The sequence below is a fragment of the Martelella lutilitoris genome, assembly GCF_005924265.1.
In the GTDB taxonomy this organism is placed as follows: Bacteria; Pseudomonadota; Alphaproteobacteria; order Rhizobiales; family Rhizobiaceae; genus Martelella; species Martelella lutilitoris.
This window is the reverse complement of record NZ_VCLB01000011.1, coordinates 57672-114363: the sequence shown is the minus strand read 5'-3', so window position 1 is coordinate 114363 and position 56692 is coordinate 57672. Positions and strand designations below refer to the sequence as shown.

The 56692-nt window shown below is 61.8% G+C and carries 54 protein-coding genes (2 of these 54 only partly in view); 31 read left to right on the top strand and 23 right to left on the bottom strand.

Annotation, left to right across the window (positions count from 1 at the left end; all coding sequences use genetic code 11):
• The 6 genes in view from hypF to hypA are tightly spaced (at most 1 nt apart) and all read right to left on the bottom strand, a layout consistent with a single transcriptional unit that may run on beyond the window.
• On the bottom strand, positions 1-604 hold the beginning of the coding sequence (hypF, locus tag FF124_RS19090) for a carbamoyltransferase HypF (RefSeq protein WP_138750072.1). Its footprint begins 1727 nt before the window's first position; only the first 604 of its 2331 coding nucleotides appear in the window; it begins with the start codon at positions 602-604; its stop codon lies off the left edge, out of view.
• Position 605: 1 nt separating this feature from the next.
• Complete coding sequence (hypE, locus tag FF124_RS19085) at positions 606-1619, bottom strand: hydrogenase expression/formation protein HypE (RefSeq protein ID WP_138750071.1); 1014 nt, start codon at positions 1617-1619, stop codon at positions 606-608.
• The gene (gene hypD / locus FF124_RS19080) at positions 1616-2764 is read right to left on the bottom strand and encodes a hydrogenase formation protein HypD (protein WP_138750070.1); all 1149 of its coding nucleotides are present in this window, start codon (positions 2762-2764) and stop codon (positions 1616-1618) included. The genes hypE and hypD overlap by 4 nt, the downstream gene beginning before the upstream one ends.
• The gene (locus tag FF124_RS19075) at positions 2761-3015 is read right to left on the bottom strand and encodes a HypC/HybG/HupF family hydrogenase formation chaperone (RefSeq protein WP_138750069.1); all 255 of its coding nucleotides are present in this window, start codon (positions 3013-3015) and stop codon (positions 2761-2763) included. The genes hypD and FF124_RS19075 overlap by 4 nt, the downstream gene beginning before the upstream one ends.
• Position 3016: 1 nt before the next feature.
• Positions 3017-3808 carry a hydrogenase nickel incorporation protein HypB gene (hypB, locus tag FF124_RS19070; protein WP_138750068.1) on the bottom strand — a complete coding sequence of 264 codons (792 nt, stop codon included), beginning with the start codon at positions 3806-3808 and terminating at the stop codon, positions 3017-3019.
• Positions 3808-4335 (bottom strand): hydrogenase maturation nickel metallochaperone HypA, encoded by a 528-nt coding sequence (gene hypA / locus FF124_RS20870; RefSeq protein WP_246072560.1) that lies wholly within the window; start codon positions 4333-4335, stop codon positions 3808-3810. The genes hypB and hypA overlap by 1 nt, the downstream gene beginning before the upstream one ends.
• 315 nt (positions 4336-4650) lie before the next feature.
• Here hypA and FF124_RS19060 point away from each other — a divergent pair, with 315 nt between their 5' ends.
• From FF124_RS19060 to FF124_RS19025, 8 genes are all read left to right on the top strand, one after another.
• Complete coding sequence (locus FF124_RS19060; RefSeq protein ID WP_138750067.1) at positions 4651-5001, top strand: MbcA/ParS/Xre antitoxin family protein; 351 nt, start codon at positions 4651-4653, stop codon at positions 4999-5001.
• Between the two features lie 2 nt (positions 5002-5003).
• Positions 5004-5504, top strand: a complete 501-nt coding sequence (locus FF124_RS19055; RefSeq protein WP_425462552.1) for an RES family NAD+ phosphorylase — start codon at positions 5004-5006, stop codon at positions 5502-5504.
• Between the two features lie 523 nt (positions 5505-6027).
• Positions 6028-9108: a beta-phosphoglucomutase gene (gene pgmB / locus FF124_RS19050; protein WP_138750066.1), complete on the top strand. Its 3081-nt coding sequence runs from the start codon at positions 6028-6030 to the stop codon at positions 9106-9108.
• A 454-nt stretch (positions 9109-9562) separates the two neighbouring features.
• Positions 9563-10780 (top strand): plasmid partitioning protein RepA, encoded by a 1218-nt coding sequence (repA, locus tag FF124_RS19045; protein WP_138750065.1) that lies wholly within the window; start codon positions 9563-9565, stop codon positions 10778-10780.
• On the top strand, positions 10777-11772 hold the full coding sequence (repB, locus tag FF124_RS19040; protein ID WP_138750064.1) for a plasmid partitioning protein RepB: 996 nt from the start codon (positions 10777-10779) through the stop codon (positions 11770-11772). Before repA ends, repB begins: the two co-directional genes overlap by 4 nt.
• A 212-nt stretch (positions 11773-11984) precedes the next feature.
• Positions 11985-13301, top strand: coding sequence for a plasmid replication protein RepC (gene repC, locus FF124_RS19035; protein ID WP_138750063.1), 1317 nt, complete (start codon positions 11985-11987; stop codon positions 13299-13301).
• A 277-nt stretch (positions 13302-13578) separates the two neighbouring features.
• A complete protein-coding gene (locus FF124_RS19030; RefSeq protein WP_425462551.1) occupies positions 13579-13911 on the top strand; it encodes a type II toxin-antitoxin system RelE/ParE family toxin in 333 nt (110 codons plus the stop codon).
• A 26-nt stretch (positions 13912-13937) separates the two neighbouring features.
• On the top strand, positions 13938-14264 hold the full coding sequence (locus tag FF124_RS19025; RefSeq protein WP_138750062.1) for a helix-turn-helix domain-containing protein: 327 nt from the start codon (positions 13938-13940) through the stop codon (positions 14262-14264).
• Between the two features lie 25 nt (positions 14265-14289).
• On the opposite strand, the gene FF124_RS19020 is transcribed toward FF124_RS19025, so the two are convergent.
• Positions 14290-15369, bottom strand: a complete 1080-nt coding sequence (locus FF124_RS19020; RefSeq protein WP_138750061.1) for a tyrosine-type recombinase/integrase — start codon at positions 15367-15369, stop codon at positions 14290-14292.
• Between the two features lie 146 nt (positions 15370-15515).
• On the opposite strand from FF124_RS19020, the gene FF124_RS19015 reads away from it, so the two are divergent.
• From FF124_RS19015 to FF124_RS19005, 3 genes are all read left to right on the top strand, one after another.
• On the top strand, positions 15516-16469 hold the full coding sequence (locus FF124_RS19015; RefSeq protein ID WP_138750060.1) for a DUF1403 family protein: 954 nt from the start codon (positions 15516-15518) through the stop codon (positions 16467-16469).
• Between the two features lie 2 nt (positions 16470-16471).
• Positions 16472-17170 (top strand): SMC-Scp complex subunit ScpB, encoded by a 699-nt coding sequence (scpB, locus tag FF124_RS19010; RefSeq protein ID WP_138750059.1) that lies wholly within the window; start codon positions 16472-16474, stop codon positions 17168-17170.
• 172 nt (positions 17171-17342) lie between these two features.
• Positions 17343-18254, top strand: coding sequence for a MurR/RpiR family transcriptional regulator (locus FF124_RS19005; protein WP_138750058.1), 912 nt, complete (start codon positions 17343-17345; stop codon positions 18252-18254).
• 12 nt (positions 18255-18266) lie between these two features.
• Here FF124_RS19005 and FF124_RS19000 read toward each other — a convergent pair whose 3' ends face one another.
• From FF124_RS19000 to FF124_RS18970, 7 genes are all read right to left on the bottom strand, one after another.
• A complete protein-coding gene (locus FF124_RS19000) occupies positions 18267-18980 on the bottom strand; it encodes an aspartate/glutamate racemase family protein (protein WP_138750057.1) in 714 nt (237 codons plus the stop codon).
• Positions 18981-19004: 24 nt separating this feature from the next.
• A complete protein-coding gene (locus tag FF124_RS18995; RefSeq protein ID WP_138750056.1) occupies positions 19005-19898 on the bottom strand; it encodes an ABC transporter substrate-binding protein in 894 nt (297 codons plus the stop codon).
• Positions 19899-19927: 29 nt separating this feature from the next.
• On the bottom strand, positions 19928-21073 hold the full coding sequence (locus tag FF124_RS18990; RefSeq protein WP_138750055.1) for an ABC transporter ATP-binding protein: 1146 nt from the start codon (positions 21071-21073) through the stop codon (positions 19928-19930).
• A 4-nt stretch (positions 21074-21077) separates the two neighbouring features.
• On the bottom strand, positions 21078-21911 hold the full coding sequence (locus FF124_RS18985) for a carbohydrate ABC transporter permease (protein ID WP_138750054.1): 834 nt from the start codon (positions 21909-21911) through the stop codon (positions 21078-21080).
• Entirely contained in the window at positions 21911-22813 is a 903-nt protein-coding gene (locus FF124_RS18980) for a carbohydrate ABC transporter permease (RefSeq protein ID WP_138750053.1), read from the bottom strand. Before FF124_RS18980 ends, FF124_RS18985 begins: the two co-directional genes overlap by 1 nt.
• A gap of 121 nt (positions 22814-22934) precedes the next feature.
• Positions 22935-24191 (bottom strand): ABC transporter substrate-binding protein, encoded by a 1257-nt coding sequence (locus tag FF124_RS18975; protein ID WP_138750052.1) that lies wholly within the window; start codon positions 24189-24191, stop codon positions 22935-22937.
• A gap of 51 nt (positions 24192-24242) precedes the next feature.
• On the bottom strand, positions 24243-25673 hold the full coding sequence (locus FF124_RS18970; RefSeq protein WP_138750051.1) for a M24 family metallopeptidase: 1431 nt from the start codon (positions 25671-25673) through the stop codon (positions 24243-24245).
• A gap of 40 nt (positions 25674-25713) precedes the next feature.
• On the opposite strand from FF124_RS18970, the gene FF124_RS18965 reads away from it, so the two are divergent.
• The gene (locus FF124_RS18965) at positions 25714-25908 is read left to right on the top strand and encodes a hypothetical protein (protein WP_138750050.1); all 195 of its coding nucleotides are present in this window, start codon (positions 25714-25716) and stop codon (positions 25906-25908) included.
• Positions 25909-26043: 135 nt separating this feature from the next.
• On the opposite strand, the gene FF124_RS18960 is transcribed toward FF124_RS18965, so the two are convergent.
• The 6 genes from FF124_RS18960 to FF124_RS18935 form a co-directional block, all read right to left on the bottom strand.
• Positions 26044-27822 (bottom strand): sulfatase, encoded by a 1779-nt coding sequence (locus tag FF124_RS18960; protein WP_138750049.1) that lies wholly within the window; start codon positions 27820-27822, stop codon positions 26044-26046.
• 1 nt (position 27823) lies between these two features.
• Positions 27824-30229 (bottom strand): beta-glucosidase H, encoded by a 2406-nt coding sequence (locus FF124_RS18955; RefSeq protein WP_138750048.1) that lies wholly within the window; start codon positions 30227-30229, stop codon positions 27824-27826.
• Between the two features lie 14 nt (positions 30230-30243).
• A complete protein-coding gene (locus FF124_RS18950) occupies positions 30244-31074 on the bottom strand; it encodes an ABC transporter permease (protein WP_138750047.1) in 831 nt (276 codons plus the stop codon).
• 1 nt (position 31075) lies between these two features.
• Positions 31076-32131, bottom strand: a complete 1056-nt coding sequence (locus tag FF124_RS18945; protein ID WP_138750046.1) for an ABC transporter substrate-binding protein — start codon at positions 32129-32131, stop codon at positions 31076-31078.
• Positions 32132-32205: 74 nt separating this feature from the next.
• A complete protein-coding gene (locus FF124_RS18940) occupies positions 32206-33288 on the bottom strand; it encodes an ABC transporter ATP-binding protein (RefSeq protein ID WP_138750045.1) in 1083 nt (360 codons plus the stop codon).
• Positions 33289-33309: 21 nt separating this feature from the next.
• Positions 33310-34122 (bottom strand): ABC transporter permease, encoded by an 813-nt coding sequence (locus FF124_RS18935; protein WP_138750044.1) that lies wholly within the window; start codon positions 34120-34122, stop codon positions 33310-33312.
• Positions 34123-34240: 118 nt separating this feature from the next.
• Between FF124_RS18935 and FF124_RS18930 the strand changes: the two genes are divergently transcribed.
• Positions 34241-35302, top strand: coding sequence for a LacI family DNA-binding transcriptional regulator (locus FF124_RS18930; RefSeq protein ID WP_246072558.1), 1062 nt, complete (start codon positions 34241-34243; stop codon positions 35300-35302).
• A gap of 345 nt (positions 35303-35647) precedes the next feature.
• Here the strand turns inward: FF124_RS18930 and FF124_RS18925 are convergent, their stop codons facing one another.
• On the bottom strand, positions 35648-36313 hold the full coding sequence (locus tag FF124_RS18925) for a GntR family transcriptional regulator (RefSeq protein ID WP_138750043.1): 666 nt from the start codon (positions 36311-36313) through the stop codon (positions 35648-35650).
• 138 nt (positions 36314-36451) lie between these two features.
• Here FF124_RS18925 and FF124_RS18920 point away from each other — a divergent pair, with 138 nt between their 5' ends.
• The 8 genes from FF124_RS18920 (at position 36452) to FF124_RS18885 (ending at position 45378) form a co-directional block, all read left to right on the top strand.
• Positions 36452-38026, top strand: a complete 1575-nt coding sequence (locus FF124_RS18920) for an ABC transporter substrate-binding protein (RefSeq protein WP_138750042.1) — start codon at positions 36452-36454, stop codon at positions 38024-38026.
• 57 nt (positions 38027-38083) lie between these two features.
• Positions 38084-39025, top strand: a complete 942-nt coding sequence (locus FF124_RS18915) for an ABC transporter permease (protein WP_138750041.1) — start codon at positions 38084-38086, stop codon at positions 39023-39025.
• Positions 39022-39879, top strand: a complete 858-nt coding sequence (locus tag FF124_RS18910; protein ID WP_138750040.1) for an ABC transporter permease — start codon at positions 39022-39024, stop codon at positions 39877-39879. Before FF124_RS18915 ends, FF124_RS18910 begins: the two co-directional genes overlap by 4 nt.
• The gene (locus FF124_RS18905) at positions 39876-40895 is read left to right on the top strand and encodes an ABC transporter ATP-binding protein (RefSeq protein WP_138750039.1); all 1020 of its coding nucleotides are present in this window, start codon (positions 39876-39878) and stop codon (positions 40893-40895) included. The genes FF124_RS18910 and FF124_RS18905 overlap by 4 nt, the downstream gene beginning before the upstream one ends.
• On the top strand, positions 40892-41878 hold the full coding sequence (locus tag FF124_RS18900) for an ABC transporter ATP-binding protein (protein WP_138750038.1): 987 nt from the start codon (positions 40892-40894) through the stop codon (positions 41876-41878). Before FF124_RS18905 ends, FF124_RS18900 begins: the two co-directional genes overlap by 4 nt.
• Complete coding sequence (locus FF124_RS18895) at positions 41871-42497, top strand: GDSL-type esterase/lipase family protein (protein ID WP_138750037.1); 627 nt, start codon at positions 41871-41873, stop codon at positions 42495-42497. The genes FF124_RS18900 and FF124_RS18895 overlap by 8 nt, the downstream gene beginning before the upstream one ends.
• A 114-nt stretch (positions 42498-42611) precedes the next feature.
• Positions 42612-43871: a malonyl-CoA decarboxylase gene (locus tag FF124_RS18890; RefSeq protein WP_138750036.1), complete on the top strand. Its 1260-nt coding sequence runs from the start codon at positions 42612-42614 to the stop codon at positions 43869-43871.
• Positions 43864-45378: a malonate--CoA ligase gene (locus FF124_RS18885; RefSeq protein ID WP_138750035.1), complete on the top strand. Its 1515-nt coding sequence runs from the start codon at positions 43864-43866 to the stop codon at positions 45376-45378. The genes FF124_RS18890 and FF124_RS18885 overlap by 8 nt, the downstream gene beginning before the upstream one ends.
• 575 nt (positions 45379-45953) lie before the next feature.
• On the opposite strand, the gene FF124_RS18880 is transcribed toward FF124_RS18885, so the two are convergent.
• Positions 45954-46925 (bottom strand): LysR family transcriptional regulator, encoded by a 972-nt coding sequence (locus tag FF124_RS18880; protein WP_246072556.1) that lies wholly within the window; start codon positions 46923-46925, stop codon positions 45954-45956.
• Between the two features lie 323 nt (positions 46926-47248).
• On the opposite strand from FF124_RS18880, the gene FF124_RS20715 reads away from it, so the two are divergent.
• Both FF124_RS20715 and FF124_RS18870 read left to right on the top strand, forming a co-directional pair.
• Entirely contained in the window at positions 47249-47545 is a 297-nt protein-coding gene (locus tag FF124_RS20715; RefSeq protein ID WP_210237509.1) for a Rossmann-fold NAD(P)-binding domain-containing protein, read from the top strand.
• A gap of 144 nt (positions 47546-47689) precedes the next feature.
• Positions 47690-48109: a VOC family protein gene (locus FF124_RS18870; RefSeq protein WP_138750034.1), complete on the top strand. Its 420-nt coding sequence runs from the start codon at positions 47690-47692 to the stop codon at positions 48107-48109.
• A 263-nt stretch (positions 48110-48372) separates the two neighbouring features.
• Here the strand turns inward: FF124_RS18870 and FF124_RS18865 are convergent, their stop codons facing one another.
• Positions 48373-48927 (bottom strand): TetR/AcrR family transcriptional regulator, encoded by a 555-nt coding sequence (locus FF124_RS18865; RefSeq protein WP_138750033.1) that lies wholly within the window; start codon positions 48925-48927, stop codon positions 48373-48375.
• 93 nt (positions 48928-49020) lie between these two features.
• Here FF124_RS18865 and FF124_RS18860 point away from each other — a divergent pair, with 93 nt between their 5' ends.
• From FF124_RS18860 to FF124_RS18825, 8 genes are all read left to right on the top strand, one after another.
• Positions 49021-49908 carry an SDR family oxidoreductase gene (locus tag FF124_RS18860; protein WP_138750032.1) on the top strand — a complete coding sequence of 296 codons (888 nt, stop codon included), beginning with the start codon at positions 49021-49023 and terminating at the stop codon, positions 49906-49908.
• A gap of 562 nt (positions 49909-50470) precedes the next feature.
• Positions 50471-50722, top strand: a complete 252-nt coding sequence (locus FF124_RS18855) for a hypothetical protein (protein WP_138750031.1) — start codon at positions 50471-50473, stop codon at positions 50720-50722.
• A gap of 457 nt (positions 50723-51179) precedes the next feature.
• Positions 51180-52085: a LysR family transcriptional regulator gene (locus FF124_RS18850; protein ID WP_045684773.1), complete on the top strand. Its 906-nt coding sequence runs from the start codon at positions 51180-51182 to the stop codon at positions 52083-52085.
• Positions 52086-52251: 166 nt separating this feature from the next.
• Positions 52252-53196, top strand: a complete 945-nt coding sequence (locus FF124_RS18845) for an ABC transporter permease (RefSeq protein WP_138750030.1) — start codon at positions 52252-52254, stop codon at positions 53194-53196.
• A complete protein-coding gene (locus FF124_RS18840) occupies positions 53193-54011 on the top strand; it encodes an ABC transporter permease (RefSeq protein WP_138750029.1) in 819 nt (272 codons plus the stop codon). The genes FF124_RS18845 and FF124_RS18840 overlap by 4 nt, the downstream gene beginning before the upstream one ends.
• Positions 54008-55642, top strand: a complete 1635-nt coding sequence (locus tag FF124_RS18835) for an ABC transporter ATP-binding protein (protein WP_138750028.1) — start codon at positions 54008-54010, stop codon at positions 55640-55642. The genes FF124_RS18840 and FF124_RS18835 overlap by 4 nt, the downstream gene beginning before the upstream one ends.
• Complete coding sequence (locus tag FF124_RS18830; protein ID WP_138750027.1) at positions 55635-56495, top strand: serine hydrolase; 861 nt, start codon at positions 55635-55637, stop codon at positions 56493-56495. Before FF124_RS18835 ends, FF124_RS18830 begins: the two co-directional genes overlap by 8 nt.
• Positions 56496-56527: 32 nt before the next feature.
• Positions 56528-56692, top strand: the start of a protein-coding gene (locus FF124_RS18825; RefSeq protein ID WP_138750026.1) for an ABC transporter substrate-binding protein. It continues 1377 nt past the right edge of the window; 165 of the gene's 1542 nt are visible here — the first part of the coding sequence; it begins with the start codon at positions 56528-56530; its stop codon lies off the right edge, out of view.

Sequence of the window (56692 nt, the reverse complement as noted above, 5' to 3'; positions counted from 1 at the left end):
CGCTGCCTTCGAACCACAGGCGCGGCCCGCAGTCCGGACAGGCGATGGGTTCCGCATGAAAGCGCCGGTCTTCAGGGTCGCCGTATTCGCGAAGACATGCCGGGCACATCGAAAAGGCGGCCATGGACGTATTGGCCCGGTCATAGGGAATGGCGCGGACAATCGACAGCCGCGGCCCGCAATCGGTGCAGTTGGCGAAGGCATAGTTCTTGCGGCGTTCGCCGTCGGAAAATATCTCATCGCGGCATGCCGGACAGAGGGCGGCATCGGGAACAACGCCCGTTGTCACGGCCCCATGCCGGCTTGGCCGAATAACGAAATCATGCGGCGCGGCATCCGCTGCGATGGGCTGCCATGTCACCTTGTCGATCCGCGCGAGCGGTGGCGCTTGCGCGCTAAGTTGCGCGTCGAAACGATCAAGCGCTTCCATACTGCCGAAAATGTCCAGCTCAACGCCGGCGGCATCGTTGAGAACATGACCGGTAAGCCCGCGTTCACGGGCAAGCCGCCAGACGGTCGGGCGGAAACCAACCCCTTGGACAAGGCCTGTCACGCGATAGCGCCGCCCGTGGATTTGTCTGCCATGATTGCGGTTGCCGGTCATATCAGCAGATCCGCGGCAATTGCTCTCCGGCCAGCCAGTCGACAATCCTCCGGCCGCCGAAACGTGTCGTCATTTCGACAAGCGCCGCATCATCCTCGACCACCGATCCGATCCGCATCGCCTGACGTCCGAGCGGATCGTCCCGCATCGCCTTCAGGAGAGCGTCTGCGTCGCCCGCATCGCAAATCGCTACCAGCTTGCCCTCATTGGCGATGTGAAGCGGATCGAGACCAAGCAGTTCGCAGGCGGCGGCGACATCCTGATGCACGGGGATGGCCGCCTCTTCGAGCGCCATGCCAACTCCGGCCGCATGGGCCACCTCGTTCAGCGTCGCCGCAAGGCCGCCGCGCGTCGGATCCCGCAACAGCGCAATCGACGGTGATATCGCGATCATGGCGGCAACCAGCCGGTGAAGGGCCGCGCTGTCAGAGCAGATCTCCGTTTCAAATCCGAGATTTTCCCGCTTCGACAGGATGGCGCATCCATGATCGCCAATGGTCCCGGAGAGCAGGATAGCCTGTCCCGGTTGCACGCGGTGCGGCCCGATATCCACGCCCTCGGGCGCTATGCCGAGACCAGTGGTCGAAATATAGACGCCATCGCCCTTGCCCCTTTCCACGACCTTGGTGTCACCGGCGACAACAGGAACACCCGCGGCGCGGGCGGCGTCGGCCATGGACCGCACGATCCTTTCCAGATCGGCAAGCGAGAACCCTTCTTCCAGTATGAAGCTGACCGTCAGCGCGACCGGCATCGCCCCTGCCATGGCCAGGTCATTGAGCGTGCCATGGACCGAAAGCGCACCGATATCGCCGCCGGGGAAAAACAGTGGCGAGACGACATGACCATCCGTGGTCAGCACCGGCCGGCCGGACTGCGGGCGCAAGACCGCCGCATCGTGGGCCTGTTCGAGACAGGGATTTTTCAGATAGCGGAGAAACAGGCCGTCAATCAGATCGGCCATCGCGCGGCCGCCGCCGCCATGCACCATTTCGACGTGGCCGGTCTTCGTCATGCGCCGCCTCCCGCCGCTGCCTTCGCGGTGCGAAACCGGCCATAGGTCCAGTAGGCGGCGCATGCGCCTTCGGATGACACCATGCAGGAGCCCATTGGCGTATCGGGCGTGCACGCCGTGCCGAACAGCTTGCAGTCGGTCGGTTTTTTCACCCCGCGCAGGATTGACGGGCATTCGCAGGATTTGACCTCCCGCGACTGTTTGGGCCTACATTCGAAACGCTTTTCGGCATCAAATCCGGCATAGGGCGATCTGAGCTGCAATGCGCTCCGGCCGACCATTCCAAGGCCGCGCCATTCGAAGCTTTCGCGCGTTTCGAAGACCCGTTCAACCAGCGCCTGCGCCTTCAGATTGCCGTCCCGGGTGACGACCCGGCGATATTCATTTTCAACCTCTGCCCGTCCCTCATTGACCTGTCGGATCAGCATCAGCACCGATTGCATGACGTCGAGCGGCTCGAAGCCGCATATGACGACCGGTTTGTTGTAGTTCGCCGCCGCCGCTTCATAGGGGCGCGAACCGATCACCGCACTGACGTGGGAGGGGCCCAGAAAACCGTCAATGCGCGCCGCGCCGCCGGGTGCAAAATCCGCAGAATCGAGAATGTGGGCGATGGCGGGCGGTGTCAGAACATGGTTGCAGAAGACGAAGAAATTCGTCAGCCCCTCCCGCTCCGCCTCGAGCACCGCGACAGCCGTCGGCGGCGTCGTGGTCTCGAAGCCGATGGCGAAGAAGACCACATTGCGGTGCGGGTTCTGCCGGGCGATGGCAAGCGCATCCATGGTGGAGTAGACCATGCGGATGTCGGCGCCGCCTGCCCGAGCGCCGATCAGTGACCGGCGGTGCGAACCGGGCACTCGCATCATATCGCCATAGGTACAAAGGATCACGCCATGCCGCTCGGCCAGTTCAATGGCATCGTCAAGCCGGCGCACCGGCAATACACAGACCGGGCAGCCCGGCCCGTGGACGAAATGCACATTGGCTGGCATCAGGTCCGCAACGCCGTAGCGAAAGATTGCATGCGTGTGCCCGCCGCAAAACTCCATGAAATGATAGTGCCTGTCGGGCTGCGCCTCGCGGGCAATGCGCGCGGCAAGCCCCATGGCGAGCGACCGGTCGCGAAAGGCGTCAATATATTTCATGACGCGCGTCCGGTCATCTCTTCAAGCTCGCCGTCGAGAAGCCCCGCTGCGGCCATCATGGCCAGAGTGTTTTCGGCCTCCTCCTCGCTCAGCCTGTGCAGGGCATAACCGACATGGACGAGCACATAATCGCCGATCGCGACGGTATCCAGAAGCGCGGTGGAAATCCGTTTGCGAACGCCGCCGACGGCGACGATGGCCATATCCCCGTCTTCAACGGCTTCGACCCTGGCGGGAATGGCAAGACACATTTCAGCACTCCCGTCGCGCAGCAACACCTGAATTCGAAACGGCGGACAGGTGGCGTGCCGCATCGATCCAGTTGATCCAGGCCTGCATCCCCTCGCCCGTCCGGGCCGAAAGGGCCAGGACGCCGATCTTCGGATTGACCCGCCGCGCATTGGCAATCGCGGCGTCAATGTCGAAATCGACATAGGGCGAAAGATCGCTCTTGTTGATGATCATGAGATCGGAGGCAGCAAAGATGTCCGGATATTTCAGAGGCTTGTCGTCTCCCTCGGTAACGGAAAGGATGACGACCTTGTGGTTTTCTCCCAGATCGAAGGGCGCCGGGCAGACCAGATTGCCAACATTTTCAATGAAGACAATGGCGCCGGCTTCCGGATTGAGCGTTTCAAGCGCGTGAGCGACCATATGCCCATCGAGGTGGCACCCCTTGCCGGTATTGATCTGCAGGGCCGAAGCGCCGGTGGCCCGGATGCGTTCCGCATCGACAGACGTCTGCTGGTCCCCCTCGATCACCGAGCAGATATGGCGATCGCCGATCGCCTCGATGGTTTTGATCAAAAGGCTCGTCTTGCCCGAACCGGGGCTGGAAACGAGGTTGAGCGCGAGACAGCCTCTGCCTTCCAGGAGCGCGCGGTTTTCCGCTGCAAACGCATTGTTTCTGGCCAGGATATCCTGTTCGAGGCGGATCAGCCGCGTGTTTGTCGCCTCGTGGTCCGCACCATGGTTGTGAATTGCGTGGTCATGGCTTTGATCGCCATGGATTTCAGCCTGACCACATCCGCAAACCGAGCACATCAGATCACCTCCAACGCCCTGATACGCAGCATATTGCCGCCACTCGCCTGCAACTGCCCTGAGCCGCAGTGCGGACAGATGGCAAAATGATCCTCAACCGCCATCTTGTTGCCGCATACCATACATTTTGCCTCTGTTTGTGGCTGTTCGATGTCGAGCACGGCGTCTTCGGCAACCGTGCCTCTCACGGCGATCTCGAAACTGAAGCGCAATGCATCGATTTCGACGCCGGAAAATGGGCCGATCTCCAGACAAACCCGTTTGACGCGCGTGAATTTCTGCCTTTCCGCCTCCTCTTCCATGATCGTCACCAGGCTCTCGCAGATCGAAAGTTCATGCATGGCAATCACCAGTTTTCCGCTGGTGATAGTGCTCCCGACACGCTCTGTTTGCAATTCTTTCGATCTTGCATCTTTTGAAGACGTTTCAAAACATGCGTCCTGGCGGTTCGCCGGACTTCGGCGCCATGTCGAGCGTCGCGAGGACGGCCCGTTCATCATGCTGAGGGCGAATGTCAGGAGATCCAAATTCTCCCGGGCTCCTCCCTCAGCCGAAACTGCCGAGAAGAAAGAGGCTCGGCCTTGCGACGAAGCCATTGCCCGCGAAGATCAGTCATGGCCGACCTTCGGGCACATGTGTCAATTCTGATGACGGGTATGGTCCTCTTCTTTTCGCAAGGCCCTGCGTCGCGCCGCCTCTCTTTCTCGTTTCTGCCCGGTCCGACGCGTTTCATGACTTTATCGAGACAAGACAAAAGCCGGATTCTCCAGCGAGACGATTGAATGCCGCATGAGGTGACGCTATATAGTGTCAGAAATTGCGGTAAGTAATAGGGTGGCGATATGGACCTCGCACAATATTCAGATCACGGGCTCTTCGCGCCGAACAAGATTGCGAGCATTCTTCGCACGACCAGCGAGGAGATCGCGCGAACGGTCGGGCTCGGGAAGGACGCGATCCAACGTAAGGACAGGGTGCGATCCGACAAGACGCAGCGACGTCTGCGCGAAATGGTGGAGATCGTCAACAAGGTCGAGCCGCGTTTCGGCTCGGCGCTGATCGCCTATGCCTGGTACAGGTCCGAGCCGCTGGCCGGATTTTCCGGACGGACGGCCATGCAGCTTGTCCGCGAGGGCCGCGCCGAGGATGTTCTGGATTACATCGATGCCGTCGACGCCGGCGTTCACGCCTGACCGTGGCGTTCACCTATTCAGGAAAACTCTACCGGGCGCTCAATCCGGTCTATGCGCGCGAGCCCATGTCGGGACGCGGAGCTGAGATTTATGGCGGTCGCTTCAATCCCAAGGGCGTTCCGGCGCTTTACGCCGCGACATCGGTGCTGACCGCCTTGCGCGAAGCCAATCAGGTAGGCGATCTCCAACCGACGACGCTGGTCGGCTATCGGGCCCGCATCGATATGGTGTTCGACGCAAGAGACGGCGCGGCCCTGGCTGCTGCCGGTGTCGATGACGCCGTACTTGCCGATCCATCATGGCGCGATCAGATGAGTGAGAGCGGCGAGGCGCGGACACAGCGTTTCGCGCGTGACCTGATTGCGGTCGGATATAACGGGCTTCTTGTCCGCAGTTTTGCAAAGGGCGCGCGTCCGGACGATATCAATCTGGTTTTGTGGCGATGGGCCGAAACCGGCCCGAGCAGTCTTGAGCTGATCGACGACGAGGATCGGTTGCGATAGCGCGTCTGCCCTGCTCTGATTGTCTTCTTCCAGCACGGATGGTTCGACCAGCCTCTGATCCTGCGCGCAGGTCAGATACGCCCGAATCCACGCCATCCGTCGGGGATTGGCCTGGGAAATGACACTGTTGTCAGAGCATCGGGCGATGCCAACTAATCGCCCGATGATCTCGTCCCGTGCTCACAAGCCTGTCGCCGCCACAGGACGCACTTTAGAATAGTAGAAAATTCAGAGACAATTAGTCACTTTGAGCGGCACGGCCCGAGAAATGCCGAGTGCTTGCAGTTAAGGTGTTATAAAAAATAAGAAAAATAGAAATCGAGTTTTAAAAGTCGGAACTCAAACCGGCAAGAATGCGCAACTTATCCGTTAAAAAAAGTTTCAGAAACTGAAGCCCGTCAAATCTTTCCGATACATATTCCTGTACTGCCCTCTCTTCGGAAAACCACAATAAAAACAACCTTGCTTTCGGTTCTTCCGGGTGCCGCTTCAGATGCGTCTTTCTTTTCGAAGGAGATTACACATGTCGACGCCACGCATTGAAATGCCAAGCCCCTCGCCGCTTCCCGCTGTTGGAGAACCCGGTCAATTCATCGGATCGTCGCTCGGACACGACCCGTGGCGCCTGGTTGAAACCTCCTGGGACCCGACGTGCAATCTGCTGCGCGAGACACTGTTCGCACTGGGCAATGGCCATATCGGCCTGCGCGGCAGCCACGACGAGGCCTGGGCCGGCAAGGCCGCCGACAGCATGGAAGGCACCTATGTCAACGGCTTCTATGATACGGAGACGATCTGCTATCCTGAAAATGCCTATGGCTTTGCCCGCGTCAACGAATTCATGCTGAACATTCCCAATGCAAAGGGTGCGGAGATCAGCATAAACGGAGAGTGGTTCAACCTCGCCGACGGCGAAATCGAAGCCTATCAGCGCAGCCTCGATTTCCGCGCGGGCGTTTTGGTTCGCAAGGTGGTTTGGAAGGCGCCCTCGGGCAAGAGAGTGCGTATCCTGTCGCAACGCCTCGTCAGTTTCAGCCGCAGGGCGGTGTTTGCACAGCGCATCAGCGTAACGCCGCTGGACAGGGACGTCCTGCTCTCATTCAACCTGACCATCGACAGCAATGTTCGCGGGGCCGAGGAAAGCTTCGACCCGCGCCTCGGTTCGGCAGCCGCGGCCAAGGCGCTGTCGACCATTGAAACATCCGTTTCTCCGGGTCGGTTGATGCTGACTGCACGCACGCGCAACAGCGACCTCCTTTTGCGGATCGAATCTCTGGCAAGCCTCTCGGGCGGAGTGGGCGTCGAAAACGCGGCGCGCGAAGACAATGGTGTTCTCGCCCAGCATTTCCGGGTGGCGGCAAGAGCCGGCGAGACGGTGACCGTCGACAGGACCACCGCCATTCTCACGACGCGCGACGTGCCGGCCGACCGGCTTGCCGCTGCCTGCGAGACCGCGCTGGGGCAGGCCCGGGCGACCGGTTTCGACGGGCTTGTCCGCGAGCAACGCGCCAGTCTCGCCGGTTTCTGGAAGGCGGCCGATATTGAAATCGAGGGAGCGGATGCGTTGTCTCAGGGGTTGCATTTCAGCCTTTTTCACCTGTTTCAGTCGGCTGGCCGTGATGGCTACACCAATATTGCCGCCAAGGGGCTGACCGGTGAAGGATATGAGGGGCACAGTTTCTGGGATACGGAAATCTACATCCTGCCGGTCTTCACGCGGACCTTTCCAAAGCTGGCGCGCGCCCTGCTCTGTCACCGCATCAGCTATCTCGACAGCGCCCGCGCCCGCGCCCGCGACCTCGGCCATGCCAGGGGCGCGCTCTATCCCTGGAGAACCATCGCCGGCGAGGAGTGCTCGTCCTATTTTCCCGCCGGCACGGCGCAATATCACATCAACGCGGATATCGCTTTCGCATTCAAGCAGTATATTGCGGCCACCGGAGACGTCTCGCTGCTGCTGGCGGGCGCGGCGGAAGTGGTGTTTGAGACCGCCCGCATATGGTCCGATCTCGCGCATGAGGTCGAGGGCCGCTACCATATTGATGAGGTTACCGGGCCGGACGAATATTCCGCGCTCGTCAACAACAATCTCTACACGAATGTGATGGCCGCCACCCATCTCGCGTTTGCCGTCGAGATCGCCGAGCGCCTGCAAAGGGAAGAGCCGGCCTTCTATGCCGCGCTGTCGAAAGAGGTCGGCCTTTCCGCCGCCGAACTTTCCCGTTGGACGGACGTTGCTGCGCGGATCGCCCTGCCCTATGACGCCGCGCGCGGCATCCACGCCCAGGATGACGCATTCCTGTCGCGAAAGGTCTGGGATTTCGACAACACGCCGCCGGAAAACTACCCGCTCCTTCTGCACTACCATCCGCTGGTGATCTACCGCCACCAGGTTTGCAAGCAGGCGGACGTTCTGTTGGCCCTGTTCCTACGGGGAGAATTGTTCTCCAGAGCCGAGAAATGGCGCGACTTCAACTATTATGAGGCGATCACCACGCATGACTCCTCACTGTCCTCCTGCATTCACTCCATCATCGCTTCCGAGGTCGGCAAGCACGATCTCGCCTACGCCTTTTTCATGGAAACGGCGCGCATGGATATCGACAACACCCATGACAACACGTTTCACGGGGTCCATACGGCCTCCATGGGCGGAAGCTGGATGTGCGTTGCCCACGGGTTCGCCGGGTTGCGGGTCGTGAACGGCGATCTGCATTTCACCCCTCACCTTCCCGGAAGCTGGAGCACGTATCGCTTCCGTCTTGTCGATCACGGCCAGACCTTGCAGGTGAGCGTTTCGGCGACGGCGGTCGAGTATCGCCTTGTCGAGGGCGCCGCGCTTCGGCTGTTTCATCGCGGCATGGCCGTTTATCTCTCGGCCGCAGAACCGGTGCGCGTCGTCGGTCTGCCGCCGGCCTTCGAGAAAAAGCACTTCCGGGCCGTCATCTTCGATCTCGACGGCGTCATCACCGATACGGCCCGCTATCACCATCGCGCATGGAAGCGGCTTGCCGACGAGCTCAACATTGACTTTGACGAGGCGTTTGCCGAAAACCTCAAGGGCATCGATCGCCGGGCCTCGCTGCAGATGATCCTCGACAGGGGCAATGTCGCGGTTGACGGCGCCGAGTTCGAGCATCTCTGCGAAATGAAAAATGACTGGTATCGTGAACTGATCGGTTCCATGACGCGCGATGATCTTCTTCCGGGCGCATTCGAGGCGCTGAAGGCGGTTCGGAATGCCGGCCTTCGGATCGGTCTTGCCTCGGTGAGCAGGAACGCACCGACGATTCTTGAAAGGCTCGGGATTACCGACATGTTTGATACCGTTGTCGATGCCGGGCTGCTGAAACGCGGAAAGCCCGATCCCGAAATCTTCCTGAAAGCTGCAGCCGATCTCGGCGTTGACCCGGAGGATTGCCTCGGGGTCGAGGATGCCGCATCCGGCGTTGCCGCGATCAAGGCGGCCGGGATGGCTGCGCTCGGCATCGGCAACCCGTCGGTTCTGGGGCAGGCGGATGCCGTCATCTCCGGCCTCGATGATTTCATACTGGATGAATATCTTTTCGAGGCGCCGATCGAGCAGGCATCAGGCCACCGTTGAATTCCATGCCCCGGCGCGGAAAAAGGAGCAGACGCGAAGGGCCATTCGCGATCGCGTTCCGTTTGCGTCGAAGCTTTGGCGAGGTCCGCCCGGCACGGGCGGGCCTTGGCGGGATGATAATCCTGTCGCGTCTTCTCGCGGCGCGCGGCAGGAACAGGATGTTTTCAATTGAAAACGCAATTCCCCTCCATCTGCGACCGCCATGCCACCGCGTCATGTTTTCAATTGAAAACTTTTTGGGGTCGCCCGAGCGCGGGTCTGGTCGGACCCATGCGCTTTGCTTTTGCGGAAATCGCGCTGACACAAATCCATGATAGCCTTTCGCGGTCACAGACCCTGGCTGAGATCGGCTCAGCGGCGTTAACCTTTCGTTAACGAAAAAAATCTTGCAGAATCGCGCCGACTCATCCACGCTTTGACGCAAAGAGATCAATAATTTGATGAAAACCGTCAGATGAACGAAACGACAGCATACGGCCTATCCGGCGACACCGCGGAAAAGATCGCGGATTACACTGACAAGCTCTCCGCAGAGCTTCAGGTGATGCGCCATCGTATCTATCCGCCCGAGGCGCGCAAGGCGTTTACGCGGACATTTTCGACGCTTGACCTTGTGAAGCTTCTCGATATTCCCGAAAGCACGCTGCGTTCGATGACGATCGAGGGGCGGGGACCGCAACCCCATCGGGCAGACAATAATCGCCGGATCTATTCCGCCGAACAGCTGACGGAGCTCCGCCAGTATCTCGCCGAGCACAGACCCGATGATGCGTTGCGCCTCTGGCCGCGGCGCAGGTCCGGAGAGAAATTGCAGGTCATTGCCACGGCCAATTTCAAAGGCGGTTCGTCCAAGACCACGACTTCCGTGCATTTGGCGCATTACCTGGCCCTTCAGGGTTATCGCGTCCTGTGCATCGATCTTGATCCGCAGGCCTCCATGACGTCGATTTTCGGCCTGCAGCCGGAATTCGATGTCGGCGAGAACGAGACCGTCTATGCCGCTTTGCGCTACGACAATGAGCGGCTTGCGCTCGCAGATGTCGTGCGTAAGACCTATTTTCCCGGTATCGATCTGGTGCCCGGCAATCTCGAACTGATGGATTTCGAGTTCGATACGCCGGCCTATCTTGCGCGTCGGGAACGCGATGAGATGGGTCTTTTCTTCGAGCGGCTGAAGAATGCGATTTACGCGGTTGAGGGGCAGTACGACTTCGTCGTGCTGGATACGCCGCCCTCGCTCGGCTATGCCACGCTGGCGGCCCTCTACGCCGCCACAGGTCTGATCGTCACGGTGCATCCGGCCATGCTGGATGTCGCTTCTTGCAACCAGTTTCTGATCATGATCTCGGATCTTGCCGATACCCTGTCCGAGTTCGGCGCGCGCTTTGATCATGACTTCGTCAAGTTCCTGCTGACCCGCGTCAACCCGAATGACGGGCCGCAGAAATATATGGCGGGCGTCATGCGCCGCCTGTTCGACAATGACGTGCTGGTGGCCGAAGCCGTGGAATCAACGGCGATTGCCGGGGCAGGGGTGGCGAAGAAGACGCTTTATGAACTCGAGAGCGGAGAGGTTGGGCGCGAGACGCTGAAACGCGCACTGGAGAGCGCCGACAATGTGAACTCGGAAGTCCTTTCACTTCTCTGGCAGGTCTGGGGCAGAACGGAATGAAGAAGAGCATCCTGAAAATGATGGCGGAAGCCAGTGAGGCTAAGGACGACCAGGGCGCGCTGCCCGCGCGCGGCCGGCGGGGCTCTCCGGTCGTCGGCAATGTCGGCAAAGCGCTGAACACGCTTTCCGAGAGCAGCATTACAGTCCTGGACCCTGCCAAAATCGATGCCTCGCCCTATCACGACCGTTTTGAAAGTGACAGCGAAGTCGGCGAGGAGATTGAAAACCTGGCCGTGTCGATCAAGGCGGAAGGCCAGAAGATCCCGGTCCTGGTGCGTCCGCATCCTGAACAGCAGGGACGCTACCAGCTCGCCTATGGACATCGCCGGCTGGCTGCGATCCGGCGTCTGGCTTCAGAAAGCGAAACGCCGGGCGATATCCGTATCCGCGCCTATATCCGGCCACTGACCGACAAGGAGCTTCTTGTCGAGCAGTCGTTGGAAAATGGTGTGCGGGAAAACCTCACATGGATCGAACAGGCGCTCTGGGCGCATCAATTGCGCGAGGCCGGTTTTTCCAGCGTCGCCATCGAGCCTGTGCTCGGTCTTTCCAAAACACCGCTGTCTCTCATGCTGAAAGTGGCGCGCGCGCTCCCGCTTGACATTGTTCGCGCAATCGGCCGGGCCAAGGGCGTCGGGCGCCCGAAATGGATGACACTGGCGGATGCCTGCCTTGCCGGCGGCGAAGCCGCTGCGACCCGCATTCGCGCCCTGGTGGGCGATCCGGCCTTTCAGGCGGCTGAACCGGCCCGCCGGATCGATCTTGCCGTCGTGGCGGCACGCGGCAGGCCGGAGAAAGAAAAAACGCCGGAAATACGCGAGATTGCCCACGGGGATCGGGTGGTTGGCCAGGTGTCCAGAGGACGTGCGGGTACCACAATTTCCATCCCCCGCAGCGAGGCCGCCTTCGCCGAATGGCTGGAAACGCGGCTTGATACGCTTGCAGATGAGTTCTTTTCCATCCCCGCCGACAAAAACGGGCGCAGAGATTAAGGCGCAGCGGCGCGTGGTGATTCGTCAGGTCTGAAACAGAGCAAAGGAGAAACGAGACAAAAGAAAAGGCCCCCCGAGCGGTTCACACGGGAAGCCTCAAAGTCCTAAGCACTCTTTGAGTCGCATTTCTACGAATCGCAGTCAAGACCCTGCCGGTGATTTTTGCCGGCCGGAAGGGCGGTTTCTTTTGCCTTTTTCAAGAAGGTAGAACCATGGAACATGCGAATGTAGCGACGCCCTTTGGGCGGCGGCCGATGTCGCTTGCCATGATGGCAAGCCAGAAGACTGCACGCGCCATGCCGGAAGGGGCATGTGTGCACAAGTGGCAGACTTTCCATGCCATCCGCGAAGCCCGCGAATTGCTGGGCGCGAGTGATCGCGGCCTGTCCGTGCTCAACGCGCTTTTGACCTTTCATCCCGATACAGAGCTTTCGTCCGACGGCACGCTCATTGTCTGGCCCTCCAATGCTCAACTCGCTTCGCGTGCCAATGGCATGTCGCCGGCGACGCTGAGACGCCATCTTGCCGTGTTGGTGGATTGCGGGTTGATTATCCGGCGCGACAGTCCGAACGGCAAACGCTTTGCTCGCAAGGGCAGGGGCGGGCACGTGGAGCAGGCGTATGGCTTCGATCTCTCCCCTCTCGTTGCGCGCGCGAGTGAATTTGCGGCGCTGGCCGAACAGGTTGCCGCAAAGAAACGCGCCTATAAGTGCCAGCGGGAACGCCTCACACTGTTGCGGCGCGATGTCATCAAACTGATTGAAGCCGGGCTCGACGAAGGCGTGGTTGGCCCGTGGGAGACGTTTTCCGAGCACTATCGGCGGATCGTTGACCAATTGCCGCGCTCACCGTCCATTGAGACGCTGGACGATGTCTGTGATGCACTCGAGCAGTTGCGGCATGAGGTTCACATCGTGTTGGAAAAACATGCAATTTCCGAAAATATGAGCGCCAATGAGTCTCATAGTGAGCGACACATACAGAATTCAAAACCAGACTACATATCTGAATCTGAAAAAAGCTCTCGGAAAATAGATGAAGCGAGCGGAGCGGCCGAGGAAAACGACAACCTGAAAAGCTTGCCGAAACGGGAGTTGCCTTTGGGTATTGTGCTGGATGCATGCAAAGGCTGGCACCATCTGGCCAAAGACGGGGAAATCCGAAGCTGGCGGGACTTTTTGGCGGCCGCGGAGGTCGGCCGGGTGATGCTCGGGGTCAGTCCGAGCGCCTGGCACGAAGCCTGCGAGGTTCTCGGCGAACGGTATGCGACGATTGCGCTTGCTGCGATCTATCAGCGGGCCGATCAGATCAACAGCCCCGGCGGCTATCTGCGTAACCTGACCGACAAGGCGCGGGAAGGCAAATTCTCGGTCTGGCCGATGATCATGGCTCTGTTGAATGCCAAGCTCGAGGCAGGCAAGGCCGCAGCCCAGGCGTCTTCTCAGACCCAGCGAGCAACGGAAAGCCGGAAAGGCGGGTTCGAGGTGTCTGATGCACTTCGCCAGTCGATGAAAAGGTGGAGTTCCTGATGCGAGTCATGGGCGAAGATGCCTGTTTTCGCCAAGCGTGTGCATATCATCTTGCCGAGAGTAGCCGATAAGTCGTCCCTGTGGTCGATGCGAGTGGCGATTATGGGTGTCAGCGGCCATTTGCAGCACCTGAGAGATCATTGGGGACCGGAATTACAAACGTAGAAGATACGGATAACTAATCATTTGCTGGCCTCTCCAGAGGAAGAGTTACTGTTGCCTTAAGGAGAGAGGTTAGCTACATATCCCAAAGTATCTATATCAATTAGGATATTAAATGGCGAAATGGAAGGTCGCGTTTCGTGACCGCTTCAAAGGCGAGATCACAGATCTTCCAGCAGATGTTCGGGTCGAATTGCTCGCGCATCTGGTGCCGCTTCGCGAAAAGCGATTTCGATTGGGACGGCCTGAGGTCGACACACTGGAAGGCCCCAAACACGCGAAGATGAAGGAACCGCGCGTCAAGGCGTTGAAGGTGCAATGGCGGCTCGCCTTTGCCTTCGATCCGGAGCGAAAGGCTATAAGTCCTCTGTGGCGGTGCAAAGAGCGGTGTGAGCCAGAAACTCTTTTACAAGCGCCTGATCGATCTGGCGGACAAGCGGTACGATGAGCAGTTGAGCGAGTTGGAGGAGAAACATGGATGATCTCGATAAGCTGATGCAGACGCTTCCTGAAGAAGAACGAGGCGCTATTGAAAAGCGTACCGGCGAGCTTGTTACGGCCTACAATCTGCGGGAACTGCGCGTACTTGCCGGACGGACGCAGGAGGATGTGTCCGTCGCAACAGGTATCAAGCAGAACAATGTTTCGAGACTGGAGAAGCGGGCCGACATGAAGCTGTCGACGCTTCGCGATTATGTCGAATCCCTTGGCGGCACATTGAAGATCGTCGCGGATGTCGCGGGCAAGAAAGTTGATCTGTCGAGCATTGCGGAGCGCTCCCGACACGGCCCAAAGCTCTAAGAGAGCCACGGCAGGGGAGGGGCTGCTACAACCCCGCCGCTTTGGTGAGATTGACCCTGAAGCGATCGCGCCGGCGCTGATAACGCCTTGTCATCTCGGCGGAAGCATGGCCGAGCTGCTTTTGCACGTAGCGCTCGTCGACTTCGGCCGAGGAGGCGAGGCCGGCGCGCAGCGAATGGCCGGAGAACAGTTTGACCCGTTCGGCCTCGGGCAGATCGCCGCGAATGCCGGCGGCAAGCACCGTCTTCTTGATGAGGCGGGCGATCTCCTGATCCTTCAGCCGGTCGGGCCCGACGGCCTTGCCCTTGCCGGTGACGCGGCGGAACAGGGGGCCGTGGCCGATCCTGCCAAGTTTCAGCCAGGTTTCGACCGCCGCCAACGGACAGGTGAGATCGGAAGACCCGCGGCCGATCTCCACCTCGCGCCAGCCGGTCTTGCCCCGGAGCGTCACAAGCATCCCCTTGTCAAGGATGTCGATCCAGCCGTTTCCGTCTTCCGTCTGGTCGCGGCCGCAATCGAGCGCGACGATTTCCGAGCGGCGCAGACCGCCGGCAAAACCCATCAGCAGCATGGCGCGATCGCGCAGGCCGCGCAGCGTGCCGCGATCGAGCGTCTCGACCATGGCGATCAACTCCTCGGGCAGGATCGCCTCCTTCTGGCGCGGCGGCGCGGCATGGCGATTGCGAATGCCGGCAAGCACCGTGGCGATATGGCGATCGCGGCGATCGAGCGAGAGGCCGCGCTGGGCATAGTTCCATGAGATCGCCGAAAGCCGCCGCTCGATGGTTGACACCGCGCTCGGCTTTGCCCCGGCAGCGGCCTCGCCGGAGGCAAGCGCCGTGATGTAGAGCCCGACAATCTCCGCATTCGGGGGCAGGGCAGAAAGACCCTTGCGCCGGCACCAACTGGAAAAATGCGCCCAGTCGGCGGCATAGGCGCGCCGCGTATTGGCCGCGCTCGAGGCGTCGACGTAACCGCGGGCGCGTTCGACCAGCGGCGCGAGGTGGCCCGTCAACGCGCCCGACGTCCCCGCCGGCTGCAATTCATAAGCGGCGCTCGTGCCGAGAGACGGGCTGGCGGGCGGATCGGCGTCGTTTTCGGGCATGGAGGGCCTCAAAATGGGACTTTTCTTTAGAATGAACATTATGAACGATATTGCATGATTATCAATCATAATAGTAAAAAGACGAGCTGTGCGGTTTGTACCGATTTAGCTAGCATTAACCGCTCTTATCCTGTAGCTTCATCGCCATGGATTCGCGCGTCGCCACACCTGCCAACACAGTCATGCCCACCGCCGCCATGCCGGGCTGGGCTCGCCCGCGCGGGCCCGATTTGACCGAAGCCGATGCCGCCTTTTCGGCCGGCATCGCCCTGAAATCGCTGGATGATCTCGTTCGCTCCGAACCAGCCTGGGCCGGCTGCTGGCGCGCGCGGCAGGCGCTCAAATGCGCCTCCAGCGCCATCCGCCTGACCGGCCGCAACGAGGACGAGGCGGGGCTGCGCGACGCCGTCCTGCTCACCGCCGCCGGCGACGATCCAGGCCCCGCCGGAAAGGTGTTTCTGGCCTACAAAAGGCTCGCCACCCGAAAGCCCGGCTTCTCCAAAAAGCAGGTCGAAGAGCTCGCCGATCTGATAGGGATCGCCTTTGACGACGACCTCGCCGCCATCCCGGAGCTGACGGAAACCGCGCTCCAGTCCGGCCGCGCGGTTCCCTTCGTGGTCGCCGACCTTGTCACCGCGATCCTCGCCGCACGATCGGATGCCGAGCCGCTCGCGTGGGCGATGGCTGACATGATGATCGCAACCCAGCTCAAATGGGACCGTCCCGTGCCGCTGCTGATGGCCGAGCGCTACGGCCCGGCGTTTCGGACCATCGGGGGCAGGGGACGTGTGCGGGCCGGGGAACCGGCGTTTGCCCGCGCCGTCTGCCTGGCGCTCGCTGACGGGGCCGGGGCCGCATTGCGCGTGGCGGATGCGATCGCGCGGCGGGCCGATGTTCTTGTGGCCGTGGCGTCGAAGGTGCGGACCAAGGGCGCGGGCCCCGTCATCCAGAAATTGCTGGACGAGGACGCCATGCCGGCGTCGGCACCCGGCAGCAATCTCTCCCGCTGGGCGGCGTCACGTCTGTTCGAACGGCTTGAAAGCTTTAGCGCCGTGCGCGAGCTCTCCGGTCGCTCCTCTTTCCGGATTTATGGACTGTGACCATGACCGGACCCTCCGCCGCTAAAAAAGGCCGCCGGAAAGCGAACGCCGCAGACAAAGGGGCGGGAGGCGAACGCCTCTTTGATCGGGAGCTTGAGGCCTTGCCGCCCGATCTGCGCTGGCGCGAATGGATGCTGCGCGTCGAGGCGGTGATCTTCGCCGCCGCCGAGCCGGTCACCCGCGAAACGCTTTCCCGCGTGGTCGGCAAGGCCTGCAGCATCGACCTTTTGATCGACGATCTCCGTGAAGAACTCGCCGGCCGGCCCTACGAGATTGTCCCGGTCGCCGGCGGCTGGCAGCACCGCAGCCGCCCCGCCTATGCCGACGCCATCCGCGCCTCCGCAACGCCGACGCGTGGCGGTGTGCCAGCCCTCTCCGAATTCGAATCCATGGTGCTGATGGCCATCGGCTATTTCCAGCCCATCACCCGCGCCGAACTGTCAAAGATCTTCGGCAAGGAGGTCAGCCGCGACACGATCGGGTCCCTGCGCGACGCCGCTCTCATCGCCTCCGGTCCCCGCAGCCCGACACCCGGCGCGCCCTATACCTATGTCACGACCAAATATTTTCTCTCGACCTTCGGCATGGAAACGCTCCGCGATCTGCCGGATATCGAGGCGCTCGAGGATGCGGGACTGCTCAGCCGACAGGCCGTGCAGGAGGAGGCGATGGCGGCTGTGGCCGAGGGCGAGGAGGAGTAAGGCTGCTGCTGCAGCGCCGTCCGCCGACGACCGGCACTATGTCGTGCCCATACTGGACGCGCCGGCGTCGGTCGCATAACCTGAACCGAAACAGGTCCCTGCCATCCGGTGTGGTTCGAACCTGCGCCTGCCGGCGCGATTTTTTCATGATCAGCTTTCGCGAGAAGGAATAATGGTGCGTTCACCAGGCAAGCCGGAAGGCGGACAGACGGTCAAGCGGTCGCTCGAGGCCCGGATTTATGCGATCTATTCGACGCTGACGCCCGCGGAAAAGCGGCTTGCCGATATTCTGCTGCAATATCAGATGGATCTGCCGAGCTATACCGCCGGGGAACTGGCGGAGCGGGCGCATGTCTCGAAGGCAACGGCGGCGCGCCTCATACGCACGCTTGGTTACAAGACCTATCCGGATGCCAAGCGGCAGATACGGGAAGATCAGCACTGGGGTTCGCCGCGGGCGGGTCTGGAAGGCGAGAACGAAGCATTCGCGAAGAAGCCGTCCATCGCCACAACGGTTCAGATGGACTTGGACAATATCCGCGCCACTGCCGAGGGGCTGCCGCCGGAAACGCTTGAGGCGGTCAGCAGAGCGATCGTTTCGGCGCGCCGCGTCTGGATCATGGGTCTCAGGAGCGGCTATGGCCTTGCCCATCAGGCCGCCCACTATTTCACGCTGATGAAGAGTGATGTTCAGGTCGTCCCGGTCGGCGGCGGCAGCTATTCCCATGAGATCGCCTCGATCGACAAGGGCGATGTCCTGCTCGTCATCGCCTTCCGTCGCAGGCCGAGGCTTCTGCCAACGATCCTGAAGGAAGCGCGGGCGGCCGGCGCCACCACCGTCCTGATCACCGATCTCAGCGCCTCTGCCAGCGCCAAGGCGGCAGAGCATGTGCTACGCTGCCGGTGCCAGTCGCCATCGCCGTTCAATTCCTTTTCGGCCGCCCTCACGATCATCAACTATCTCGCCTGGAGCGTGGCGACCACGATGGGCGATGCCAGCCTGAAGCGCTACGAGCGAATTGACTGGCTGGTCAAGAGACTGGACGATGTATCGACCCCGCAGACGCCGGGCGGTCCCGTGTAGGCGCCGGCCTTCCTATTCGGCCGCGAGCAGATGCGCTCGGGAGGGTTGCGCCCATATGCCGGCGCGCGACGTGGAAATGCCGCAGCGCACCAGCATTTCAGCGAGACCCACCGCGGCGGTGACCCCGTCGACAACGGGGATGTCGTGGCGCGCCTGAAGCGCTTTGGCAAAGCCCGTCATGCCGGCGCAGCCGAGGGCAACACCTTCCGCGCCGGCGGCGATCCCCTTTTCGATGAAGTCCGAAATGGTCTCGAAGGCTCCGCTTTCAGGGTCTTCCAGAGCCAGGACGGGGATATCCGAGGCGAAGACCCGGCGGCAGCGCCGGGCGAAACCGTAGCGCAGAATGTTGTCCTCGATGACCGGCGCGGAACGGGTAAGCGTCGTCACCACGCAGAAACTGTGGGCGAGGAGCGTCACGGCATGGAACGCGGCTTCGCCGATGCCGACTACCGGCCGTGTGGCGACGGCGCGGGCGGCGTCGAGGCCGGTGTCGTCGAAACAGGCGATCACATGCGCCTCCGCGCCTTCGGCCTCGGCGGCGGTGATGGCCTTCAAAAGACCCGGCACGGCGAGTGCCCCGTCGAACGGACCCTCGATGGCATCCGGGCCATAGAGGGACTGGCGTTCCAGGATGTCCGTTCCGGGGCTGGCCGCCGCGCGCGCTGCCTCGGCAATGCGGGCGGTCATGGCGGTCGTGGTATTGGGATTGATGACGGCGATGCGCATCGTTTTCTGCTCTCTCGAACGTGTTCAGGCTGCTGTCGGCCGCTGGTCGATCAGTGTTGCGTAGGGGATCGGGGCGTCGGTGAGATGGCCATCACAGATGCCGGTCTGCCAGCGCCGATAGGCATCGCTGTCGATACGGGGCGTGGTCCACATGCCGTTGGCACGATAGACATTGGTAAGGTTCACCATCAGGTCGGGCGCGAATTTCGGGAAGGTCGCCGCCAGGAAATCGCGATAGTCTTCGGCCTCGTGGTCCAGGATCCAGTTCATGCCGCGACCGAGCGCGCGGACAAAACGCGCGTGGGTGTCGCGCCGTTCGTCGTCCGGCTCACCCTCGCTATAGTAGACGCTCCACGGGACATTGCCGCCGGTAACGGGAAGCGGCTGAACCACATGACCGCCGCCGGCCGTTTCGAGCGTCACGGCGGAGGGGAAATCGATGACCAGATAATCGCCCATGCCGCCGGTGAAGAGGTCCGTCAGCATCCTGCCATCCAGATCCTGCACGAAGTCGACGGCCCTCGGATCGACGCCGTTCTCGCGCAGCAGCATCTTGATGAACAGGCCGACGCTGGCGCCGTTGCTGCCTTTCATCGCAATGGTGCGGCCGGCGAGGGCTGCCCATTCGAACTCAGCCGGCCGCTCCCGCCCGACAATCGCCAGCGGCGCGCGGGCCGCCACCTGGGCGAAGGGCACATAGCGCTTGCCGCGCCCGTGAAACATGGATGGCACCCAAATGCCGCCAAGGGCGGCCTCAGCCTTGCCCGAGCCGATATCGTCGAGCACGCGGTCCCAGGGGGAGGGGACCTCGGCGGTCACCCTCAGGCCTTCCTCCTCGAAGAAGCCCTGATCGACCGCGACATATTCGGGCAGGTAGTTGAGGCTGTGGCCGGTCGCGGAGATGTGAAATGTCTGCATGATGGTCTCTTTGTCGGAAATATGCCCGGTCAGGCCAGGCGCCGGCCGTCTTCGATGTCGAAGAGCAGGGCATCCTCGATCTGATAGTCGAGCGAGCAGGCCTCCCCGATCGCCATTTTGAGATGGCCGGAGACGCGTACGAAAACGAGGTCGGTTTCCAGCAGCCGGTCGTGGTCTTCCTCGCCGGTCATTAGTCGGCAGCCGATCACGGTCTCGGCGCCGAGACGCTCGACCACCGAGACGCGGGCGGGGAGCCGTCCCTCGCCGGATGCCTGGATCGACAGCTTTTCCGGACGGATGCCGAAGGTCACCTCGCGGCGCTTCGGCATGGGACCCGGATGGTCGACGGCGAGACGGCCGGAAAGCCGCATTTCGCCCTCCCGGATCGTTGCCGGGATGAGGTTCATCGGCGGCGAACCGACGAACTGGGCGACGAAGGTGTTGGCCGGCTGGTCGTAGATCTCGTCGGGCGTGCCGACCTGCTGGACGATGCCCTTGTTCATGATGATGATCCGCGTCGCCATGGTCATGGCTTCCACCTGGTCATGCGTCACATAGACGAAGGTCTTGCCGACCTTGTGGTGCAGCGCCGAGATTTCCGAGCGCATCTGGGTGCGCAGCTTGGCGTCGAGGTTCGAAAGCGGTTCATCGAGCAAATAGAGCGACGGGTTGCGCACCAGCGCGCGGGCCAGCGCCACACGCTGGCGCTGGCCGCCGGAGAGGCTTGCCGGCCGGCGGTCGAGCAGCGGTTCGAGTTCGAGCTGGCGGGCAATGCGCAGCGTGCGTTCGGCAATGTCGGCGCGCTTCATCAGCCGCGCGCGGGCGATCATGTTGACGACCGGCAGATGGTACCAGGGGCGAAACGCATCCATGATCAGCGGAAAGGCGATGTTCTCGCGGACCGTGGCATGCGGATAGAGCGCATAGGTCTGGAACACGAAGGCGACGCCGCGCCGGCGCGGCTGCCAGTCATTGGCGATATCGCCATCGAAAAGCAGCTCGCCGGAGGTGATGTCGCTGAGACCGGCAATCATGCGCAACAGCGTGGACTTGCCGCAGCCGGAGGGGCCGAGAAGGACGAGAAACTCGCCGTCATGGATGTCGGCGTCAAAGGTCTTGATGACGGTGTTGTCTCCGAACGACTTGGAGACGTTCCTGAAGCTCAAGGCGGGCATGGCGTTATCCTTTGACCGCGCCGGCCGTCAGGCCCGCAACGATCTTGCGCTGGATGAGGAGGAAGAAGACGATGGCCGGAATGCTGAACACGAGGGCAGCGCCCATCACCGCCGACATCGGGGTTTCATACTGGCCGACGAAGGAAGCAAGCCCGACGCTCGCCGTCCACTTGTCGCGATCCATCAGGAAGGTGGAGGCGAACAGGAACTCGTTCCATCCGGCAAAGAAGGCAACGACGGCGGCAGCGGCAATGCTCGGCATGATCAAGGGCAGGATGATCATCGTCAGGATCGAGAAACGCGGGCAGTTGTCGATGATCGCCGACTCTTCGATCTCGTAGGGTACGGCGTCCATCGCGCCCTTGAGCACGAAGCAGGCGACCGGCAGCGAGAAACCGACATTGGCGAGAACCAGTCCCGCGAGACTGTTGAGCAGGCCGAAGGTGATGAACATCGCATAGAGCGGCACGAGGATGAGCGCTTCCGGGACCACCTGGGTAACGAACAGGAAGAAACCCACCAGACCCTTGCCGTGAAAGCGGAAGCGACTGAGCGCATAGCCCGCCAGCGATCCGAGCACGAGGCTCAACACCGTGCCGCCGGCGGCAACCAGCAGCGTGTTGAACAGCCAGAGCCCGATCGGCACCTCTCCAAGGTCGTGCAGCAGCGCGGGAAAATGCTTCAGCTGCGGAAAGAACGACTGTCCGGAACCGTAAAGCTCGGAGTTGGCCGAAAGCGCGGTGGCCGCCATCCAGTAGACCGGAAAACCAGCGCAGACGAGAAGCACGCCGATCAGCAGATAGCGCAGCAGCTTGAGGGTCAGGTGTTTCTTCGTCATCAGCGCGACATCCACTTCATGCGGCGTTGTTCGAACAGGAAATGCAGTCCGGCAATCGCAAGGGCGAGAACCAGCCCGACCGCCCCATAGGCGCTGGCCAGCCCGAGTTCGTGGTTCTCGAATGCGACCTGGCGGATCTTCACCACGAGCGTGCTGGTCGAGCCGACCGGCCCGCCGCCGGTGAGCAGGTAAATGATATCGAAGCGGCGGATCGACCAGACGCAGACCAGAAGCGAAGCGAGCTGGATCGCCGGGCGGATATGCGGCAGCGTCACCATGCGGAAGGTGCTGAGGCCGTCGGCGCCGTCGATGGTGGCCGCCTCGCGCACTTCGCCCGGAACGGACTGGAGCGCTGCGAGAACGACCAGCATGACAAAGGGCGCGACCTGCCAGACGGTGACCACCACCACGGCCGCCAGCGCCAGGTCGGTGCTCGTCAGCCAGGCATAGCGGCCAAGCCCGAGCGCCTCGGTGATCCGGTTCAGCACGCCGGAGCGGTCATTATACATCCACAGCCAGATCAGCGAGGCTGCGACATTCGGCACGGCCCAGCCGAACAGAAGAATGCTGCGCACGATCGCCCGGCCCCGGAACGGGCGGTCGATCGCCAGCGCCGAGATGACGCCGAGCGTCACCCCGAAGATGACCGCAAGCGCGGCATAGACGAGCGTGACGCGGACGGACTGGAAGAAGGACGGGTCCGAAAACAGCCGCTCGTAATTGCCAAGGCCGATGAACCGGCCGTGGTTGGGGTTGATGATCCGCGTATTGGTGAGGCTCATATACATCTGTCGCCCCAGCGGCCAGAACATGAACACCACCAGATAGAGCATGGGCGGAAGAATGAAGCCGTAAGCGGCAAGCCGCGGCAGGCTTGGGAAGCGTTTATGAGCCTTCATCATCACTTTTCCGCCCTTTCGCTCAGAGCAATTCCGCGTTTCACGGAAACGCGAAAAGGCTCTATCTCTTTGTTTTTACGCAATTCCGGACGGTGAACCGGTGTCCACTTCACCTGGAATTGCTCTAGAACTGCCGGTCGACCTGCGTCTGGGCCTCGGCCAGCGCGTCTTCCGCGGAGGTATCCGTCAGAATGGCCTTTTCCACGGCCTGCATGACGAAGCGCATGATCTGCGGCGTTTCGACCTCATAGCCCGGTATAAGCGTGCTGCGTGAGGTCTCGGCGAGCGTGGCGAAGGTCGGCGCCCAGGGGTTGGCGGCGGCAAACGCCTCGGTCACCGGCACATCGGTCGCCAGCGTATCGGGGCCGGAGGCACCGCGCAGAGATTGCTGCCCCTCGGGGCTGACGAGCCAGGTGAGAAAGGCAATGGCTTCGTCCTGATGATCGCTGTGCGAACTCACGCCGAGGAAGATCTGCTGATGGGCGCCGGGATGGGCAAACGGCAAGGCGGCCGCGCCGATATCGGCGCTTGGCAGCGCGCCGCCCGAGGCAATGTTGAGCGTGCCGCCGGAATTGTCGATCGAGAAGGCGACCTGCTTTTCCTTGAAGCGTGTGCGCTGCGTGGGCATGCTGTCGCCGATCGGGATGATGCCGGAATCATAGGTTTCCTTGAAGGCCTCGACCGCCGCCACCGCTTCCGGCGTGTTGATCGTGAGGTTACCGTCCCCGTCGACCCAGTTGACGCCGTAGCCATAGGCCCAGTTCTGGAAATCCATGAACCAGCCGGTGAAATCGTTGATCTGGTGACGGGCGGTGAAGCCGATCACGCCCGGGTTCTTGTCCATGGATTCCTTGGCGGAGGCGATCAGTTCCTGCACGGTGGCCGGGATCGCGACGCCCTCCGCCTCGGTGACCTCGGTATTGAAAATGAGGGCATAGACGGCGCGCTGCCAGGCGATACCGTAGCGTACGTCATCAATCACGCCGTTTTCGTTCGTGCTGTTGAGATCGACGCCATCGACCGCACTGCCGACATCGACGAGAAAGCCGGCATCGGCCATGGTGTAGAACAGGCCCTCCTGCATGATCGCGATATCGGGACCCTGGCCGGCGCCCATTTCGGTGGTCAGCTTGTCGGCGAATTCGGCCGAGGGGATGGCCTCCTGCTCCAGCGTCACATCCGGGTTGACCTCTTCGTATTTCTTGATCGCGGCCCAGAGATTCTGGCCGCGGAGCGCATCAAGCCACTGCGAATTGGCGATCACCAGCGTGGTCTTGTCGCCCGATTGGGCCAGGCTCGTTCCGGGACTGCCGAGCGTGGCGGCAAGGCCGATGAAAAGGGCGGAGGCGAGCAGGCCTCGTCTGCGAATTCTGTCAATCATGTTTGTTCTCCTGCTGAAGTTTGCTTTTTGTTTTGGGTCTTGAGAAGGGGGTCAGTCCGCTTTCACCCGATGGGGCGCAAGCGGTGTGTGGCAGCTGAGGTTCTCGGCCCCGTCCGCCGTCACAAGGTAGCAGTCGCCGACATTGCAGCCGGCGACTTCCGGCTCCAGCCACTGGGCATGGAGCACGAAGGTCATGCCTTCTTCCAGAAGGTCGTGATTGTTGGATTGGATGTTGTAGTTCTGGAATTTCTGCATCGAAACCGAATGGCCGACATTGGGATTGTGCGGCCCGAGCGTCGCCGGATAGACATGCATCAGTTTCCGGCCCTGACGCTCCCAGTCTTCATCGGGCACGTGCTTGCGGGGCACGAGCCGCGGCTGGCCGTCGTCTTCGGAAACCCAGTTATAGGGCATGGTCCGGCTGTCGGCGGATGTGAGGTAGCCGCGTTCGATATAGGGTTCGAAGGAGGCATTGGCGACGTCCGAGACAAGCGTGCCGGGCCGCACGAGGGCGGCGGCTTTTTCCACGCCCTCGACGCACATTTCGAGGACTTCCTCCTGCTTGTCAGTGATATCGCCGACGGCGATCATGCGGGCGATCTGGGCGGTGTAGCCCTGATAGATCACGGCCGAGATATAGAGGTTGATCAGGTCGCCGTTGCGCACGACATGGCCATAGGGCTTGCCGCAATGGGTGCCGAAGCGGTTGATGCCGATCTGGTAGCCGTCGCCGGTCTCGCCGCCGCGCGCCATCTGGGCATAGGTGAAGGCGGCATAGATTTCATGATCGGTCACGCCGGGCCTGATTACATGATAGGCGGCCTCAATGCCGATATCGGCGAGCTGGGCGGCGGCGCGCACCACCGCCTGCTCGCGCGGTGAGCGGATTTTCTGCATCCGGTCGATGATCGACGAACAATCGGCAAAGCCGCTCTTCGGCAGATGCGCCTTCAGTCCGTCCCAGTAGGGCTTCGAGGTGGCATCGCCGATAAGGCCGATCTGGGCAACGGAAAATCCCTCGCGTTGAAGGAAATCGCCGATCGCCTCGACCACCTTGTCGACGGTTTTGCCGGGGCGATTATAGGTCTCGCGGCCCCAGGTGCCGACCTGCCAGATATCCTCGACCAGAACCGGTTCGCCCGCCGGGGGCAGCAGGACCGAGCTGCTGAAGATCGAAAACAGCGTCAGCGGCTTGTCGTCATCCGTCGGAACCACAAGAACGCCTTCGCGCGCCCAGTCGCAGACATAGCGCAGATAGGAGTTCGAAACCTTGTAGGAGCCGATCGAATCCGCATGAATGAGGATCACGTCATATCCGGCCACCGTCGCCTCCCGCCGGATGCGGCGCAGACGGTCGACGAACTCGCCTTCCGGCAGCGGGCCGACCGGCTCGAACGCGAAGGACGGCTCGAAACCATCCAGAAGGCGCTCGAACCGAAGGTCGGCGCGGAAGGCGGAAGGGGCGGGATTGAGGGCGGTCATGGTATGTCTCATCAATGCTATGGATGAGAATAGACTACAGATGAAACTTTTTTTGCAAATGGCGCGACTGCATGAAGTTTCGGCACTTTGGGCGTTGAATGTGCAGAGTCGAATTTTTTCACGATTTTTGGTTCAAAACGACGCAGGCCCTTCAAGGACGGCCCACGTCAGGCCATTGGAAAGGCGATATATTTCCGAGCTTGGCGAGCGAGAGCTTGAAAAAAATATTTTATGAAAATGTGAAAAGTCGTCATTCGCGCATTCGCGACTGCCTGTTTTGCAATCAGCAAGCCGTCAATAAAGCATCAGAAGTGACGTCTTGCCCAAACCGGATAGCCGGGCACGGGCATGGCTTGCCGGTCGCTGCTCTTCAATCAGTCGCCAAAGCGGTTTTGAGTTGCCCTTCGAGTGCCCGGAGTTCGGCCTCCTCCGTTCCGGCTTGCATCGCGGCGACTTCGATGACGGTCTTGTGGCCGAAGGAGGAAGGGATCGCGGCATTCGCGAGTAGCGGAAAGGCTTCGATCAGAAGCGGCCGGGCGGCCTCGATCTGCAGCAGTTTGCCGACTGGTTCTGAGCGGATGATGGCGTCCGGCGGGAACGCGTCCCGGCGCACAGCGTATTTTCGGGCGCGCGCCGCCTGCTCCGCCTGCCTGGCGACCAGAAGGCGGTCGGGCGTGATGGCCCCGCTCTGCGGCAGGCCGAGCCTTTCGAACTGCTCCGGCGGGGCTTCGCTTTCGCGCATCAGCTTCACCAAGAGCGTCGCCATCCGGGTTTCAAGCGCGTCATCGCGAAGGGGAGTGGCCTGATCCGGGTCCGTTTCGAGATCGAAGAGCAGCGTGCCGTGCACAAACGGGTTTCCGAGGCCCCATGCCGGTAAACGGAGAAGCCGGCATCCCTTGGTGAAGGAAAAGCCGGGGACAAATTCCGCGCGGCTCAGCGCCTCGGGCGAAGCCATGGCCCGCATATGCATCGGCATCAGCGTATATTCGTAAAGCGGCGCATTGGCGGGCGAGACCGGCGCGCGCATATACACGTAACGGCCATCGGTGACGTTGACGTGACTGCCGTGGGAGCCGAAAAGGGCCGCCTCGCGCCGGGGCCGGTCGGCCTCCATATGCAGGGCCAGCGAGTGCCCCTGCATATCCTTGGTCGGCTGCTGGCCGAACAGGTCGAGGAGCGTCGGGCCGAAATCGATCGTCTGGACGAGCGCCCGCCGTCGCTTGCCTTTGATCCCGGCGCGCGGATCCCAGAAGAACAGCGGCGTGTGGATCGTTTCCTCGTACCAGGGCTGGACGGATTTTCCCCACCACCCCTTCTCGCCGAGCATATAGCCGTGATCGGTGCAGACGAGGAGGGCGGTATCGCCCCACATCTCCTGTTCGTCCATCAGGTCCAGCACGCGGCCGAGGTTCTCATCGCACATGGACAGGAGTGCAAGATAACGATTGCGCGCCACCTCCTCCGTCGCCTCGTCCTCTGTTACCCGGGCGTAGGGCGGCCAGTCGAAAGTGGCGTCGCTGCCTTGAGGGTCGTTGAACCGGGCCATGTGGCGACGTGAGGAATAGAAGGGCTCGTGCGGATCGAAGGTCTCGATCTGCACCATCCAGTTATCCGTTTTGGCGTTGTCGCGCAGAAAAGACAGGCCGGCTTCGAACACGCCCGTTTGCGGATGGACGCCGCCGGCTTCGATCGCGGCGCGGTTGATGGCGTCCTGGCTGCGCATTCTGGGGCCGATATCGGTCAGGCTGGCCCCTACGCTTGCTGCGACATCGGGTTTCCACAGGTCGCCCTCCTGACCCCGGAAGAACTCGTAGGAGGCGTATCGATTGTGGTAGGTCGCCCCGCCGTCCTCCCAGTAGTGCTGGTGATCGGTGATCAGATGCGTGTAGATCCCGGCCTCCTTCAGCATCTGCGGAACACTGTCATCGAAAGGTTCGAGCGGGCTCCACGACCGGTGCAGAAAGTTGTAGCGGCCGGTGTGCATTTCGCGCCGCGCCGGGATGCAGGGCATCGAGCCGGCATAACAACGATCGAATGTGACGGCGCGCCTGGCAAGGCGGGCAAAATTCGGCGCGATATCGGGATCGCCGCCATAGGGCGGAAGCATCCTGCGGTTCAGGCTGTCGAACATGACGATGATGGTACGCATATCAATTCTCCGCTACAGTCTTGCGTATCCGCAAGTCGGCGGAGGAGGGACCGACAGCAAGTGTGAAGGGCATTGGTTCGCGGACCCACCGGCCCTTGTCGGGGTCCCATGCGCAAAGCCTGCGTTCCGGGATCGCGAGGCCGATGCTTCGCTTTTCCATCGGGGCGAGAGTCGTCTTGGCAAACGCGACAAGGCGCAGCGGCGTCCCGGTTTCGCTGATGAGATAGACCTGGGCGACTTCACTGCCCGTGCGCTCCGATGGGTTGAAAAGAGCGACCTCGACGGTCAGTTGCTCTTCCTCGAAAGCCAGCCGTGCATCGCAAAATTCGATCTTGGCATAGCCGAGCCCATGACCGAACGGGAATTGCGGCCGGGTCCCGCGCGCGGCAAAGCCGCGATAGCCGATGGCCGTTCCTTCGGCGTAGACAACCTTGCCATAAGCCTCGGGACGCCGTGTGATCGCGCCCAGTTCCTCTGCGGTTGCAGGAAAGCTCTGGGGCATGCGTCCGCCAGGCTCGGCATTGCCCGTCAGGACATCGGCGAGCGCATTGCCGCATTCCTGGCCCGGATACCATAATTGCAGGATCGCCGGTACCGCGTCCGCCCACGGCATTGTCACCGGCGCGCCGGATTGCATGACGACAATCGTCGATCTGTTCGCCGCCGCCACCGCCTCGATCAAATCGTTCTGCGCCTGCGGCAGGTTGAGGCTTTCGCGGTCCTCGGCCTCGGTCTCCCAGTCGTCGTTGAGGCCGGCGACCAGCACAACCACATCGGCATCGCGCGCGAGCGCCACGGCCTCCTCACGCGAGCCGCCGGCAGAGGGCGCCCTCAGGCCGAAGCGCACGGCCTTCAGCGTGGTGGTGATACCGTCGCCGCAGGCGTAGTCGACGCTGATATCATAGCTTTTGCCGGCTTCGAGATGGATCCGGCCCCGTCGTTCGGCGCAGCCATGGCCGAAATAGCTGAAACCGCGCGACCAGCTTTCCCACGCCTCGAGAACGGGCGTACCGTCGATCGCGAGGCGGCTGGTGCCGGCGCTCATCAGGCCGATCTCGTACCACCCCGTTTCCTGCGGCTCATAGCGTGCCGTCAACCGTGCCGAAAATGCGCGGTGATCGACCTCGGGCGCCACCGGCCCGAACCAGCGGAACTCGCTCCTGGCACCAGTCTTGGTGAGTACCGGCGGGCCCGCAAAATCGGTTCCGGCGAAGAAGGCGATGTCGACGGGCGTGTCGATCAGTGGCAGATAACGGTCGCCGGGACAGCCGAGCGCATAGTCGACCTGCGCATCGGGAAACGCCGCGCGGATGCCTTCGAGCGGCGAGATCGCGTAATGGGCGTTGATCTGCGCCGATCCGCCGCCGAACATCACCGCCCTTGCGGCATTGGGGCCGATCACGGCGATGCGGCTGCGTTTTTTGCCGGAAAGCGGCAGCAGGGCGTTGTCGTTCTTGAGCAGAACGGCGGCCGCGGCGCCGGCACGGCGGATCAGAGCCCGCGTCTCCAGACGATCCTCCGCCTGCTCGACCTCCAGATCGTCACTCGTTTTTGCGCCGACGCGTTCGATCAGTCTCAGCACCCTTCGTGCAGCGTGGCGAACGGCGGCGGCAGGCACTTCGCCGTTCTCAACGGCCTTAATGAGCTTTTCGCCCCGGAACTTGCCCGGTCCCGGCATTTCGAGATCGAGGCCGGCGAGCAGGGCCGCTGCCGTTGAGTGGGTCGCCGTCCAGTCCGACATCACCACGCCCTCAAAGCCCCATTCCCGGCGCAGAATGGTATCGAGCAGCCAGGGATTTTCGGAGGTGTGCACGTCGTTGAGCGCGTTATAGGCGGTCATCACGCAGGCAACGTCAGCCTCCTTCACCGCCGCCTCGAACGGCGGAAAATAGATCTCGCGCAGGGTCTTCTCGTCGATCTCGGAACTCGTGGTGCGGCGTTCATGCTCGCATTCATTGCCGATGAAATGCTTGATCGTGGCGGCAACGCCCTGCGACTGGACACCCCTGACATAAGCGACCGCCATGGCCGAGGCGACGAGGGGATCTTCGGAAAAGCACTCGAAATTGCGCCCGTTGAGCGGGTTCCGATGCATGTTCACGGTCGGACCGAGAAGGATTCGCGCGCCCTTGGATCTGGCCTCGTGGGCCAGATCCACGCCGATCTCCTGGACGAGGTCCGGATCGAACGTCGCCGCAAGGGCAATCGCGACCGGATAGGCGGCGGAGCGCACGCCGCCGGAAAAATCCTCCCCGCGCGCGCCGTTCGGCCCGTCAGTCATTTTCACGGCGGGAATGCCAAGCCGCTCGACGGCCGCCGTCCGCCAGAAGGACGCGCCGGAGAGCAGGCTCACCTGCTCGGCAAGCGTCATCGCGTCGAGCTTTTCATCGAGGGTCATGTCGGTCATGTCGAATATCTGTTTCAGCCGGCGCGGCGTTTGAGGGACCGTGAAAGTGCGTAGCTGACGGCCATGGTGAGGATGAGCGTCGTGGCCAAGAGGACGAAGGCGAGGGCGGCGCCGAAAGGCCAGTTGCCGGCGGTCACGAACTGGTCGTAGACGGCGGGAGCCAGCATGGTGAAGCCGGGGCCGCCAAGCAAAACCGGGGTCGCATAGGCGTTCATGGAAAGGATGAAGACCAGCATGCTGCCCGCCAGAACGCCGGGGGCTGCCTGCGGCAACAGCACGCGGAAGAAGACCTTGAGCGGGGTCGCGCCGAGATTGGCGGCTGCCTCCTCGGTGTCACGCGGCACGGTTTCCACGACGGAGGAAAGCGTGAGGATCATGTAGGGCAGCACCACCGCCGTCGTGCCCACCACCACGGCAAGCGGGGTGTACATCAGCGTCAGCGGACCGATGCCGAATATGCCGAGGAAGGCGTTGATCGCGCCATGGGTGCCCAGAAGCGCCATCCAGCCCGCAGCCCGCACCACATTGCCGACCAGTAGCGGAAACAGCGTCAGGATGATCAGCATCGATTTCCACCGGCTCTGCATGCGCGCCAGCCAATAGGCCGGCGCGAGCGAAAGCAGGAGGCAGAGCGCCATGCATAAAAACGCCACGCCGACCGTCGTCAGGATGATCTCCTGATAATAGGGATCGGTCAGCGCGGCGATGTAGTTTTCCCCGGTGAACGCCGCGGTCATCATCTCCATCGGGCTGTAGAGGTTGAGCGACATCCTGAAGAGTCCTGCCATGGGCAGGACCAGCAGAACGAAAACCAGCAGCGCTGCGGGGAAAACCAGAAGTGCCATGTCAGCCCTTGAACTCACGGTTCCAGAAATCGAGGATTTCCGTTTCGTGCTGCATCAGATAGTCGTCGTCGAGACGGATCAGCCGATCCTGCTCTTCCGGCGGAAGGCCGATCGCTGCTTCCAGCTCTGCCGGCAGTTCGGCGTCAGTGACCGTCGGCAGGTAACCCATCTTCGCGGCAAAGCCGATCTGGGCTTCCGGTTCAAGGGCGGCGTTGAGGTAGGCAAAGCCGCCATCCTTGTTGGGCGCGTTCTTGGGCACAGCCATTTCGAATGCGATCGGGATCGCGCCCTCGGACGCCACCGCCCGTTCGATGTTCAGGCCGCTCTGGCGCCATGAATAGGCTCTTGCCACGTAGTTGATCGTGATCCAGATATCGCCGCTCTCGAAGGCTGCGGCGACTGCCTCGTTCGACGGCAGAATCTGCACGTCCTGCTTATCGCGCAGTTCAAGGAGTTTGGCTTGGCCCGGCGTGAAATCGGTCATCGAACCGCCGCCGACAAGCGCGGCGACCGCGGAAGTCGCCACGTGCAGATTGTCGGAAACGCCGACCTTGCCCTTGTATTCCGGATTCCAGAGATCGGCATAGGAGGTGGGCGGCGTTGTCACCTTGTCCGGATTGTAGAGGATGGCGAAATAGGAATAGATCTGGGGCACCGAATGGGATTTGCGCAGCGCCGGGATGACCGCCGAAACACGCGGAACGTTTTCCTCGGTGACTTCCGAAAGAACACCGAGCTTTGCCATTTGATACATGCTGAGATCGGCGAGCACGGCCACGTCGAAGCTCGACCTGGCGCGCATCTTCTCGGTTCTGAGCTTGGTCTGGCGGGCCTCGGTCGAAGAAATATCCTGAATAACGTCATAACCTTCCGGTTCCATGATCGCCTCGTCGACGGTGGCGCGCAGGATATCGCCATAATCGCCGCCGAACACCGAGGTGATTACGGTTCCTTTGTCCTCGGCAAAGGCCTGGCCGGTGGCCGTGAACGCCAGCATCGAGGCGGCCGCGCTGGCGGCCAGGAAAATGCGGCGGGTGGTATTAAATCTGTCTGACATAAGCTGTTCTCTCTTCCTTTTGACAGTCTTCTTGTGCGGGGCCGATAGGCCCGGATGGCTTGGTTTACGGCCTTTCACGACCGCTGAGGCAGCAGGCGCGCATCTTCGGTCTGCCAGGTGACGGAAACATCGCCGCCCGGCCGCAGGGCGGCCAATGGGGTATTGCGGGAGGGCGTGGGCATCACGGCGACAAGCGGCGTGCCTTCAAGATCGAGTTCGAACTCCGTCTGCGCGCCAAGATAGGCCATGCCGGTGATCCGCGCGTTCCGGCGCGCCTGATCATCGGCGAGCGGGGCCTGATCCGCCGGCGCCAGCTTGATCTTCTCCGGGCGCAGGGCGAACATGACGGCCTCGGCGCCAGCATCGGTCGTTACATTACAGCGCAATTCCGTGCCGCTATCGCTGACAAACAAGCCCGGTGCCTTGCGTCGCCCCGCGATCAGATTGCAGCGGCCGATGAAACCGGCGACATAGACATCATCCGGCGTGTCGTAGATTTCCTGCGGCGTGCCGATCTGGCGGACCACGCCGCCTTCCATCATCGCCAGGCGATCGGCCATGGTCAGCGCCTCGTCCTGGTCGTGGGTCACCATCAGCGTCGTCAGCCCCAGCCTTTGCTGCAGGTTCCGGATTTCGTGCTGCACCTCGCCGCGCAGCTTGGCGTCCAGATTGGAAAGCGGCTCGTCGAGCAGCAGCATTTTCGGGTTGATCGCCAGCGCGCGGGCGAGTGCCACGCGCTGTTGCTGTCCGCCGGAAAGCTGGCGCGGCATGCGCTCGGCCAGATGGTCGAGCCGGACCATCGAAAGCGCTTTTTTGATCCGTTCGTCGCGTTCGGCCCTGCCGATCTTGCGCATCTCGAGGCCGAAGCCGACATTGGCGGCGACGCTCATATGGGGAAACAACGCATAGGACTGGAACACCATGCCGGTGTCGCGACGGTAGGGCGGCAGTCGGGCGATGTCCTCGCCGCCAAGCAGGATCCGCCCCTCGGTCGGCTTCACAAAGCCGGCGATCATCCGCAATGTCGTGGATTTTCCGCATCCCGATGGCCCCAGCAGCGCCACCAGTTCGCCTTCCTCGATGTGAAGGTTGAGGTTTTCAACCACCCGGCTGTCGCCGTAGGCCTTGGCCAGATGTTCAATGGTCAATTCGCTCAAAACACTCTCCAGGCCTTGAATTTAAAGGACGCGCGACAGTTTGACGTAGCGATCGGTCACCAGCATCAACACGCCGATCAGCAGAATTTGTATTGTGCCGACGGCAGCGAGCGTCGGATCGATCTTGAATTCCAGATAGTTCAGCATCGCGACGGGCAGGGTGATCTTGCCGGGGCCGATCAGAAGCAGTGACAGCTCAAGGTTCTCGAAGCTCTGGATGAAGGAGAACATGCAGGCCGCGACAATGCCGGAGCGCAGCATCGGCAGGGTGATCCGCCAGGCGACGACATGCGGCGGCGCGCCGAGATTGGCGGCGGCTTCCTCAACCCGCAGGTCCATGCCTTCCATGCTGGCGGCGACAAGACGCACCGTCCAGGGGATGGTGAGCAGGACATGGGCGGCGACCAGCCCGGCCGTCGTGCCGACAATCGTCTGGCCGACGACCATCTCCGCGCGAATGAGAAACATATAAAGCGCGGTGCCCATGATGATTCCCGGTACCGCGAGCGGTCCGAGCAGCAGTGTGGAAATCAGGCCCTTGCCGGCAAAACCGCCGCGATTGAGGCCGTAGGCGGCCAGCGTTCCGAGCGGCACGCCGATGGCGGTCGCGATCAGCGCCAGCTCAAGGCTGGTGATGAGCCCTTGCGTGAATTCCCGCCGTGCCCAGGCGTTGACGAACCACCGCAGCGTGAAACCGTCGGGCGGGAAACTGATGATGCCCTGGTCGAAAAAGCTGATCGCAACGACGGTTATCACCGGCGCCAGAATGACCGCATAGGCGAGTGCGATCAGCGCCGACAGGATGAACCGTGAAAGAAAGTGGCTCGAAACCATGAGATCTGCTTTTCCCTACAACTATCCCGAAAACACTGGAAAATTCCGCCTGAAATCTTATGATGACGTCACCATTTGCAAATGATGACGTCATCATCAATAGAAAAAGAGGTCCGATGTGGAAAAAAATAGACACTTGTCAACCATGGGGGACGTGGCGCGGCATGCGGGCGTGTCGCCGGCCACCGTGGCGCGGGTGCTCTACGAGCCGGACAAGGTCGGGCCGGAAAAACAGCGGCGGGTGCGCGAGGCGCTCAAGGCGACGGGATACCGGCCGAACGCCGTGGCGCGCGGGTTGAGAACCAAGCGCAGCTGGACGATCGGCCTGATCGTCGTCGATGGTTCGCTCAATCCGTTCTTCAGCCAGTTGAGCCAGGCCATCCGCAGCGAGGCGCTCAATCGCGGCTACAATGTGCTGATGTTCCAGCACGGCATGAAGCCGGAGATCGAGGCGAGCGCCGTCATTCAACTCCTGCAGCAGCGGGCGGATGCGGTGATCTTTTCCTACGGGATCGACGCCAGCGGCATGGCGCCTCTGTTGCAGGCAGGCGTGCCGGTCATCCAGATCGAGCAGGAGGTCTGCGGCGGAACCGATGCCGTGCTGATCGATCCGGGAAGCGGCATCGACCAGGCCATCGATCATCTTCAGGCATTGGGACATCGGCGCATCGCCTTCATCGGCGGCGCGCCCGACCGCTACAACCGCGCCCGCGTGCATGGAACCTCGATGGAGGAAGACCGCCTTGCCGCCTTCCGCGCCGCCATTGCCCGTCACGGCCTTGACGATGATCCGGCATTGATCAGGCTGGGGCTCTATTTCCCGCTGACGGGCGATGACCCGGCAAGCGAAGGCCGGAAGATGATGCGCGACCTGCTCGGGATCGATCGCCGCCCGACAGCTGTCCTCGCCTCCAGCGACATTCTCGCGGCCGGCGCTTTGCAGGCTCTCGGCGAGGCCGGTCTCAGCGTACCGGACGACATGTCCCTCATCGGCTTCGACAACTCGATCGCCAACCTCCTGACGCCGCCACTGTCCTCGATCGGCCGGCCGCTACAGGCCATGGGACTGGCCGCAATCGACCTTGTGGTAGAAGCGATCGAGAACCCCGATCGAAAGGTCCGCACCCTCGTTTATCAAACGGAACTCGTCATGCGGAAGTCGACCTCCGGAACACTGTAAGATACACGGTGGTTCCAGGCGTTTGACCCTGGGATTTGACGGTGCGTTATTTTCCATGGAATTGAAGTAAGCATTATGGGCCAGATACATCACGGCCGCGCCACGACCATGCGCGCGGTCCGAGCTGTGTTCCATCGCTTGCACGCTTATTCCGCACAATGGATCCGGATCTACGGCATCAATCCGAAAACCGTTCTGAAGTGGCGCGAGCGGTCTACGGCCGAGGACTAAACAGCGAGCGGTGCTGCCGAGCCGCTTTCCGGAGCAATTCAGGAAGTTTCGCAGCATCGAGAACGCTCGGATTACGCTCCAAGCCTTTCTTGCGAGGCGCTTGTGGCGCGCACACTACGATTGCGTGCTTCTCTCCAGTCCGGCCAAGAAATCGTGAAAGCGATCCGCCTGAATCGTTACGTGATCCCATAGCGCCTGTTCGGCTTCCTTGCCGTTGCCACTCAGCAAGGCCTGGACGATCCGCTCATGCTCTTCGAACGAGTGTTCGATCCTGTTCAGGGAGCGAAGCTGAATCCGGCGGTAGGGCTTGAGGCGTCGATGCAGGGTGCGTGCCTGTTCCTCGAGAAACGGATTGGCGCTGGCGTGGTAGATCGCCATGTGGAACCGCTCGTTCTCGTAATAATAGGCGTCAGAGCCATCCTTCACTGCGGTGCGGCAGGCTTCGTGGCATTCCAGAATGTCTTGTCTGGACCTTTCATCGAGGCGCCGGGCTGCAAGACGTCCAGCGATGCCCTCAATCCCGCCCATCACCTCGAACATATGGATCAGATGCGTGGGCGTCACCACGGTGACGGTCGCCCCCTTGCGCGGCTTGATGTCGATGAGGCCTGCCTCCTGCAACTGCCGCAGCGCTTCCCGAACGGGCGTACGGGAAACCCCGTAATGCTCAGCGAGGCTCACCTCTTCGAGCCTGTCGCCGGGCCGAAACTCTCCTGACACAATTGCCTCTTCGATGCGATCGCGAAGTGAAGTGCCTGAATTTGAAACAGTTTTTGTCATTCGAATACTCAGAACGTTTTCATGTATGCATGATATTGACATATGCATACAAAAGAAGCTAGTTAGATTTAGCATTAAACAAATGCTGTATGCAATTGCCGAAAAGCCATCCTGGCTTTGGTTCAAGGGAGGGACCGGATGTTTTCGAAAGCCTTTAAGACGCTCGCAGCGGCCACCGCGCTGTCGGCAGCGATGACACTTGCCGCACACGCTGAGAGCGTATTGCGAATTCGTGACGTCGGCGACATTCAGCAGATGGATCCGCTGCTCAGCACGAATTACCCGATGCGCGACATGTCCTATCTGATCTGGGATACGCTGTTCGCCATGGATGACGACTTCCAGGTCCAGCCCCAGATGGTCGACACCTATACCGTCAGCGCGGACAAGAAGACCTATGACTTCACGCTCCGCGATGGGCTCATCTTCCATGACGGCGCGCCGGTCACCTCGGCGGATGTCATTGCGTCGATCAACCGCTGGATGGGCAAGGACAGCCTCGGCCAGGAGATTGCCAAGCGTCTCGACACGATCGAGGCGACCGGCGACACGTCGTTCCGTATCGTTCTCACCGAACCTTTCGGACAGTTGCTCAACGGCCTCGGACGGATGACCGCCTATCCGCTGTTCATCATGCCGGAGCGGATCGCCGAAACGCCGATTGGCGAGAAGCTGCCGGAACTGATTGGATCCGGTCCTTTCAAATTCGCCGAATGGCAGCCGGGCGTCAAATTCGTCGTCGAAAAGTTCGATGGCTACATCCCGCGCAGCGAGCCTCCGAGCAATCTGGCAGGCGCCAAGCTTGCAAAGGTGGACCGGCTTGAGCGTATCACCATCCCGGATGACACCAGCGCCGTCAATGCGCTGATGGCAGGCGAGATCGACTATGTCACCGAAGTCCCCTACGATCAGCTTCCGCTGGTGGAATCCGAAGCGGAACTGACCACTGCGACCAAGCCGCAGTTGGGCAAAAGCCTGCAGATCGTCTTGAACCATACCCAGCCGCCCTTCGATGACATCAAAGTCCGCCAGGCGGTTCAGCTCGCGTTGAACCAGCAGGATTTCATGACGACGCTTCTTGGCGACAAGACGGATCTCTACGAGCTCTGCGCCGCGATCTTCATGTGCGGCGGTCCCTACGAGACCGACGTCAACAGCGATCGCTACATGCATCCGGATCCGGAGAAGGCGAAGGCGCTGCTGGAAGAGGCCGGTTATGACGGAACGCCCATCACCTTCCTGCATCCGACGGATCAGCAGTTCCAGCGTGATATGGGTATCGTCCTTGTGCAGGCGCTACGCAATGTCGGCTTCACTGTCAACGACCAGCAGATGGACCTCGCGTCGATGTTCTCGCGGCGCAACAACACGGGCGCGCCTTCGGAAGGCGGCTGGAACATGTTCCTGACGGCCTTTGGCGGCGATGCGATGATGGACCCGTTGACCAATCCATATGTCACTGGCGCTTGCGATAAGGCTTTTGTCGGCTGGCCTTGCGATGAGGAGCTGCAGGCGAACTGGAAGCAGTTCCTGCTTGCCGATACCCAGGAAGAGCGCAAGGCGGCGGCTGTTGCGATCCAGGACCGGTCGAACGAGATCGTGACCTTCATCCCTATGGGCCAGTATTACGGCAAGTCCGGCTGGAACACGTCGCTGGATGGGATGATCCAGAGCCCTCTGCAGGTCTACTGGAACATCGAGAAAACGCAGTGACATGAAAGAGTCGGCGCCGTTCCCGGCAACGGCGCCGCCTTGTTTCAGGAGACATCAATGTCCAATTTCGTCGTCCGCCGGCTTCTGTCGGTCATACCGGTCGCGTTGATCGTGCTGGTTACCGTGTTTCTTCTTCTTCATATCGGTCCCGGCGATCCGGCAGCCCTGATTGCCGGCGAGAACGCAACGCCGGCGCAAATCGAAGAGATCCGCGCGCGCCTCTTCCTCGACCGCCCCTTGATCGAACAGCTGTTTCTTTATCTCTCCCAGGTCGCGCGACTTGATCTCGGCGAGTCCGTCTACTCAGGCTTTCCGGTGCTGACCCTGATTATGCAGCGCGTCGAACCGACCGCGATGCTCGCCGTGTGCACGCTGACGCTCTCCGTGCTGATCGCCGTTCCCTCGGGTGTCTGGGCCGCATGGCGCGCGGGATCGGCCGTCGACACGGCGCTGATCATCGCCTCTGTTCTTGGCTTTTCCATTCCCGTTTTTATCGTCGGTTACATTCTTGTCGATCTCTTTGCGCTGCGCGTGGGCTGGTTTCCGGTCCAGGGATACAAGCCGCTGTCATCCGGCCTCTGGAGCTGTCTTCGCAGCCTGATGCTGCCATCGATCAGCCTGTCGCTGCTTTTTTCTGCGCTCGTCGCGCGCATCACGCGTGCGACGATGATCGAGGTGCTGTCGGAGGATTACATCCGCACGGCCCGCGCCAAGGGCGCCAAGAACGGCCGGGTCCTGGTCGTGCATGCGCTGAAGAATATCGGCGTTCCTGTCGTCACGGTCGTCGGCACCAGCTTTGCAGCCTTGCTCGGTGGTGTCGTCATCACCGAATCCGTTTTCAATATTCCCGGCATGGGCCGGCTGACGGTCGATGCGATTCAGACCCGTGACTATCCCGTGGTGCAGGGCGTGCTGATCGTGTTTTCCTTCGCCCTCATCTCCGTCAACCTGCTGGTTGACCTGTCCTATGCTCTTTTTGATCCGAGGGTTCGCCAATGACTTCCAGCGCTCTCAACGCCTTTTCGGCGATCCGGTCGGCGCGCCCCGGGATTGCCGTCTCGCTCAGCCTGTTGGCGCTGACCGTCGTCATCCTGATGGCCATTTTCGGCCCGCCCATTCTGGGCCTCGGCAACGAACTGAACCCGATCATGCGTCTCAAGCCGCCAAGTGCTGCAGCATGGTTCGGCACGGACAATCTCGGTCGCGACGTCTTTACCCGGACCGTCTCCGGCGCCCGCAATTCGGTCCTGGTCGGCCTCTGCACGGCAGCCGTCGTGCTGATCATCGGCGGCACGCTCGGGGTTCTGGCGGGCTATTTCCGGTGGGTCGACCGCATTGTCATGCGTTTGTCCGATGGCCTGATGGCTATTCCCGGAATCCTGCTCGCAATTGCGCTGGTCTCGGTTCTCGGCGGCGGGCTCGTCACGGTCATCATTGCGATCTCGGTACCTGAAATTCCCCGCACCGCACGATTGATGCGCAGCGTCGTGCTCAGTATTCGCGAACTGCCCTTCATCACCGCGGCCGTTTCCGTGGGCTCGTCAACGTCGAAGATCTTGTTGCGCCATGTAGTGCCCAATGCCGTCGGCATGCTGAGCGTCCAGGCAACCTATGTCTGCGCGGCGGCAATCTTGAGCGAGGCGGCGCTGAGCTTTCTCGGCGTGGGAACCCCGCCGGATATACCAAGCTGGGGCAATGTCATCGCCAGCGGCAAGGAATACTTCCGGCTTGCGCCCTGGATCATCGCGTTTCCGGGCACATTCCTCTCCATCATGGTCCTCTCCATCAACATTATCGGCGACAGACTGCGCGACCGTTTTGACCCGCGCCTTGTGGCAAGGAGGGCATCATGACCGCTGAACCGTTTCTCAGTGTCCGCAACCTGTCGGTCGGCTTTGGCCCCGAGGGCGCGATACGAGCGGTCCGTGATGTTTCGTTCGACCTGGAGGCTGGAAAGACCCTTTGCCTGGTCGGCGAATCCGGCTCCGGCAAGAGCGTGACCGCGACATCGATCATGGGCCTGCACAAGCCCGGAAGCGCCGTGGTGACGGCCGATCGGCTGCGTCTGGAAGGGATCGACCTCCTCTCCTGCGACGAGGAGCGGCTCACCGATCTGCGCGGCTCGCTGATGGCAATGATCTTTCAGGATCCGATGTCGTCGCTCAATCCGGCCCTGACAATCGGCTTTCAGTTGCGCGAGGCGCTTCTGCTGCATGAGAAGATGAGCCGAAAGGCGGCCGATGGGCGCGTGCTCGAAGTCCTGCAGATGGTTCGAATTCCCGAGGCGGCGCGGCGCATGAGGGCCTATCCGCACCAACTCTCCGGCGGCATGCGTCAGCGGATCATGATCGCCATGGCGCTGATCTGTCGTCCAAGGCTGCTGATTGCCGACGAGCCGACGACGGCGCTCGACGTCACCGTGCAGGCGCAGATCCTCTGGCTTCTGTCGGAACTGCAGCGCGAATTCGGCACAGCGATCATCTTCATCACACACGATCTCGGCGTGGTTGCCGAAATCGCCGATGACGTCGCCGTTATGTATGCTGGCACGCTGGTCGAGCGCGGCTCCGTGCACGACATCTTCGAGCGGCCGTCGCATGGCTATACCGCCGGCCTTTTGCGGGCGACGGCGGAATTCGTTCCGGGCGAGGAAAGCCTCGGGCGTCTGGAGGAAATCCCCGGCAATGTGCCGAGCTTTTCCATGCTTCCCAAGGGCTGCAATTTCGTGGACCGTTGCCGTTTCGCCGTTGCCAGCTGCCATGAGCGGACGCCCGACTGGCGAATGATCGCAGCGGGCCATGACACGCGCTGCGACCAGCCGATCGACAATGCCCTGCCGGCATCGGGCGCAGAGGAGGCCTCGATATGACCGATACATCCGATCTTCTCGTGGCGGAAAACCTCGTCCGCCATTTCCCGGCGGGCAAGGGGCAGGTCGTTCATGCCGTCAATGACGTTTCACTCTCGATCGCGCCCGGCGAAACGCTGGCGCTCGTGGGCGAAAGCGGCTGCGGCAAATCCACGCTTGGCCGCATGATCATGGGGCTCGACAGGCCGGACAATGGGGCTGTTTGGCTGCTCGGAAAGGATCTGGCACGCATGGGTCGCAGAGACCTCCATGCAGCGCGGCGCTCGGTTCAAATGATCTTCCAGGACCCCTCTGCCTCGCTCGATCCGCGATGGTCGGCGGAGGCGATCGTGCGTGAACCGCTCGACAATTACAGGATCGGCACGCCGGCCGAACGCCGGGACCGGGTGCTGTACCTTCTGGAAAAGGTTGGTCTGCGACCCGATCAGGCAAAGCGTTTTCCGCATGAGCTTTCGGGCGGCCAGCGCCAGCGCCTCGGGATCGCCCGCGCGCTTGCGACCGAACCGCGCCTGATCGTTGCGGATGAACCCGTTTCGGCGCTCGACGTTTCCATCCGCGCCCAGGTCATCAACCTGCTCTGCGATTTGCGCGACGAGATGGGCCTGTCGCTCATCTTCATTTCCCACGATATCGGCGTCGTTTCGCATATCAGTGACCGCATAGCGGTGATGTATCTCGGGCGCATCGTCGAGGAGGGAATGACGGCGACGGTGCTCAACGCGCCGCAGCATCCCTATACGACGGGCCTTCTGGAATCCGTTCCGCGCCCGCGTCCCTCCGAGCGCCGCCAGCGTGCGCCGCTCGAGGGCGACCCGCCCAGTCCGATCACACTGCCGTCGGGCTGTGCCTTCCGTCCGCGCTGTCCGATCGCGATCGATCTTTGCGAACGGTCCATTCCGACGCTCGATGCTCATAAAGACGGGCGCCTGACGGCATGCCATCGTGCCGGTGAAGATAAGGCTCAGAAGGCTTCCCATGTTTGATTTTCCCTCACCGCTGGCCACGAACCGCTACGAAGACGATGTGGTCGGCATTCTGGCGCGGCTTCAGCGCGGACCGTTGCCGGCACGGCCGATCGCCTTTTACGGCTCATCCTCTTTCCGGCTGTGGGGCACCATGGTGCAGGACCTGCAATGCCTCGACGTGGTCAATCTCGGATTTGGCGGCGGCACGAACCTTTCCGGCCGGCACTATCTGGAAAAGCTGCTGGTGCCGCTGAAGCCCGAGCGTGTCGCGCTCTATTTCGGGGAAAACGACATCGCGAATGATGGGCTGACAGGGCTTTCGACCTTCCGCAATCTCGAGGCGCTTGTGGGCGATATCCGCAGGCGGCTTCCTGATGCGGCGGTCTTCGTCCTGTCAACCAAGCAGAGCCCGACGCGCTGGATCTATGCCGACGCGGTCGATCACTACAACAGCCTTGCGTCCGACTGGTGCGAAAGTTCCGGCGCGGCGACGTTTGTCGATGTGTCCGGGGTGCTGCTGGGTGAAAACGGCAGGCCCATGGGCCGCTACTACCAGCCCGATTTCATTCATCTGAATGCCGGTGGCTATACGCTTTGGTCCGATATCTTGCGCGGTGTACCGGATCTGCTTTCCTGAGAAGACGGCCCGTTTCGCGCAGATGCCGTGATGACGGGCGCATCGCGCTGAAACCTCGGTGCTTTCCAACAGGATTCGCCGTTTATGCCAGCAAGCTTGCGAGGGTTTGATGCCATGAGTGTATTGTCAGATGTCCTGGATCTGGTTTTCCGACGGACCATGAAGAGCCCGGCAACGCCCGCAGGCGACAGCCGGTCGCTTGCCGATCTCATCGATGAACTGCTGTCATCGAAGGGGGAAATATCCGGTCTCGTGACGGCGCAGCGCATTCTCGATCGCTACGCGGCCATGAACGATACGGAAAAGGCCGCCTTTTTCGGCTATCTCGCAGATGATCTCGATATCGACCATGCGCTGGTGGAGTCCACTCTGGAGCCGCTCTGGAAGAAACCGGACCAGCGTGCCTATGATGCCTTCATGGCGGCGGTGGAACCGCGCCGGCAGGAGCTCGCGCGCCGGCTCAATCGTGTGCCGAACGCGACGCGGCAACTGGTCGAGATGCGTGCCGACCTGCTGCGCCTTCTGCCGCCGGACGATCCGAGGATGCGGATCGACTGCGATTTCCGGCACCTTTTTGCCAGTTGGTTCAATCGTGGTTTTCTGGTGCTTCGGCGCATAAGCTGGGAGAGCCCGGCCGATATCCTCGAAAAGATCATCCGCTACGAGGCGGTGCATGCGATCTCTTCCTGGGAGGAACTGCGCCGCCGCGTTGCGCCCGAAGACCGCCGGTGTTTCGCCTTCTTTCACCCCGCCATGCCGGGCGAACCGCTGATCTTTGTCGAGGTCGCGCTGACCAAGGGGATCGCCAGTTCGGTACAGGCGCTGCTCTCCGAGGTGCACCCGCCGCTTGCAGCGGATCAGGCGGATACGGCGATCTTCTATTCGATATCCAATTGCCAGCCCGGCCTTGCAGGCATCTCCTTCGGCAATTCGCTCATCAAACAGGTGGTCAACGATCTGGCGGCCGAATTGCCGCAGCTATCCACTTTCGCGACGCTTTCGCCCATGCCGCTTTTCAGCCGTTGGCTTTCCGGGCAAGGCCTTTCGCCCGAGCGCCTTACAAACCCGCAACTGCTCTGCGCAGCCGCCCAGTATCTGATGTCGGCGCAGCGCGACGGCGGCCGGCACTACGATCCCGTCGCCCGCTTCCACCTTGGCAATGGCGCCCTTGTTCACGCCGTCCATGCGGACGCGGATCTGTCCGAACGCGGCCAGAGGGAAAGCTGCGGCGTGATGACGAACTATCTGTACGATCTGTCGAGTATCGAGCAAAACCACGAGCGTTTTGCCAATCAAAGGCAGGTCAATGCCTCCCAGCAGGTGCGAACGCTGGCGCAATCATTTCAGTCCATCGGGGGTCTCCAGGATGCCTAACCCACTTTACGACACACTTTTTGCTTCCGGCCGGGACAGCGATCGTCCCTTTCTCACCGACGCTGGCGGGGCGGTGCTGACCTATCGCGACTTCCATGCGCTTGCCGCGCGACAGGCCAATGTTTTGATCGCAGAGGGTCTCGTTGCCGGCGACCGTCTTGCGGTCCAGGTGGAAAAGACGCCCCAGGCGCTGGCGCTTTATGCAGCCTGCGTGATGGCGGGCGTCGTTCTTCTGCCGCTGAATACGGCCTATACGCTCTCCGAGCTTGAATATTTCATCACCGACAGCGGCGCGCGCGGCGTCGTCTGCGATCCCGCCATGGGGCCTCAATTGCAGGCGCTTTTGGGCGAGGGACGGGTGATGCTGACGCTCGATGCAAATGGAGCGGGAAGCCTTTCGGAAAAGGCTGCTGGGCATTCATCTGAGATCGCTGTCGTTGACCGGGAAGAAAGCGATCTTGCGGCGCTGCTTTACACCTCGGGCACGACGGGCCGCTCCAAGGGCGCCATGCTGAGCCATTCGAACCTCATCTCCAATGCCCGCGCGCTTGCCGATCTGTGGCGTTTCAACAGCAATGACGTGTTGTTGCACGCGCTTCCGATTTTCCACACCCACGGGCTGTTCGTCGCCTGCAATGTCACGCTCGTCGCCCGCTCGTCGATGATCTTCCTGCCGAAGTTCGATCTCGGCGCGATGCTCCGGCTACTGCCGCAGGCCTCGGTGCTGATGGGCGTACCCACCTTCTACACCCGCCTTCTGGGCGACAGAAGCTTCACGCGCGCGCTCGTCGGCCATATGCGCCTGTTCGTCTCCGGCTCGGCGCCGCTTCTCGCCGAGACGCACATCGAATTCGAAGAGCGCACCGGCCACCGCATTCTCGAGCGCTACGGAATGACCGAGACAAACATGTCGACCTCCAACCCCTATGACGGCGAGCGTCGGGCCGGGACTGTCGGCTTTCCGTTGCCGGGAGTCGACCTCCTGATCACCGATCCGGATACCGGCGCGCCCTTGAAACAGGGAGAGACGGGCATGATTGAGGTGCGCGGCCCCAACGTGTTCCAGGGCTATTGGGGCATGCCCGAAAAGACCAGGGCAGAATTGCGCGAAAACGGTTTCTTCATCACCGGCGATCTCGGCAAGATCGACGATGATGGTTATGTGCACATCGTCGGACGCGCCAAGGACCTGATCATTTCGGGTGGTCTCAACATCTATCCGCGTGAGATCGAACTCCTGCTCGACGAACAGCCGGGCGTGCTGGAAAGCGCCGTTGTCGGCGTCCCGCATCCCGATTTCGGCGAGGCGGTGCTGGGCTTCATCGTCGCAAGGGGCGACGCCAGGCCGGATATCGCGGCAATCAGCGACGTTGCGGCAAGCCAGCTCGCCCGCTTCAAGCAGCCGCGCGACCTCATCATACTTGACCAACTCCCCCGCAATACCATGGGCAAGGTCCAGAAGGCGGCCTTGCGCGCGGCCTACAAAAACCGCTTCGTTTCGGGTTAATCGAGGGTCAAAGATCAAACCGGATCGACAAGCCTTTGCGGCAGAGAACCGGGCGCAACGCCGTCGCGCCTGCGAATGGATGGTTGCGTCCCGCGCTTCGGTTTCGCGCTTCGAATGAGACACTATTGGGTCTTCCTTGGTGCTCGGCGAGGTTTTGTGCGGCAGTTCGGCATTTCTCCGCTGGAACATAGCCTGGATGAACCGGTTGAAGGTTCTTGTCCCTTCAAGACCTGAAGCTGCCCACCGGAACGGGATATGGAGCTGAGGTTCAGCGGGTGTTTTAAAGGCAGGTTTGCGTCTCATTGGACGTTCGAAGCAATGTGGACTTGTCCCGATCGCCGACGTTCATTCTGTGCACCGCAAATTTGCGCAATAGGCGGGAAGCCGGCCTTCGCTGCACCAGCGAGCCGACGGGGACCAACGCTGGAAAGCGGGCTTGGCAGTCGTGGGGTGCTGCGGGACTTGTTCGGGCGAATAGTCTGGTCCGTGCAATCAATGCGCATCGGATATGGCAGACGAACCCGCTCTCGATATCCTTGGTCTTTGTATTCTAAGGGGTCCGTCTCTACTTTTGCTCATCCCTCATGGGTATCCTGGCACACCTGAATGAAGGCACGCAGGGGCCGCGGAGCGTGGCGGCTTGGGTAGTAGAGGCGGGGCCCGGTGCGGGCGGGCCACCTTTCGGGGAGAACCGGCACCAGATCTCCGTTCGCAAGATCCTCCTCCAGCCAGTTGCGGAAGGTCGCGATGATGCCGATGCCGGCGCGCGCGAAACCGAGGCCCGTGTCGATCGCGTTGACCCCGAGGATAAGACGCGGGATCGGCTCTACCGTGATCGTCCGGCCGTCCTCCACCAGTTGCCAGGGCAGGAGCGGGCCGCCCGGCAAGCGGTAGCGGATCGCCTGGTGTTCGATCAGGTCCCGAGGCGCTGCGGGCGCCCCGCGCGCGGCGAGGTAATCCGGCGAGGCCGCGAGCGCGACCTGCTGCGTGCGCGGCCCGATCGGAATCGACACCATGTCCTGCGCCAGCACATCGTCGTAGCGGATGCCTGCGTCGCATCCGGCTTCCACGATGTCGACAATGCCATTCTCCACCACGATTTCGACCTCCACCTCCGGGTGGCGGGCGTGGAAAACAGCGAAAAGCGGCGGAAGCACGTCGGGCATGACGGCGCCCGGAACGTTCAGCTTGAGCCGTCCGCGCACCTGGTCTGCGGTCTCCGCCGCTTCGGCGCGGGCCGCGTCGAGCCCGGCAAGGAGGGGGCCGATCCGTTCGGCCAGCGCGTTGCCGACTTCTGTCGTGGCCATGCTGCGCGTGGTGCGGCGCAGCAGGGGCACCCCGAGCGCCTCCTCCATCCGCGCGACCGTGGCGCTCACCTTGGAGGGCGCAAGACCAAGCCTTCGGGCGGCGGCGCGAAAGCCCCCCTCGCGGACGACAGTATGGAAGATCGCAAGATCGTCTAGAGATTCATTGTTCTTCATGGAGAACAGCGTATTCGAAAATCGCAGGTTAGTCACCGGCAAAAAGAACAGATAAACCCCTGCCAAGGCGGAGTCGGATCATCCGACCCCCGCCTTTGCATCAAGGAGAAAGCCACGCTTGTCGTTACCGGCGCGACCGGACAGCTCGGCCGTTGGGTCGTGGACTACCTCAAAACATTCGTGCCGGTCGATCGGATCGGCATCAGCACGCGCGACCCGGCGCGGCAGTTACGCCGCCGCCGCCAGCCTGCGTCATGCATGGGAGGGTGCGGAGCGTGTTCTGATGATCTCATCGAACGCCTGCCTTATACGAGCCAGCTCTCGGCGTCGCCTGGACGACGCATCAAGACCTGGCCGAGGCCGGTGCCCGTTTGCTCGCGGGGCAGGAGGTGATCGACGGCGCCACGCCTCCGCTGACCGGAAGCGAGTCCCTCGACCTTGCAGATCTCGCCCGGCTCGCCTCCGAGAAGACCGGACGGGATGCTGCGAGGAAGGTGGTGTCTGAGGAAGAGAATGCGCGCAGTGCGCGGCAGAACGGCCTGCCTGAGGGCGCGATTGCCGTCATGCTGGGCTATTTTCGTGCGGCGCGCGCGGGCGAATTCGACCGCCCCGACCCGACCCTTACCAGCCTTCTCGGGCGCGATCCGGTGTCGATGCGAGACGTGCTGGCAAATGCAACAATCTGAGGCGCGCTTGGGGTGTTCCGGCTCGAAAACGGGCGGGTTGCCTCGGTTATACCTTTCGCAACGACACTCCTTCTCGGGCAAGTCAACGGCCCGGAAGATCCTCGTCCAACGACGGACACACTTACGAACCTGGAGATCATAAATATGCCACAGCCCATTGCCCTTTCTGGCCTTCACCATGTCGGCGCCACCGTGACAAACCTCGATGCGAGCATCGCCTGGTATCGGGAAACGCTCGGTTTCGAGCTGCTCTCCAGCTACGGCTGGCCCGGGGTAAGAGCGGCCTTTATCGGTCGCGGCGATATTCGGCTCGAGCTCTTTCAGAACGACGAGGCTGCCCCGATGACGGATGAACGACGCCAGCCCGACACAAACCTGCGCATCGGCGGGATCGGACATATCGCGCTTGCGGTTGCCGATCTCGAAGAAGCGGTGGCCGATCTGCAGGGCCGGCATGTAAAGATCGTCTCCCCGCCTCGCGAGGTTCCTGACGGCAGCGGATCGCGGTTTGCCTTCATCCACGACAACGAGGGCATGCTTGTGGAATTGTTCGAACAGCGATGAGGGCGCCGCGCTTCAAACGCTGATCTCTGTGAGGCCGAGGTAAGACTCGGCCGACCCGCTGCTCCGCCTCTAACGAGTGCGGCATGTCCCTCTTCGGCGCGCGGGCGTCCGTGCATGTCAGAACGAAAGGCGTGGCAGCTACCAGAGGCTGCCCGAGTCCCAGCTTTAAGAGTAAATCTACAGTGCCGAAAAACGTGGCGTCTCGTTCCGGTAACAGGCACCGAGGGCGGAGGCAGGCCGCCCCAGTGCAATCCATCGAGACCCTACAACACGGCCTTTAGGTCGCGCTCGGCAATGTCGATGCGTTCGCCGAGCGTCATGCCAGGATCCTCGATCCATGATACGGTCGCATCGACGAAGGCTGCCATGCCGGCGCGCGCTGCCAAGATGGCCTGGCGGTCTGGCACGTTCCTCTCTTTCAAAGACGTTGCCAGGGCCTCAGCGAGCGCTTCCATCTTGGACAATTCGCGTTCGTGGAGGGCTGGCGTCGCCGCGATGACTTCCTGCCGGGGCTCGGAGAACGGGCGGTTTGCCTCAAGCAGGGGCGTGACCGACCGGAACGCGCGAAACAGCACGTCGAGCGGACGAGCTTCGGTCGGCGCATCGCGGATCGAGGCGGTCAAGGCTTTGCGCAGGATCGCTTCGCCATCGAACAGCACTTCGCGTTTGTCAGGGAAATGGCGGAAAAACGTGCGTTCCGTCAGGCCGGCACGCGCCGCTATCTCGGCGGCCGTCGTCCGTTCGTAGCCATGCTCGCGAAACAGCGCCAATGCGGCTTGCTGGAGGCGAACCCGTGCATCGCCTTTCATTTTTGTCATAAGCACCCCCTTGTCAGTCACTGACATCAGGTCTATGTCAGTGACTGACAGGATCTATAGCAAACCATGGCGTAGACCGGCAAGGAGTTTGAGATGCGTGTGTTTTTGACAGGGGCTGGCGGTTGGATCGGCTCGGTGGTGACCCGGGAATTGCTTCAAGCGGGTCATAGCGTGGTGGGGCTCGCGCGTTCGGCGGACAAGGCGGCGGCGCTTCAGGCTGCGGGCGTTACGCCAGTGATCGGCTCGCTCGCCGATCTCGACGTGCTGCGCGCAGCGGCTGAAAATGCTGACGGCGTCATTCATACGGCTTTCGGTCTCGACATATCGCGCATTGGCGCGCTGGCCGCCGAGGACACGGCCGCAATCAACACCTTTGGCGCTGTGTTTGAAGGATCGGAAAGGCCCATCATCGTGACAGATGGCTTTTTGCACATGACGGGGGAGAAGGCGCTCGAGACCGATCGGCCCGAAGTGATGCCCGCCTTCCCGCGCGCCTCCCAGCAGACAGCGTTCGCGCTGGCCGAGCGCGGCATCCACGCCAATGTTGTGCGTAACCCTCGCTCCGTCCATGGCAGAGGCGAGACCCATGGTTTTGTTCCCGTGCTGGCGGCCGTGGCGCGCGAGAAGGGCGTGTCCGCCTATATGGGTGACGGGGCCAATTTGTGGCCGTCGGTCCACCGTCTGGACGCCGCACGCGTCTATCGTCTCGCACTTGAGAGGGCCGCGCGCGGAGAAGTCTATCATGCCGTTGCAGAGGAAGGCGTAGCTTTCCGCTATATTGCCGAAGCGATTGGCCGCCAGCTTGGCTTGCCGTCGACGTCGCTCACCCCGGATGAAGCAGAAAAGCATTTTGGTCCGCTGGCAACATGGGTCGGAAATAGCGGACCCGCCTCGAATGTATGGACCAGGACAACACTCGACTGGACGCCTGAGCAGGTGGGAATCGTGGCCGATATTGAGCGTCCAGACTACTCAGCTTGAACATTGAGATAGAGCCGGTCGTCGCGGGCTCGTAACCCCACGGTGAGTGCCGTCTTGCTCTGACTTGGGGTTGGGCAGGCAAATCCTGCTGCAAACACTAGCGCATCGGCTCGTAAATCAGAATCGATTTTCGAAAAGAAAGGTGATTTATCAACTATTGCCAAGCAGAGCGAAGCTCATTCCCGATCTCCTGCGCTGGCCAAAAGTCTCTCAATCGACCTAAACTCGTCTTCGGCTGCGCTGGGATGTCTGTAGGATATACCATACAGCAACGGCAATTGAGGGGTCGGCGGCGCGAATCCTTTCAAGACCTTTGGGTAGAAGGCGAAATGCTTGAGGCTTATATTGCCGATCGGGATGCTGATCGAACCCGATGGCCGAGAGGGCAGTGCCAGTAGGTCGTGGTTTACCTAGCCGTGCTGAACGCTGCTGCGTTTCGATTCTAGATTGCTTCTGAACCGCGATCAAACGCGATATGGGGAACAGCAGCAGGCCGTCTCTGGAATATAGCGCGGCGCGGGGTGATCCTCGGGCAAGACCGAACCGCTGGCTGGGAGAAACAATGCGATCAATCTTGGCGGCCTTTCTTATTATGGTCGCGGCGGTTCTTCCGGGCGCTTCGGCAGCCGAACCGATGCAGAGCGCAGTAATGTCGATGGCTGCACAAACCATTCTGGGCTGTGCATCGGTGGCGAATGCGGACAGTTGCTGGCAGACTGGCGTGGCGGCGGAAAAAAAACGGGGGGATGCGCAGGCGTTGCTCGCTACCTATGAAGTGTCATGCAACGCGGGCTTGCGGATTGGCGGCTGCTAAGAGGCCGGCGATATCTAATTCCTGAATGTCGCGCTTCGCGACCATGAAGCGGCACAGGAGAGAATGGAAAGGTTATCCGACCTACCGGTTTGATGCCTCGGCGGCGCGATAGCACGCCTGTCGCCTTACACTTCAAACGGTTCTTCCTCAAAGTCCGCGATGATCCGTCAGCATTCGGAAATGTCTCGTTCACATAACGCTAGACGCGCTCAGTCCTCGTTAAATCTGTCTGGAAGTAGAAATTACCCCGGCAAACCCAAGTGGCTTCAATATGTCTTGAACAGACGGTCTTTCATTGATTTCTTCGAAGGAACCTGAAGGAATGGATAACAGAGACCGATTGACGACTTGAGATCGACGGTGGCCGCGTTAAGCCAGCAATGGAAATGGTACGCGACAGGACCGAGAAGATGGCGTAGCGCTCGATAGTAGCGCGATGCAAGCAGCGACGGGTGCAATGAACATAAAACAGCTCGAAGTTTTCCGCGCGGTGCTTTCGACGGGCTCCACGATGGGTGCGGCCAAGAGCACAGGGCTCAGCCAGTCGGGCGTCAGTCGCATGATCCAGCACCTGGAATCCGATCTCAATCTGACGCTGTTTCAGCGCGTAAAGGGAAGGCTGGTGCCGACGCCGGAGGCGCGCACATTGGAGGCCGAGGCGAAGACCGTTTTGTTGAACCTGGCGCGCTTCAGCCAGCTTGCCGATGAAATCCGCACCGGGGCGTCGGAAACCGAGGCGGTGCGCATCGGCCTGCCGAGCAGCATGTGGGAAAATTTCGCGCCCGCCATGCTGAAGGATTATCGCGAGGGTTTTCCCGGCGTCAGGGTCGAGACCTTTTTCGAGACAACCATGACCATTCAGCGGATGATCGACCAGCGTGTGATCGATTTCGGCTTCCTGCGCCACGAGGGCGAAATCAGTCCCGGCATCCGGCTCGAGATCGTTGCCGAGGGGCGAAGCGTGGCCGTCATGCAACGGGACCACCCGCTCGCTGCCCGCGACGTCATCCGGCCGGAGGATCTGCGCGGCGAACCGCTGATCATGCTCGGCCGGCTGCGCGCCCATCGGGTGATGCTCGACCGGCTGTTGCAGAACGAGGCCGTGCGTGCCGACGTGCGCATCGAAACGCATTCCAACTCCTCCGCCTGCGCCTATGCCGCCGAAGGGTTGGGGATCGCGCTGGCCAGCAGTTTCTACGCCAATCTCTACAAGCACTTGCCCGTGGTGCAACGGCCGTTCGAGCCCAGGCTGACGCAGCGCTTCGGGATCGCGACTGCCGAGGGCGTACCGATGTCGCTTGCCGCGAAGGGGCTGATGGCGGCTTTGAAGCGCCAGATCGAACGCTCTCAGGTGGACGAGTAGACCGTCCCCGTTGCCGGTTTCCCTGATGAAACATGCCCCCGAACGGTGAGCACGACTGCATATTCCTATGAAGATTATCATAGTGTTGCGGTATCTTTTTCGCTTCGTCATACTTTTGACAATAAACAAACCTGCCGCCGCAAGGGCAGGGCTCAGAGGGGTTCTGATGCTCAGATTTTTCCTCCATCGCGTCGCGATGGCTATACCGACGGTGATCATCGTATCGATCACGGTGTTCGGCCTGATCCGTCTCATTCCCGGCAATCCGGCGGAACTGTTGCTCGGCGACATGGCCGATGACCGGCAGATCGCCGCGCTCGAGACCGAGCTTGGCCTCGACAAGTCGCTGCCGCAGCAATTTCTGATCTGGAGCGAAAACGCGCTCTCCGGCGATCTTGGCCGCTCGATCATCAATGACGAGCCGGTGCTGCCGCTGGTCGCCTCGCGCTTTGTCATCAGCGGCGAGATCGTGCTGATCGCGGTGGTGCTGGCGGCCATTCTGGCCGTGCCCGCGGGCATTATCGCGGCGTGGCGGCAGAATTCGGTGACGGACCTCGCGCTTGTCGGCAGTGCGACGCTGCTTCTTTCGATCCCCACCTTCTGGCTCGGCCTGCTGCTGCTTCTGCTGTTCGGTCTGAAGCTCGGCTGGCTGCCGGTGCTGGGCTATGTCTCGCTGCGCGACAATTTCACCGAGGGCCTGATCTATATCATCCTGCCGGTCGCCACCCTCGTCATGCATGAGATGGGCGTGCTGCTGCGCATGTCCCGCGCCTCGACGCTGGAAGTGCTGCGGCTTGATTATATCACCCATGCCCGCGCGAAGGGACTTTCCGAAATGGCGGTTCTGTGGCGTCACGCCTTCAAGAACGCCTTCGGTCCGACCTGGACGATGATCGGGCTGATCCTCGGCAATCTGCTCGGCGGCATTGCCGTGATCGAAACCGTGTTCTCGATCCCCGGCCTTGGTCGGCTGATGGTCGACAGCATCTTCCAGCGCGACTACCCGGTCATTCAGGGCTGCCTGCTGTTCGTCGCGCTCTCCTATGTCGTCGTCAACCTGATCATCGACCTGTTCTATCCGCTGTTCGATCCCCGGGTGACGGCACAATGAGAAAACTGTCCTATAATGCCGCGATCGGCGGTTTCCTGATCGGTCTCCTGCTCGTTGTCGCCCTTCTCGGCGCGTTCTGGACGCCCTATGATCCGCTCAAACTCGATTTCGTCGCCCGGCTTGAGCGGCCGAGCTTTGCCCACTGGATGGGAACCGACGAATTCGGCCGCGACGTGCTCAGCCGGATCATGGTCGGCGCCGGCGCGAGCGTGTGGATCGGCACACTGACCGTCACCTTCACCATTGTCATGGGCACGCTGATCGGCCTCGTCAGCGGTTATACGCGGGGGCTGACGGACGGTCTGATCATGGCCGTCAACAATGCGCTGCTCGCCTTTCCGGGCATCCTGCTGGCGCTCGGCCTGCTCGCCGTCTTCGGGGCCAACCAGTACGGCATCATCTTCGCGCTCGGCATCGCCTACACGCCGTCAATGGCGCGGCTGGTGCGCGGCGTGGTGCTGACGCTGCGCGAATCCGAATTCATCGAAGCCTCGAAGCTGATGGGCAACAGCGAGTTCTACACGGTGTTTCGCCATATCCTGCCGAACTGCCTCGCCCCGATGTCGGTGCTGGCGACCACCATGTTCGGCTGGGCGATCCTGTCTGAAAGCGCGCTCTCCTTCCTCGGCCTCGGCGTGCCGCCGCCGGCGCCCACATGGGGCAATATGCTGGCCGCCGGCCGGCCGTTCATCGAGCAGGCCGTCTGGCTCGGCGTCTTTCCCGGCCTTTGCATCGCGCTCACGCTGCTCGGCATCAATCTTCTGGGCGACGCGCTGCGCGACCGGCTCGACCCGCGCATGAGGGGGCTGAAATGATGAAGGATATTCTCCTTTCCGTCCGCGACCTGACGCTTTCCCTCGGCAATGGCGTCAAGCTCGTCGACAACGTCTCCTTCGACGTTCGACCCGGCGAGATCTTCGGCATTGTCGGTGAATCCGGTTCCGGCAAGACGCTGGCGACCCGCGCGCTGATGTCGCTTCTGCCCGCCGGCATCACGCCCGTGAGCGGCGAGACGGTATTCGAGGGCCGCGACACGCTGACCATGAGCCCGCGCGATCTCCGATCGCTGCGCGGCGCGCGGATCGGCATGGTGTTCCAGGAGCCGATGACCTCGCTCAACCCGTCGATGGTGATCGGGCGGCAGCTTGAGGAAGGGCTCAAGCTCCATACCGGGCTTTCCCGAGAAAAACGCCGGGACGCGATCCTCGCCATGCTGGACCGCGTCGGTATCGTCGATCCGAAGGGCGCGCTGTCAGCCTATCCGCACGAGTTTTCCGGCGGCATGCGCCAGCGCATCATGCTGGCCTCGGTGATGCTGTTGAAACCGGCGCTGCTGATCGCCGACGAGCCGACCACCGCGCTTGACGCCGTGATCCAGCGCGACGTGATGGAACTGATGGTGGAGCTTACCCGCGCCGAAGGTACGGCGGTTCTGCTGATCAGCCACGATCTGCCGATGGTGGCGCGCTATACCAGCCGCATCGCGGTGATGGAAAAGGGCGTCGTCGTCGAGACCGGCACCACCGACGACATTCTGACCAACCCGCAACATGCCTATACCCGCAAGCTGCTGTCGTCGCTGCCCGGGCGCGGTGAAACGCGGGCATTCCCGCCGGACGATACGCCGGTGCTGTCCGTCAAGAGCGTGATCGTCGACTATCACAAGGCCGGCGCGCTGTTTCGCAAGGGCCAGGCCAAGCGCGCCCTGCACGGTGTCTCGGTCGATATCCGGCAGGGCGAGGTGGTGGCGCTGGTCGGCGGCTCGGGCTCCGGCAAGACCACGCTCGGCCGCACCATTGCCGGCCTGATCCGCCAGACTGAGGGCGATATCCTTTTCAACGGCAAGCCGCGGGAACAGGACTGGGCGCACTATCGGCAGAACTGCCAGATGGTGTTTCAGGACCCGTATTCCTCGCTCGACCCGCGCATCACCATCGTCAAGCTCGTCGAAGAGGCGCTGCGCACCATGCCGGGCCTCAACGCCGCCGAGCGGCGCCGGCGGGCGCTTGCGACCCTTGCCGAGGTGGGTCTGCCCGGCGAGTTCGCCGACCGCCTGCCGCACGAGCTCTCCGGCGGCCAGCGCCAGCGCGTGGCAATCGCCCGCGCCGTGGTGCGCGAGCCGAAACTGCTGATCGCCGACGAGCCGGTCTCCGCGCTCGACGTGACGGTCAGGGCGCAAGTGCTGGCGCTGTTCGCCGACCTGCAGAAGAAGCACGGCTTTTCCTGCCTGTTCATCAGCCACGACCTCTCCGTGGTCGAGCAGATTGCCGACCGGGTGATCGTGATGCAGCACGGCAGGATTGTTGAGGAAGGCCCGCGCGACGAGATCTTCGACCGCCCGCAGCATGCCTATACGCAACGCCTGCTCCGGGCCATTCCGGCCCTCGATTTCAACGAGAGCGGCGGCGTAAAGCTCAAATGGCGTCTGGAGGAACAAGATGACTGAAACAACCGAAAAGACCGAAGCGACGGCCGCCGAACTCGCGAAGATCTGCGATGCGCAGGATTTCACCATCCGCTTCAAGGTCAAGAACCTGCTGACAGGCGAAACCATCGAGCGCGGCGCCACCGAGGAGACCCCGTCGGCCTCGACCCGCAAGATCTCGATCATGATGGCGGCGCTGAAGGCGATCGGGGAGGGGCGGCTCAGCTTCGACGAGAAGATCGTCTATGAACCGCATCACGCCGAACAGGTGGCAAGCGGCGTGTTGCGCCACATGACCCCCGGCATGGTCCTGACGTTCCGGGACGCGATCGCCGGCATGATCACGCTTTCCGACAATGTCTGCACCCATATGGTGTTCGAACGGCTGACTCTGGAAGAGGTTCAGGCCTATTGCGCGGAAATCGGCATGATCGGCACCCATCACCGCTTCCTGATCCCGCCGATCGCGCTGCCGCATGACCATCCGCTCGACGCGGTGACGGTGACGACAGCCGCCGATCAGGTGATGCTGCTCGACACGATCCTTGCCGCCCAGACCGATGCCGCGGCCTCGGCGCGGCTCGGCATTTCGCAGGAGCTGTCGGCCTTCGCGCTGAAAATGCTGAAATCGCAGGTCCTGCGCTACGGAATCCATTCGCGCCTTCCCTTCGACACGGTGATCGCCAGCAAGGGCGGAAGGGGAAAGCGCGGACGCATGGATGCGGGTATCGTCTATCGCGACGGCGCGCCGCTCTTCATCCTCGCCGTCTACACGGACGGGGTACCGCTCACCATGCCGGACGGGCTTCCCGGCTATACGGTGGCACTCGAGACGATCGGCCGGCTCGCCCGCGCCTGTTTCACCGGACTTTGAAGGCCTGAAAACAGAACCAAAGAGGGATAAACATGAAGAAACTACTCCTTGCCGGCGTGATGCTGGCGGCGCTTACCCAGACGGCGGCCGCGCGCGATATCGTCGTCGCGCTCTCTTCCGACCTGCGCTCCAACGATCCGGGCGTCAACCGCGACGGCAATACCGACGCGATCATGATGCACATTCTCGAAGGTCTC

What these genes read in the sequence shown, in the direction of transcription:
- hypE (WP_138750071.1), bottom strand. Translation starts at nt 1,619, where the DNA reads ATGACGAAGACCGGCCACGTCGAAATGGTGCATGGCGGCGGCGGCCGC.
- hypD (WP_138750070.1), bottom strand. Translation starts at nt 2,764, where the DNA reads ATGAAATATATTGACGCCTTTCGCGACCGGTCGCTCGCCATGGGGCTT.
- FF124_RS19075 (WP_138750069.1), bottom strand. Translation starts at nt 3,015, where the DNA reads ATGTGTCTTGCCATTCCCGCCAGGGTCGAAGCCGTTGAAGACGGGGAT.
- hypB (WP_138750068.1), bottom strand. Translation starts at nt 3,808, where the DNA reads ATGTGCTCGGTTTGCGGATGTGGTCAGGCTGAAATCCATGGCGATCAA.
- FF124_RS19060 (WP_138750067.1), top strand. Translation starts at nt 4,651, where the DNA reads ATGGACCTCGCACAATATTCAGATCACGGGCTCTTCGCGCCGAACAAG.
- pgmB (WP_138750066.1), top strand. Translation starts at nt 6,028, where the DNA reads ATGTCGACGCCACGCATTGAAATGCCAAGCCCCTCGCCGCTTCCCGCT.
- repA (WP_138750065.1), top strand. Translation starts at nt 9,563, where the DNA reads ATGAACGAAACGACAGCATACGGCCTATCCGGCGACACCGCGGAAAAG.
- repB (WP_138750064.1), top strand. Translation starts at nt 10,777, where the DNA reads ATGAAGAAGAGCATCCTGAAAATGATGGCGGAAGCCAGTGAGGCTAAG.
- repC (WP_138750063.1), top strand. Translation starts at nt 11,985, where the DNA reads ATGGAACATGCGAATGTAGCGACGCCCTTTGGGCGGCGGCCGATGTCG.
- FF124_RS19030 (WP_425462551.1), top strand. Translation starts at nt 13,579, where the DNA reads ATGGCGAAATGGAAGGTCGCGTTTCGTGACCGCTTCAAAGGCGAGATC.
- FF124_RS19025 (WP_138750062.1), top strand. Translation starts at nt 13,938, where the DNA reads ATGGATGATCTCGATAAGCTGATGCAGACGCTTCCTGAAGAAGAACGA.
- FF124_RS19020 (WP_138750061.1), bottom strand. Translation starts at nt 15,369, where the DNA reads ATGCCCGAAAACGACGCCGATCCGCCCGCCAGCCCGTCTCTCGGCACG.
- FF124_RS19015 (WP_138750060.1), top strand. Translation starts at nt 15,516, where the DNA reads ATGGATTCGCGCGTCGCCACACCTGCCAACACAGTCATGCCCACCGCC.
- scpB (WP_138750059.1), top strand. Translation starts at nt 16,472, where the DNA reads ATGACCGGACCCTCCGCCGCTAAAAAAGGCCGCCGGAAAGCGAACGCC.
- FF124_RS19005 (WP_138750058.1), top strand. Translation starts at nt 17,343, where the DNA reads ATGGTGCGTTCACCAGGCAAGCCGGAAGGCGGACAGACGGTCAAGCGG.
- FF124_RS19000 (WP_138750057.1), bottom strand. Translation starts at nt 18,980, where the DNA reads ATGCGCATCGCCGTCATCAATCCCAATACCACGACCGCCATGACCGCC.
- FF124_RS18995 (WP_138750056.1), bottom strand. Translation starts at nt 19,898, where the DNA reads ATGCAGACATTTCACATCTCCGCGACCGGCCACAGCCTCAACTACCTG.
- FF124_RS18990 (WP_138750055.1), bottom strand. Translation starts at nt 21,073, where the DNA reads ATGCCCGCCTTGAGCTTCAGGAACGTCTCCAAGTCGTTCGGAGACAAC.
- FF124_RS18985 (WP_138750054.1), bottom strand. Translation starts at nt 21,911, where the DNA reads ATGACGAAGAAACACCTGACCCTCAAGCTGCTGCGCTATCTGCTGATC.
- FF124_RS18980 (WP_138750053.1), bottom strand. Translation starts at nt 22,813, where the DNA reads ATGATGAAGGCTCATAAACGCTTCCCAAGCCTGCCGCGGCTTGCCGCT.
- FF124_RS18975 (WP_138750052.1), bottom strand. Translation starts at nt 24,191, where the DNA reads ATGATTGACAGAATTCGCAGACGAGGCCTGCTCGCCTCCGCCCTTTTC.
- FF124_RS18970 (WP_138750051.1), bottom strand. Translation starts at nt 25,673, where the DNA reads ATGACCGCCCTCAATCCCGCCCCTTCCGCCTTCCGCGCCGACCTTCGG.
- FF124_RS18965 (WP_138750050.1), top strand. Translation starts at nt 25,714, where the DNA reads ATGAAACTTTTTTTGCAAATGGCGCGACTGCATGAAGTTTCGGCACTT.
- FF124_RS18960 (WP_138750049.1), bottom strand. Translation starts at nt 27,822, where the DNA reads ATGCGTACCATCATCGTCATGTTCGACAGCCTGAACCGCAGGATGCTT.
- FF124_RS18955 (WP_138750048.1), bottom strand. Translation starts at nt 30,229, where the DNA reads ATGACCGACATGACCCTCGATGAAAAGCTCGACGCGATGACGCTTGCC.
- FF124_RS18950 (WP_138750047.1), bottom strand. Translation starts at nt 31,074, where the DNA reads ATGGCACTTCTGGTTTTCCCCGCAGCGCTGCTGGTTTTCGTTCTGCTG.
- FF124_RS18945 (WP_138750046.1), bottom strand. Translation starts at nt 32,131, where the DNA reads ATGTCAGACAGATTTAATACCACCCGCCGCATTTTCCTGGCCGCCAGC.
- FF124_RS18935 (WP_138750044.1), bottom strand. Translation starts at nt 34,122, where the DNA reads ATGGTTTCGAGCCACTTTCTTTCACGGTTCATCCTGTCGGCGCTGATC.
- FF124_RS18925 (WP_138750043.1), bottom strand. Translation starts at nt 36,313, where the DNA reads ATGACAAAAACTGTTTCAAATTCAGGCACTTCACTTCGCGATCGCATC.
- FF124_RS18920 (WP_138750042.1), top strand. Translation starts at nt 36,452, where the DNA reads ATGTTTTCGAAAGCCTTTAAGACGCTCGCAGCGGCCACCGCGCTGTCG.
- FF124_RS18915 (WP_138750041.1), top strand. Translation starts at nt 38,084, where the DNA reads ATGTCCAATTTCGTCGTCCGCCGGCTTCTGTCGGTCATACCGGTCGCG.
- FF124_RS18910 (WP_138750040.1), top strand. Translation starts at nt 39,022, where the DNA reads ATGACTTCCAGCGCTCTCAACGCCTTTTCGGCGATCCGGTCGGCGCGC.
- FF124_RS18905 (WP_138750039.1), top strand. Translation starts at nt 39,876, where the DNA reads ATGACCGCTGAACCGTTTCTCAGTGTCCGCAACCTGTCGGTCGGCTTT.
- FF124_RS18900 (WP_138750038.1), top strand. Translation starts at nt 40,892, where the DNA reads ATGACCGATACATCCGATCTTCTCGTGGCGGAAAACCTCGTCCGCCAT.
- FF124_RS18895 (WP_138750037.1), top strand. Translation starts at nt 41,871, where the DNA reads ATGTTTGATTTTCCCTCACCGCTGGCCACGAACCGCTACGAAGACGAT.
- FF124_RS18890 (WP_138750036.1), top strand. Translation starts at nt 42,612, where the DNA reads ATGAGTGTATTGTCAGATGTCCTGGATCTGGTTTTCCGACGGACCATG.
- FF124_RS18885 (WP_138750035.1), top strand. Translation starts at nt 43,864, where the DNA reads ATGCCTAACCCACTTTACGACACACTTTTTGCTTCCGGCCGGGACAGC.
- FF124_RS18870 (WP_138750034.1), top strand. Translation starts at nt 47,690, where the DNA reads ATGCCACAGCCCATTGCCCTTTCTGGCCTTCACCATGTCGGCGCCACC.
- FF124_RS18865 (WP_138750033.1), bottom strand. Translation starts at nt 48,927, where the DNA reads ATGACAAAAATGAAAGGCGATGCACGGGTTCGCCTCCAGCAAGCCGCA.
- FF124_RS18860 (WP_138750032.1), top strand. Translation starts at nt 49,021, where the DNA reads ATGCGTGTGTTTTTGACAGGGGCTGGCGGTTGGATCGGCTCGGTGGTG.
- FF124_RS18855 (WP_138750031.1), top strand. Translation starts at nt 50,471, where the DNA reads ATGCGATCAATCTTGGCGGCCTTTCTTATTATGGTCGCGGCGGTTCTT.
- FF124_RS18850 (WP_045684773.1), top strand. Translation starts at nt 51,180, where the DNA reads ATGAACATAAAACAGCTCGAAGTTTTCCGCGCGGTGCTTTCGACGGGC.
- FF124_RS18845 (WP_138750030.1), top strand. Translation starts at nt 52,252, where the DNA reads ATGCTCAGATTTTTCCTCCATCGCGTCGCGATGGCTATACCGACGGTG.
- FF124_RS18840 (WP_138750029.1), top strand. Translation starts at nt 53,193, where the DNA reads ATGAGAAAACTGTCCTATAATGCCGCGATCGGCGGTTTCCTGATCGGT.
- FF124_RS18835 (WP_138750028.1), top strand. Translation starts at nt 54,008, where the DNA reads ATGATGAAGGATATTCTCCTTTCCGTCCGCGACCTGACGCTTTCCCTC.
- FF124_RS18830 (WP_138750027.1), top strand. Translation starts at nt 55,635, where the DNA reads ATGACTGAAACAACCGAAAAGACCGAAGCGACGGCCGCCGAACTCGCG.